The 56727-nt window shown below is 65.1% G+C and carries 52 protein-coding genes and 1 tRNA gene (2 of these 53 running past the window's edge); 23 read left to right on the top strand and 30 right to left on the bottom strand.

Annotated elements, in window-relative coordinates:
* From AC3ENJ_RS09705 to AC3ENJ_RS09640, 14 genes are all read left to right on the top strand, one after another.
* A protein-coding gene (locus AC3ENJ_RS09705; RefSeq protein ID WP_431813880.1) for an AAA family ATPase crosses the window boundary here: on the top strand, positions 1–1056 show its 3' portion. The gene continues 12 nt to the left of window position 1, outside the view; only the last 1056 of its 1068 coding nucleotides appear in the window; its start codon lies beyond the left edge, outside the window; the stop codon is at positions 1054–1056.
* Positions 1057–1266: 210 nt separating this feature from the next.
* Entirely contained in the window at positions 1267–1650 is a 384-nt protein-coding gene (locus AC3ENJ_RS09700) for a hypothetical protein (protein WP_431813879.1), read from the top strand.
* Positions 1647–1826, top strand: coding sequence for a hypothetical protein (locus AC3ENJ_RS09695; protein ID WP_431813878.1), 180 nt, complete (start codon positions 1647–1649; stop codon positions 1824–1826). Before AC3ENJ_RS09700 ends, AC3ENJ_RS09695 begins: the two co-directional genes overlap by 4 nt.
* On the top strand, positions 1823–2173 hold the full coding sequence (locus AC3ENJ_RS09690; RefSeq protein ID WP_431813877.1) for a hypothetical protein: 351 nt from the start codon (positions 1823–1825) through the stop codon (positions 2171–2173). Before AC3ENJ_RS09695 ends, AC3ENJ_RS09690 begins: the two co-directional genes overlap by 4 nt.
* Before the next feature lie 424 nt (positions 2174–2597).
* Positions 2598–2813: a hypothetical protein gene (locus tag AC3ENJ_RS09685; RefSeq protein WP_431813876.1), complete on the top strand. Its 216-nt coding sequence runs from the start codon at positions 2598–2600 to the stop codon at positions 2811–2813.
* Between the two features lie 4 nt (positions 2814–2817).
* Positions 2818–2967 carry a ribbon-helix-helix domain-containing protein gene (locus tag AC3ENJ_RS09680; protein WP_431813875.1) on the top strand — a complete coding sequence of 50 codons (150 nt, stop codon included), beginning with the start codon at positions 2818–2820 and terminating at the stop codon, positions 2965–2967.
* Positions 2964–3647 carry a hypothetical protein gene (locus tag AC3ENJ_RS09675; protein WP_431813874.1) on the top strand — a complete coding sequence of 228 codons (684 nt, stop codon included), beginning with the start codon at positions 2964–2966 and terminating at the stop codon, positions 3645–3647. Before AC3ENJ_RS09680 ends, AC3ENJ_RS09675 begins: the two co-directional genes overlap by 4 nt.
* A gap of 71 nt (positions 3648–3718) precedes the next feature.
* On the top strand, positions 3719–3919 hold the full coding sequence (locus AC3ENJ_RS09670; protein ID WP_431813873.1) for a hypothetical protein: 201 nt from the start codon (positions 3719–3721) through the stop codon (positions 3917–3919).
* A gap of 89 nt (positions 3920–4008) precedes the next feature.
* Positions 4009–4641: a recombinase family protein gene (locus AC3ENJ_RS09665; protein ID WP_431813872.1), complete on the top strand. Its 633-nt coding sequence runs from the start codon at positions 4009–4011 to the stop codon at positions 4639–4641.
* A 272-nt stretch (positions 4642–4913) separates the two neighbouring features.
* Positions 4914–6980: a hypothetical protein gene (locus tag AC3ENJ_RS09660; RefSeq protein ID WP_431813871.1), complete on the top strand. Its 2067-nt coding sequence runs from the start codon at positions 4914–4916 to the stop codon at positions 6978–6980.
* A gap of 11 nt (positions 6981–6991) precedes the next feature.
* The gene (locus AC3ENJ_RS09655; RefSeq protein ID WP_431813870.1) at positions 6992–9340 is read left to right on the top strand and encodes a tape measure protein; all 2349 of its coding nucleotides are present in this window, start codon (positions 6992–6994) and stop codon (positions 9338–9340) included.
* A gap of 8 nt (positions 9341–9348) precedes the next feature.
* A complete protein-coding gene (locus tag AC3ENJ_RS09650; RefSeq protein ID WP_431813869.1) occupies positions 9349–11226 on the top strand; it encodes a CHAP domain-containing protein in 1878 nt (625 codons plus the stop codon).
* A gap of 116 nt (positions 11227–11342) precedes the next feature.
* On the top strand, positions 11343–11750 hold the full coding sequence (locus AC3ENJ_RS09645; protein ID WP_431813868.1) for a hypothetical protein: 408 nt from the start codon (positions 11343–11345) through the stop codon (positions 11748–11750).
* 1 nt (position 11751) lies between these two features.
* Positions 11752–12249: a hypothetical protein gene (locus AC3ENJ_RS09640; protein ID WP_431813867.1), complete on the top strand. Its 498-nt coding sequence runs from the start codon at positions 11752–11754 to the stop codon at positions 12247–12249.
* Between the two features lie 60 nt (positions 12250–12309).
* Here AC3ENJ_RS09640 and AC3ENJ_RS09635 read toward each other — a convergent pair whose 3' ends face one another.
* From AC3ENJ_RS09635 to AC3ENJ_RS09615, 5 genes are all read right to left on the bottom strand, one after another.
* Complete coding sequence (locus AC3ENJ_RS09635) at positions 12310–13002, bottom strand: hypothetical protein (RefSeq protein ID WP_431813866.1); 693 nt, start codon at positions 13000–13002, stop codon at positions 12310–12312.
* 14 nt (positions 13003–13016) lie between these two features.
* Entirely contained in the window at positions 13017–13274 is a 258-nt protein-coding gene (locus AC3ENJ_RS09630) for a DUF3039 domain-containing protein (protein WP_431813865.1), read from the bottom strand.
* On the bottom strand, positions 13231–13638 hold the full coding sequence (locus tag AC3ENJ_RS09625) for a hypothetical protein (protein WP_431813864.1): 408 nt from the start codon (positions 13636–13638) through the stop codon (positions 13231–13233). The genes AC3ENJ_RS09630 and AC3ENJ_RS09625 overlap by 44 nt, the downstream gene beginning before the upstream one ends.
* Before the next feature lie 432 nt (positions 13639–14070).
* The gene (locus AC3ENJ_RS09620) at positions 14071–14517 is read right to left on the bottom strand and encodes a DUF2304 domain-containing protein (protein WP_431813863.1); all 447 of its coding nucleotides are present in this window, start codon (positions 14515–14517) and stop codon (positions 14071–14073) included.
* A 16-nt stretch (positions 14518–14533) separates the two neighbouring features.
* Positions 14534–15199: a glycosyltransferase family 2 protein gene (locus AC3ENJ_RS09615; RefSeq protein ID WP_308495837.1), complete on the bottom strand. Its 666-nt coding sequence runs from the start codon at positions 15197–15199 to the stop codon at positions 14534–14536.
* 135 nt (positions 15200–15334) lie between these two features.
* Here AC3ENJ_RS09615 and AC3ENJ_RS09610 point away from each other — a divergent pair, with 135 nt between their 5' ends.
* Positions 15335–17377: a DUF6541 family protein gene (locus AC3ENJ_RS09610; protein ID WP_431813862.1), complete on the top strand. Its 2043-nt coding sequence runs from the start codon at positions 15335–15337 to the stop codon at positions 17375–17377.
* A 73-nt stretch (positions 17378–17450) separates the two neighbouring features.
* Here the strand turns inward: AC3ENJ_RS09610 and AC3ENJ_RS09605 are convergent, their stop codons facing one another.
* From AC3ENJ_RS09605 to AC3ENJ_RS09585, 5 genes are all read right to left on the bottom strand, one after another.
* Entirely contained in the window at positions 17451–18395 is a 945-nt protein-coding gene (locus AC3ENJ_RS09605; protein ID WP_308495836.1) for an ABC transporter ATP-binding protein, read from the bottom strand.
* A 6-nt stretch (positions 18396–18401) separates the two neighbouring features.
* Positions 18402–19268 carry an ABC transporter permease gene (locus AC3ENJ_RS09600; RefSeq protein ID WP_431813861.1) on the bottom strand — a complete coding sequence of 289 codons (867 nt, stop codon included), beginning with the start codon at positions 19266–19268 and terminating at the stop codon, positions 18402–18404.
* Positions 19269–19373: 105 nt separating this feature from the next.
* Entirely contained in the window at positions 19374–21407 is a 2034-nt protein-coding gene (locus tag AC3ENJ_RS09595) for a glycosyltransferase (protein WP_190807068.1), read from the bottom strand.
* Positions 21404–22591, bottom strand: a complete 1188-nt coding sequence (gene glf, locus AC3ENJ_RS09590; RefSeq protein ID WP_431813860.1) for a UDP-galactopyranose mutase — start codon at positions 22589–22591, stop codon at positions 21404–21406. Before glf ends, AC3ENJ_RS09595 begins: the two co-directional genes overlap by 4 nt.
* Positions 22592–22694: 103 nt before the next feature.
* Positions 22695–23882, bottom strand: coding sequence for a glycosyltransferase family 4 protein (locus AC3ENJ_RS09585; RefSeq protein WP_431813859.1), 1188 nt, complete (start codon positions 23880–23882; stop codon positions 22695–22697).
* Between the two features lie 170 nt (positions 23883–24052).
* Here AC3ENJ_RS09585 and AC3ENJ_RS09580 point away from each other — a divergent pair, with 170 nt between their 5' ends.
* The gene (locus AC3ENJ_RS09580; protein WP_431813858.1) at positions 24053–28165 is read left to right on the top strand and encodes an FtsK/SpoIIIE domain-containing protein; all 4113 of its coding nucleotides are present in this window, start codon (positions 24053–24055) and stop codon (positions 28163–28165) included.
* Here AC3ENJ_RS09580 and AC3ENJ_RS09575 read toward each other — a convergent pair.
* Positions 28150–28569 (bottom strand): hypothetical protein, encoded by a 420-nt coding sequence (locus tag AC3ENJ_RS09575; RefSeq protein ID WP_431813857.1) that lies wholly within the window; start codon positions 28567–28569, stop codon positions 28150–28152. The genes AC3ENJ_RS09580 and AC3ENJ_RS09575 overlap by 16 nt on opposite strands.
* 297 nt (positions 28570–28866) lie before the next feature.
* On the opposite strand from AC3ENJ_RS09575, the gene AC3ENJ_RS09570 reads away from it, so the two are divergent.
* A complete protein-coding gene (locus tag AC3ENJ_RS09570) occupies positions 28867–29115 on the top strand; it encodes a WhiB family transcriptional regulator (protein WP_019309413.1) in 249 nt (82 codons plus the stop codon).
* 144 nt (positions 29116–29259) lie between these two features.
* Here the strand turns inward: AC3ENJ_RS09570 and AC3ENJ_RS09565 are convergent, their stop codons facing one another.
* The 3 genes from AC3ENJ_RS09565 to AC3ENJ_RS09555 are packed head-to-tail and all read right to left on the bottom strand — an operon-like array spanning position 29260 to position 32886.
* Positions 29260–30825, bottom strand: a complete 1566-nt coding sequence (locus AC3ENJ_RS09565) for a sensor histidine kinase (RefSeq protein WP_431813856.1) — start codon at positions 30823–30825, stop codon at positions 29260–29262.
* Between the two features lie 28 nt (positions 30826–30853).
* Positions 30854–32233, bottom strand: a complete 1380-nt coding sequence (locus AC3ENJ_RS09560; protein WP_431813855.1) for a CpaE/TadZ family protein — start codon at positions 32231–32233, stop codon at positions 30854–30856.
* The gene (locus AC3ENJ_RS09555) at positions 32230–32886 is read right to left on the bottom strand and encodes a CpaB family protein (protein ID WP_190780068.1); all 657 of its coding nucleotides are present in this window, start codon (positions 32884–32886) and stop codon (positions 32230–32232) included. The genes AC3ENJ_RS09560 and AC3ENJ_RS09555 overlap by 4 nt, the downstream gene beginning before the upstream one ends.
* A gap of 230 nt (positions 32887–33116) precedes the next feature.
* On the opposite strand from AC3ENJ_RS09555, the gene AC3ENJ_RS09550 reads away from it, so the two are divergent.
* Positions 33117–33332 carry a helix-turn-helix domain-containing protein gene (locus AC3ENJ_RS09550; protein WP_190780067.1) on the top strand — a complete coding sequence of 72 codons (216 nt, stop codon included), beginning with the start codon at positions 33117–33119 and terminating at the stop codon, positions 33330–33332.
* Positions 33333–33344: 12 nt separating this feature from the next.
* On the opposite strand, the gene AC3ENJ_RS09545 is transcribed toward AC3ENJ_RS09550, so the two are convergent.
* The gene (locus tag AC3ENJ_RS09545; protein ID WP_431813854.1) at positions 33345–33911 is read right to left on the bottom strand and encodes a hypothetical protein; all 567 of its coding nucleotides are present in this window, start codon (positions 33909–33911) and stop codon (positions 33345–33347) included.
* Between the two features lie 198 nt (positions 33912–34109).
* Here AC3ENJ_RS09545 and AC3ENJ_RS09540 point away from each other — a divergent pair, with 198 nt between their 5' ends.
* Both AC3ENJ_RS09540 and AC3ENJ_RS09535 read left to right on the top strand, forming a co-directional pair.
* Entirely contained in the window at positions 34110–34994 is an 885-nt protein-coding gene (locus AC3ENJ_RS09540; RefSeq protein ID WP_431813853.1) for a LysM peptidoglycan-binding domain-containing protein, read from the top strand.
* Entirely contained in the window at positions 34991–35440 is a 450-nt protein-coding gene (locus tag AC3ENJ_RS09535) for an Rv3235 family protein (protein WP_431813852.1), read from the top strand. The genes AC3ENJ_RS09540 and AC3ENJ_RS09535 overlap by 4 nt, the downstream gene beginning before the upstream one ends.
* 70 nt (positions 35441–35510) lie before the next feature.
* Here the strand turns inward: AC3ENJ_RS09535 and secA are convergent, their stop codons facing one another.
* From secA to AC3ENJ_RS09485, 10 genes are all read right to left on the bottom strand, one after another.
* Positions 35511–38261 (bottom strand): preprotein translocase subunit SecA, encoded by a 2751-nt coding sequence (secA, locus tag AC3ENJ_RS09530; protein WP_431813851.1) that lies wholly within the window; start codon positions 38259–38261, stop codon positions 35511–35513.
* Positions 38262–38420: 159 nt separating this feature from the next.
* Positions 38421–39113, bottom strand: coding sequence for a ribosome hibernation-promoting factor, HPF/YfiA family (gene hpf / locus AC3ENJ_RS09525; protein WP_190780063.1), 693 nt, complete (start codon positions 39111–39113; stop codon positions 38421–38423).
* An 82-nt stretch (positions 39114–39195) separates the two neighbouring features.
* Positions 39196–39987 (bottom strand): ComF family protein, encoded by a 792-nt coding sequence (locus AC3ENJ_RS09520; RefSeq protein ID WP_431813850.1) that lies wholly within the window; start codon positions 39985–39987, stop codon positions 39196–39198.
* A 179-nt stretch (positions 39988–40166) separates the two neighbouring features.
* Positions 40167–41882 carry an LpqB family beta-propeller domain-containing protein gene (locus AC3ENJ_RS09515; protein WP_431813849.1) on the bottom strand — a complete coding sequence of 572 codons (1716 nt, stop codon included), beginning with the start codon at positions 41880–41882 and terminating at the stop codon, positions 40167–40169.
* Positions 41879–43702, bottom strand: a complete 1824-nt coding sequence (gene mtrB / locus AC3ENJ_RS09510; protein ID WP_431813848.1) for an MtrAB system histidine kinase MtrB — start codon at positions 43700–43702, stop codon at positions 41879–41881. Before mtrB ends, AC3ENJ_RS09515 begins: the two co-directional genes overlap by 4 nt.
* Positions 43699–44385 carry an MtrAB system response regulator MtrA gene (gene mtrA, locus AC3ENJ_RS09505; RefSeq protein WP_190780061.1) on the bottom strand — a complete coding sequence of 229 codons (687 nt, stop codon included), beginning with the start codon at positions 44383–44385 and terminating at the stop codon, positions 43699–43701. The genes mtrB and mtrA overlap by 4 nt, the downstream gene beginning before the upstream one ends.
* An 88-nt stretch (positions 44386–44473) precedes the next feature.
* Positions 44474–45523: a hypothetical protein gene (locus AC3ENJ_RS09500; protein WP_223840818.1), complete on the bottom strand. Its 1050-nt coding sequence runs from the start codon at positions 45521–45523 to the stop codon at positions 44474–44476.
* Entirely contained in the window at positions 45520–45915 is a 396-nt protein-coding gene (locus tag AC3ENJ_RS09495; protein WP_190780060.1) for a chorismate mutase, read from the bottom strand. The genes AC3ENJ_RS09500 and AC3ENJ_RS09495 overlap by 4 nt, the downstream gene beginning before the upstream one ends.
* Before the next feature lie 9 nt (positions 45916–45924).
* Positions 45925–47082 carry a tRNA 2-thiouridine(34) synthase MnmA gene (gene mnmA, locus AC3ENJ_RS09490; protein WP_431813847.1) on the bottom strand — a complete coding sequence of 386 codons (1158 nt, stop codon included), beginning with the start codon at positions 47080–47082 and terminating at the stop codon, positions 45925–45927.
* A 144-nt stretch (positions 47083–47226) separates the two neighbouring features.
* A complete protein-coding gene (locus tag AC3ENJ_RS09485; RefSeq protein ID WP_431813846.1) occupies positions 47227–48456 on the bottom strand; it encodes a cysteine desulfurase family protein in 1230 nt (409 codons plus the stop codon).
* A gap of 117 nt (positions 48457–48573) precedes the next feature.
* Between AC3ENJ_RS09485 and AC3ENJ_RS09480 the strand changes: the two genes are divergently transcribed.
* Positions 48574–49038, top strand: coding sequence for a tRNA (cytidine(34)-2'-O)-methyltransferase (locus tag AC3ENJ_RS09480; protein ID WP_190780057.1), 465 nt, complete (start codon positions 48574–48576; stop codon positions 49036–49038).
* Between the two features lies 1 nt (position 49039).
* On the opposite strand, the gene AC3ENJ_RS09475 is transcribed toward AC3ENJ_RS09480, so the two are convergent.
* Positions 49040–50464, bottom strand: a complete 1425-nt coding sequence (locus AC3ENJ_RS09475; RefSeq protein WP_431813845.1) for a S1C family serine protease — start codon at positions 50462–50464, stop codon at positions 49040–49042.
* 247 nt (positions 50465–50711) lie between these two features.
* Here AC3ENJ_RS09475 and AC3ENJ_RS09470 point away from each other — a divergent pair, with 247 nt between their 5' ends.
* On the top strand, positions 50712–52727 hold the full coding sequence (locus AC3ENJ_RS09470) for a TPM domain-containing protein (protein ID WP_431813844.1): 2016 nt from the start codon (positions 50712–50714) through the stop codon (positions 52725–52727).
* Positions 52728–52847: 120 nt separating this feature from the next.
* Positions 52848–53603: a PspA/IM30 family protein gene (locus AC3ENJ_RS09465; protein WP_190780054.1), complete on the top strand. Its 756-nt coding sequence runs from the start codon at positions 52848–52850 to the stop codon at positions 53601–53603.
* A 127-nt stretch (positions 53604–53730) separates the two neighbouring features.
* On the opposite strand, the gene AC3ENJ_RS09460 is transcribed toward AC3ENJ_RS09465, so the two are convergent.
* The 4 genes from AC3ENJ_RS09460 to AC3ENJ_RS09445 form a co-directional block, all read right to left on the bottom strand.
* Positions 53731–54174 (bottom strand): LbetaH domain-containing protein, encoded by a 444-nt coding sequence (locus AC3ENJ_RS09460; protein ID WP_431813843.1) that lies wholly within the window; start codon positions 54172–54174, stop codon positions 53731–53733.
* Between the two features lie 199 nt (positions 54175–54373).
* A tRNA-Met gene (locus AC3ENJ_RS09455) sits at positions 54374–54447 on the bottom strand.
* Positions 54448–54538: 91 nt separating this feature from the next.
* Complete coding sequence (locus tag AC3ENJ_RS09450; protein WP_431813842.1) at positions 54539–55867, bottom strand: AI-2E family transporter; 1329 nt, start codon at positions 55865–55867, stop codon at positions 54539–54541.
* Positions 55868–56075: 208 nt separating this feature from the next.
* Positions 56076–56727, bottom strand: the final stretch of a protein-coding gene (locus tag AC3ENJ_RS09445; protein WP_190780051.1) for a UPF0182 family membrane protein. 2342 nt of this gene lie beyond the right edge of the window; only the last 652 of its 2994 coding nucleotides appear in the window; its start codon lies off the right edge, out of view; it ends in the stop codon at positions 56076–56078.

The following is a 56727-nucleotide window of genomic DNA, read 5'->3' as shown; positions in this document are numbered from 1 at the left end:
GATGACCTCAGCGCCTTGCAGGATGTGGAGTTCGCAGACGAGCCAGGAGGGAACCACGACGCACGCTATGTAAGCGGTGGAACGTTCATCTTCGATCAGCCGGAAGAGATCCCTGCCCGGTGGGGAGACGGGGAACAAATCCTCTGGGCCAAGGGTGAAGCGCTCATGGTGTGCGGACCCCCAGGTGTCGGTAAGACCACCCTCACCGGTCAAGTAGTCCGCGGGCTCCTCGGGCTCCAAGATCAGGTGCTGGGGTACACCGTGGCACCGGCCCAGAAGGTGCTCTACCTGGCCATGGACCGGCCTCGTCAGATCGCACGCTCGTTGGGCCGCCACTTCCACACCACAGACCGCGAGCGCGTTGATGATCGCTTGATCATCTGGCCCGGTCCACCTCCCCACGACATTGCACAGAAGACTGACACGTTGCTTGAGCTGGCTCGTCTCGCTGGTGCCGATGTCGTGGTGGTGGACTCCCTGAAAGACGCCGCAATTGGTTTGTCGGACGACGCAGTGGGCTCCGGGTACAACCGAGCCCGACAGACTGCGCTCGCCGGTGGTGTGGACATCATCGAATTGCACCACCAACGCAAAGAAACCTCGCAGGGCGGCAAACGCGACAAGCTCTCCGATGTGTACGGCTCCACATGGTTGACCTCTGGAGCCGGTTCCGTGATCGGGCTGTGGGGCGAAGCCGGTGACCCGGTGGTGGAATTCACCCACTTGAAGCCCGTCATGGACAGCGTGGGCCCGTTCCAGGTCACGCACGATCACCAGCGGGGTGTCTCCACCGTGCACGGCGAAGTGGACCTAGTGGCGCTCGCGGCGGCCGGTAATGGCATCACCGTGACCATGGCAGCACACGCGATCCACGGTGAGGGTGCGACCAGTGCACAGCGTGAGAAGGTCCGCCGGAAGATCACACGTCTCACGGTTGATGGGTATCTCACGAAGACCGAGATCAAGGATGACCGCAACCGGGATGTGTCCGTTTGGCGGGCGAACCGGACCCGTAAGAGCACGGATCCTGTCCTGGAATTTGGTGGTGATTCGTGACCACACGCACCACACGATCTACCACACGCACCATGTGGTCAATGGGCACCACATGCGGACCACACGCACCACACGTCAACAACGTTTCCCCTAGTCAGCAACCACACGTTTAACCGCACGCACCACACGCCCGGACTACCACACGTTTTTCCCCCTCTCTAAAGAGGGGGAAACGTGTAGTCCCCGGCCCCGGATGGAAGGAAACCATCAATGGCGGACCCCAAAGCGATGACCGCACCGCAGGCTGAAGCGCTCGCCGCGATCCTCCACCAACTCCGACCCACGTGGGCGGTGCCCGCGATCATGGACGCCTTCCGGAAGAACTGGAAACACCCCGCCCCCTACCCCGTCCTGGTCCAGGCAGCGATCAACGCCGCCAACCAACCCGACCGATACCGCGCTCCCCACTCGATCTATTGGGACGGACCCCACTGGCCCACCGGTCACGGAACCGACCCCCGCATCAAAGACACCTGCCCCGACCACAGCACCGAACACCGAGTTGCCTGCCGAGCCTGCGCCGCAGACGTGAAAGCCGGAATGCGCCCCGCTGAGATGGCCGGCCAGCACTACGTCCTCCCAGAGGCAGCATGAACCCCAACGCAAAGGACCCCACCAAAGACCGTGTGGAACACATGCTCACCACAGCCCGAACCAAGGCCGATCTGCAGCACCTGGTCCGGTCATTGGATCACCGAAACATGCAGCTCCAGCGGATCAACGAATCCCTCCGCCACGAACTCGCCCAACACCAACAGGAGACGAAATGACCGTCGAAACCGAACATTATGGAACCGAACAAGATACGACGCAGGAACCCGCCACCATAGGACACGCCAAAACCCCGTTATTTTCCTCCAAAGGACTTTCCGATCCTGACCCCACCGAGCCCTCCGAGGACGAGCCCGCGCCTGTGGATCCCCACGAGGTCCGGGCGCGCATCACCTGCCGTGGGAGCGTGAACGGGATCGAGCTGGACGCCGGCACCGGGGTGGTGTTCATCCCCCAGTACGCACTCCCAGACCTGCGGAGGCGGCTGCTGATGGCCCAGGACCGGCTCACCGTGGCGAGCCCTACCCCACGGGTCCGGAAGCGCAGGGGGCCGACCGGGCGATGAACGCCAAGGGTGTGCCCAATCTGCACACCCTGCACAGCCTGCGGGGTGTCACTACTAATGACCCCCTTGCGAGCGCGTGGCCGACGAAATCAGCCGCGAATGTTGGACACGAATACCCTGCGGATTCGACAGGGTAGGCACCGGACGCCCACCCCCCCCCCCGTGAGGATCGCAAGGTCATCGTTGGGGATATGGCGCAACGGGGAATGTCCACACGGGCAATCGCGCCCGTCGTCGGCAGTTCGGCAGCCACTGTGAAGCGCGACGGTATTGCAGGTGGCTCAAATGAGCCACCTGCCCCCGCTGAACTGGCCCCGGCGGTTGACGACTCCCCCACCGTCCACCGAAATGACGTCGGTGTGGCATGAAATTGATGTAGAGCACTAGGGCACCCGGCCCTGGTGCGCAACCCCCAGGAGGAACAATGGCTAGGAACCTGGACATTTCCACCCCGCCGGCTGATTTCGAGAAGTTCGGCCGCGCAGTCTGGAATGAACTTTCCACGCTCCGACTGTCATCCGCCCAATCGGCCGAGAAGTCCGCGCTCGTCGCCGTCCAATGCGCACTGACCCAAGTGGACCGCGAGCGCCCTTGGGGTCAGGCTGAGTTCAACGAGTGGGCCGATTCCGTTGGGCTCTGAACTGATGCCCCGTTTGTCAATCTGCATCCCCGCCGCGCTAGTCCAAGCCATGGATGACCGGCGGGCCGCTACCGGCACAAGCCGCGCCGGGTTCATCCGCCTCGCAGTAGCCCACTACCTCAAGACACTCGCAACGAACGGAGACCAAGCATGAGCACCAGAGCCGAACGCCGCCTCAAGGAAGCCCAGGAGGCGCTAGAGGCCGCCCAGGGAGCCCACCGCGCCGCAGCCACCGCGCTCGCCGCCATCGAGGAACAAGCGATCCACGGCGACGAGGTGGCACCCCTGGACCTCGCCGCCGCCCAAGGTGATGAGCGAATCAAAGCCAAGCGGGTAGAACGCGCTCAGAGCGCCGTGGACACGGAGCAGGCCACTGTGGACGAGGAACGCGCTCGTGCGGCCCACCGCGCCCTTGTGGACGAGGTGAAGGCGATCCCCGAACCCGCTGCCCTGGGTGACCTGTTCGCGGAGATGGAGCGCGTCATCCGGGAGTCATTCGCCGCATCCGAGGCGTGGGAGAACGCCCGGTCAAAGGTCCGCGCCGCCTATGGAGAAATTCCCGTGACCGGGAACCCTGCTGCCACCCTGAACGGCGATTTCTACGTCGCTGGTGCGTTCAAACTCGATGGTGTGCGCTACACCCGCCCGGACCCGGAGAAGCTGGTTCGTGAGCTGTCAGAGCGTGCACGGCGGGCGCATGAGACGGTCCGCAGCGAACGCCGCCGCTCCGCACAGGCAACGGTTCCTAACCGTGAACAGCAAGACATCGACGCGACCGTGCAGCAGCTACGCGAGGACGAGGCCAGGCTCAACGCCGCCCGCCCCGCCGCCTGACCCACCGCACAACTTGGCGGGCGGCCTGGACAGGGAGCCGCCCGCCAACACACTTTGGAAAGATGGGTGTCATGACCCCCAAGGATCTGAAAAGCGCAGGGCTCAAAGACTTCGCGCAACTGACCGATGAGGAAGCCACGGAAGTGGTGGACACCATCGAGCAACTTCTGATGACGACCCCCGAAGAACCGGACAACGTGAAGGATCGTATTGTTAGGGCCAGCTTGGAGGGATTCGTCTACGGGTACAGACTGGGCTCCCGCCCGAAGTGACCATGCGTGAAGGGGTCCCCACAACGCGGGGACCCCTTTTCTTCCCCCATTGTTATACATAAAGGGAACCCTTTATGTATGCTTAGGGCATGGCCACCACCCAGCTCACCGTCATCGGCTACGTCCGCGTCTCCACAAACAAACAAGACATCGGCCCCGAAGTGCAGATAGCCGCGCTCCAAACCGAAGCGGACCGCAATGGGTGGACCCTCGACATTCGACGCGAGAACGCCGCGTCCGCCAAGTCGCTACGCAACCGCCCCGTCCTCGCCCAAGTGCTCGCGGACCTCAAAGCCGGTAAAGCTGACGCGCTCGCCGTGTCCAAACTCGACCGCCTCTCCCGGTCCGTCGCTGACTTCGCCGGCCTCTTGGAGACCGCCACACGGCAGCGGTGGGCGCTGATCTGCCTGGACCTCGGTATCGACACCTCGACCATTACCGGGGCGGCCATGGCTCAGGTGACGTGCACGTTCGCGGAGATGGAACGCAAAAAGATCGCGGAGCGGACCCGTGACGGTATGGCCAAGATCAAGACCACCACCGGCAAGCACATGGGCCGCCGGTCCGTCCTCCCCCAAGCAACAGTGGACCGGATCCACCGCGAGCGCGCCACCGGCATGTCCATGGCTAGGATCGCGGACCTACTAAACACCGAGGGCGTACCCACCGCCACCGGGCGCACCTGGCACGCATCAACCATCAGTCAAGTGCTCGGCAGGTGAATCGCTGCACCGCCCGTTCCACACACCCTGACGTGCGCGGATCGCCCCCACCGTTCGGGGTCTGGACCCTGTTTTAGGGGAGCATCAAAGTGACACAGAAGTAGCACGATGCTCCCGAAGGGTGACCCGTTCATGGCCAACAGCAAGCAATCGTTCATTGCAGGGCCTGCGTGGACAAAGAACGTGCGTAGCTGTTTGGAACAGGCGCTCGGGTTGTTGCCGACTCTGGGTGCTGTGACGGTGACGGTGCAGCCGTCCACGAGGACCGCCTGATGGTGCGCGTGGACGAGACCCAGCAGGGCGCACATGATTTCACGGTGGGCTGGTGGCGTGAGCTGCCGGAGGCTCACCGGCTGGCGGATCGCGCCCAGGGTGAGGTGCTGGCACCCGCCTGGGACGGCCTGAATAGGGATCCCCGGTTTGTGACGGGGTTTGACGGGTGGGAGCGGGTGAACACCTCCGGGGAGTCCCCGTATGTGGCGAGTGTGAGTTTCACCCGCACGTTCACGCCCACCCCGAACGTACCCGTGCTTGTTAGGTCATGGCACACGCCCCTTATTCAGGGCGGTGTGGCCCTCTCCCGTGTGCGGGTGACCCACACGGTGCGGAATTACGCGGGGGCCGTGGTGGCGTCCACACGCGCCGTGGTGGAGGCCGAGCGGGGCGCGGTGGACACGTGGGTGACACCGGACCGTTTCGGGCGGATCACGGTGGTCGTGGACGTCGCCATCGAAACCGCAGGCACTACCGGGTTCGAACCCGAAATCACTGAGCAGGACGGTGTGTGGTCGGTCCCTGGTGTGACTATGACCTCCCCGGGTGTGTACACCGGCGGCGACCGCACTAAGGTGACGATGGTGGAGCCGGGACGCTACCAGGTCGAAACCCAACGCACTGGCGACGCCGCACGGGCGACCATGGACATGGTGGCGGCAATCCACGTGGGCACCCGCTCAGTGGATTTCGAGGAGCTACCTGACCTCGCCGCTTTCACCACACTCAAGCCCTACCCACTCTTACGGTTCATGGACGGGATAGGTCACCTCGCCGGGTTCTTGGACGACGAGCTGGCGCACATGTGGGACGGTGACACTTTCAACCCCGTCACCGCACCCGACGAATGGTTGCGGTTCCTCGCCACCATGCTGGGCATCCCCCGCCGCTACCTCTCCCAGTTGTCCCTCGGTCAGCTGCGCGCCCATCTGGTGGCTTTCATGGAGCAAGGACGCCCACCTATTGGATCCAGACGCGCTATCGCGGAGATCGCGAAACAATGGCTCACCGGCGACAAGCAGGTCACTGTGGTGCCTGCCGCGTCCATGCCCAGATGGGACAACGGTGCCGACGACGCGCTGCTCACAGCAGTAAAAGGCACCGGGCAGAAAGGCCGCGTACTCGTATCCCCCACAGCACCCACCCCCGACGTGGAACACCGGTGGGACGGTGCACGCGACGGCTCACGCTCCACCCGGCACGAAAAGGGCCAACTCGTCGCCGAGAACAACATCTTGAACCCGTGCTTCCGGTCTGGCATCAACGGGTGGGTCACACCGCGTGCCTCAAGCTACCGGGACACCACAATGTTCGAGACTGCTCCCGCGAGCCTCCGTGTGGAACCCACCGACACGAGCTGGTATGTGCACACCTCCGATTATTGGAAAGCCCCCGCTGACGGTTCGTACACCATCCGCGCACGCGTGTTCAGCGCGACACCCCGCAACATGTTCATACGGCTCTATGGGTATGACGGTGACGCAGACCAGAGAGGCGAGTACATTTCCGTGCCCGCAGGGACTTGGACCACGCTGTCAGCTACGGTTCCCGTCAAACGTCATGCCACCTACCGACCCGCCATTTTCACATATGAAAAATCGCTCTCCACGATCTGGGTGGATCGTTTCCACGCTGCAAGGTATGAGTTAGCGCATCCTGAGTATTTTGATGGGGACACCCCGGACTCAAGTGTGAGCGACGTGTGGGTGCAACCCGGCACCCCGAAGGTCTATGCGTGGGACGCGCACCAAAGGTGGGTCACCCCGGCCGGTGACTTCACGGCGCAAGCGAACGAGGTCATCGCAGCCCGGAACCCCAACACCCGAACCCACACCCTGTTAATGTTGGTGCGCGCCGATGAACTCCCCAACCGCGACCTCGAAGCGTTCCAACGGTTCATGATGGGCACCGGCACCATCCCCGCCGGCCACAACCTTGTCTGCTTGGAAGCGAAGAACACGTGGGAGCAGTGGGAGAACGCGGTGGGGCCGACCTGGAATGACCTGGAATCCCGCACTAAGACCTGGACCGACATGGAGGCCGCTGGCGTGGCCCTGGACTACTAAGGAAACCAAACATGGCCAACAATAAGCTCACGTTCATCGCGGAGTTCGTGGACCGTCTCACCGGTCCCAGTGAGAAGACCCGTAAGGCCGTGGAACGGTTGGGGAAAACCACCAAGGACCAGGCCGCCGCCACCGAGCGGGCCAACAAACAGTCCGCGTCCGCGACCGAGCGTGCACAGCGACGCACCACCCGTGCCCTGGGCCAAACCAACAACGCGTCGAACCGTTCAGCCCGCGCCATGCAACAGATGGCCGGCGTCCACGAGAACGCGTCGAACCGGACTTCACGTGCTATGCAGCGGATGGCTCAGGGCGCGGAGAAGTCCCTCGGTGGCCTCCACCGCGCCACCGGGCGGGTCCGCGCTGAGGGTATGGTCAGCCGTTGGAACGCGTCCATGGACCGCATGTACAACCACACGAGCAGGCGGTCAACGGAGATCGGGAACATGCTGGATCGGATGGGCAGCCGTGCCGCGCTTGGTGTCGGTGTGGTCGGGGGTCTGGGATTGGCCGGTGGTCTGCGCCGCATCAACGACGTGCAGCAATCCAACGTCGTCATGGAAACCATGGAACTTTCGGCCGGCGCACGAGAACAACTCATGGGCCAGTTCAAGGGCCTCGCCCAAGACACACCGTTCTCGACGGGCTCTATCGCCTCTCTAGGGTCCGGTCTGATCGCGTCCGGCATGGATCAGTCCAAGGTTGAGAACTCTCTCCAAGGCGCTATTGACACGGCCGCCTTGTTCGGGATGTCACTGGAAGAAATGGCGCTCCCGCTGAAACAGATGCAAGCCAAGGGCGTCTTGCAGGGCGACGACCTGAACCAGCTTATGGACCGCAATATTCCGCTCATGGACTGGCTGGCGAAGCAGAAGGGCGTGGACCGCTCCCAGGTAAAGGACATGGTATCCAAGGGGCAGGTGTCCGCCGATGACGTGTTCGCCGCCCTGGCCACCAACTCCAAGGGCGGCGCTGAACGTGCAGCGGGCACCCTCAAGGGTTCATGGACTAACTTCATGTCCTCCATCTCCCAGGGTGGTGAAGCTTTCCTCGCACCAATGACCGACGACATCACCGAACTGCTCAAGGTGTCCAAGGGCGCGGTGAACGACATGAAACCGTTCCTTGGTGCGCTTGGACAGTTCGGGTCCATCGTCCTCAAGGTGCTCACCCCGGCTATGCCCGTGCTCATCCCCCTCGTAACAGGCTTCACGGTGGCGCTCGCGGGCTTGAAAGTCGCACGTGGTGCCACAGCCGCTGTGAGCCTGCTCGCTGGCAGGCAGGGCCTTGGAGGGCTCGCCTCATCCCTTGTTGGTGGGCGCGGTGCCACGTCCCTGATGGAACAGTTCGGGTTCAACACCAAGTCCACCGGCCGGCACGCCGCTGACACCCGCAGTGTGTTGGGGAAACTCACCGGCGAGATCGACGGGACCAGGCACGCCACCAGGCGTGGCGCTGATGGGTTCCTGACCTACGGGAAGAACATCGGGAAGCTCGTGGGCATCGTCGGTGGTGTCACTACGGCCCTCGCGGTCCTGGACGCCGCGATGGGTGATGTGAAGGCATCATCCGAAGCGGAGATGACCAACAAGTTGAAGACCGGCGGCGGACTGGTAGCTGATTTCGGGAACCAATCATTCGCGGACGGGAACAGGAAAGACCTGCTCGGTTTCCCGACCGGGGGCCCGAAGAACGCTGGCGAGTCCATGAAGTACTTCTCCGGTGGCCGCGGCGCACTTGGTGGGGTGTGGGACTCCACCCTCGGTAACTTCATCGACAGCCCTCGCAAGGCGCAGCGGGAATGGTTCACGAACGCTGATGCTGCGCTGTCGGGTATGCCTGGTACGCCCACGGCTGGGTCTGAGTTCGCGAAGCTGTTGAATCAGGGCCGGCAGGCTGGCATGTCCGAACAGGACGTGCTGAACCTTTTCCCGAACTATAAGGACGCGGTGCTCAATAAGATGAGTGACCAACAGATCCGCAATGACGGCAACGTGCTGCAGTACATGATGAACCCGCAAGGTTTCCGGCTTGGTGGCTGGACCGGTGACGGGCCTGCGAGCGCCATCGCCGGTGTTGTCCACGGCCGTGAGTATGTGATGCCGGAACCTGTTACGCGCCGCCCTGGTGTGCTCACGGCGTTGCGTCAGATCCACCGGACCGGTGAGGTGCCCTCTAAAACGTCCCACGCGAACGTGCGGCAGGGTGACACGCTGGATTACTCGACCACGGTGAATGTCACGGCTAACACGGCTAGTGACGCTGCGACGATCAAGCGTGAGGTCCAGGCCGTTTTGGACCGTAACGCCCGCAGGATGGCTAACCAGCACGGCACCATGGGGCTGCGGGGTGCCCTGTGACTTTCTTGGTGAGCGGACTCAAGATCCGCACGAATGATCACGTGTGGGAAGGCACGGGCCCGGGCGAGAACGTCACGGACTTTGAGCTGTCGATGTCCAAGTCGTCTTCGGTGAAGCTGATGGCGTCTTTTATTGACACCCCGGATCATCGCTTGGAGCGGATGCCTGGGTTGCGGCAGGACGGGGTGGAGGTCACTTTCGACGGCCGGAAGTACACCATGTTGTCTTTCAAGTCTGGTGGGGATGATGAGAAACCCACGGTGTCCCTGAACTGTATTTCGCAGACTCAGGCGGCGCTGGCGGGTGGGGATATTGACCCGGAGTTCGCGTGGACAAAGAATGTTCCCGGCTGGCTCGAACAAGTCATGGGCCTGCTCCCGGAGAAAGCGCACCGGCGGGTGATCGACGGAAACCTTGGCGACAAGCAGGTGGAGGCGGAAGCTAACCCGGGTGATGGGGCGACGGACGCGGAGACCTTGTGGGACACAATCCATGAGACCGCGAAAAGGTGCGGCGCGTGGTGCTGGGTGGACGATAGGACGTTCTTTTTCGGGAAGCCGTCGTGGTTGGTGGACCGGGGGTCGCAGAATGAGTGGCGGATCAAGTGGGACGACTGGGGCAACCACACTAGCGGCCTTTTGGCGAAACCTGATTTCGGGTTTGATCTGTCCAAGAAAACATGGGAGGGCCGCGAGTCACTGACCCTCCGGTTCATTGACCCGGAAGAAGTTATCACTGACGACCGTTTGGCGAGGAACATGCGCCCCGGCGACCGGCTGACCTATAAGGGCAAGGCCGCCCCGGATGACCCGGTGTGGATCATCACCGATGTGACCCGTGGGATCTCGAACGTGGACCCGGTGGAGGTCACGTGCTGGCGTCCGGTGGATCCGCCCGAGATCATCGACGACAACGGGTCATCCTCCGGCGCGGGCGGTGAGGCCGGTGTGCCGTCTGGCCCCATTGGTGCCGGCAAATGGGACGGCGAACAGCTAGTCAACGCCTCCGAGATCGTTAAGGAAGGCCAACGCCGCAAACTCCCCCTGATCGCGATGCAACTAGCAGTGCTGACCGCCATGGGTGAATCCACGCTGATCATTGTTCCCTATGGCGACGCGGCAGGTCCGGACTCTCGTGGCCTGTTCCAGCAACGTGATTCATGGGGGCCCATGAGCGTGCGTATGAGCGCCTCGGGGTCCGCCGGATTGTTCTACGACGCGCTAACCAAAACCCCGTACGAGAACACGTATAACAACGGCGGCGCGTCCGTGGTATTCGGCGGGTCGTACGGTCCGGGGAAGTCCGCTAACTCGGCGTCCCTGGCCGTGCACAACGTTCAGCGCAACTCAAACCCGCTGCACTACGCCCAAATGCATGGCGGGAACCTGTGGTCTGACGCAAAACTGGTGGTGGAATCTTGTATCCAGGCGGGCACAGCAGCGTCCTCCGGTGGTGGCGATGGTAAGCCGCCCTCCGGCCCCCTAGGTGAACGGATGAAACGGTCCATCAACTCCATGAACGGACGGGGCATCGACTTCGACGGGTCATTCGGATACCAGTGCGCCGATGTGGGCATGAAGTACGCGAAAGACCTGTGGGGTGTCCCGATGGTCATCGGTAACGGACAAGACTACTGGCGTAACGCCCAGATCATGCCCTACTGCCAGGCGCTCCCCGCGTCCGCGCAACCTAGGTACGGGGACATCGTGTCCTGGTCCGGGTCTTACGGTGGGTGCACGGGTGGAGGGTATGGGCATATCGCGATCTACATCAGCGGTAACCCGGCGTCCGGGACCATCACTGTGTTGTCGCAGAACCCGAACCTAGCGAAAATCATGCCGTTGCCTTTTGCTGGCGTGCTGGGGTGGATGCGGCCAGTGAAATGAAACGGTCTGTGAGCGCTAACCCTGGTTTCCGCGCCCTCCCCCCGGAATACTGAGGGGTAGCAACCCCAGCTGCAGGAGCCCCCACTACCCCACAAATCCCCACACAGGAGCCTGTTATGACCAAAGCACCCGAACCCCAAGAGACCACCGTTGAGGCCGTCGAACCGGCACCAGAGGCCGCCCCGCCGGCCAGTTCTGATTACGTGACGGGTATGAACCCTGCCGCCGCGGTGCACCAGTACCTCGCGGACCAGCCGTGGTACGGGCAACCAGAGCAGGGCACATCCATTGTTGAGTCAGTTACCGTCGAAGATGATGATGTCATTATCCGGCTGGTAACCAATTTTGAGGCCAACGTAACGCAAAACCATGCGCCTTCCATCGTGGCGAACTCCACGAAAGCGCTGCAGGCCCACCGTGACGACCCTGCTATCGCGGGCTTGGACCTGCTGGCCGTGTACTCCGCTGATGGTGTCATGGTCGGGTCCGACTCAATCTCTGGTCTCCCCCAAGCCGCGAGCTGATGTGGCCACCTTTGAGAGGGCGTCACGTCGGTCCCAACTGATCTTCGCCCTGTGGGTCGTGACTATCGTGTTCAACCTGTGGGTGGTCGGGACGATCATCTCCGGGAACCGCGCCAACGAACGCGACGCGTGGCTGCAAGGACTACAGGCGAACATCGCCGCCAATGTTGGTGCCAGCTCGTGGGAGAACGCCTGTGTCGAGTCCGGTATCTCGTGGGTGTGCAGCATCCAGTCGATGGAAGTCACGGATGACCGGACCTTGACCGTGCAGACTGACCTGTGGACCGTGGACAGTCGTGAAGCCTGGCAGTACGGGAACATGTTCACCGGTACGGATTGGGTGGGTGACGAGCCCGCTGACGGTGTTGTGGTCGTGGATCGCCGTGGGATTGAAAAGTTCTATTCCAAACGGATCGTGGATAACGAGTGGTACGACAATTACACCGAGAAAATGGAGCGGAAAGAATTTTTAGAAGACCTGGGACTCATCGACAGGTGACCTGCCAAATGAAGCGGCCCCCGGCGTGATTGCCGGGGGCCGCTCCTCGTCTGGTGGTGATTACTCGCCGGACCAGTATTCGAGTTGTCCGGGGTGGTCCTCGATCATGCGGGCGATCTCGTGACCGAGCTGGTGGTGGAAAGACATGAGCACCGGTAGCGCGTGCCCGGGTCCATCCGCTGGGTGTTCCTGGATCTGCATCTCAAGCTGCACCCCGTGTTCGGGTGACCACACGCGAGACATCCTGAACTCGGTGTCCTGCGCTGCGCTCGCCGGGAGCACACCCTTGTCGTAAAGCAAAGTTGACAGGTGCCCGCGTTCCTCCCGGCCATCACCACCAGTGGCCGACATACCCTCATCGGGGCCACCGAAGTGGCACACACGGGCGATAGCGAGCGCGTAAAGGTTGTTACGACCCTCGACCCTCACCCACGGTTTAGCTGCGAGCGTCTCTTCCGCGGAAGGGATATCCGGGGTGAGGTACACGTATCTCCGGCGGTACAGTTCCTGAGTTTGGCTAACTGAGGTTCGTTCCAGGTCCGTGGCGTCCTTCATGCTGAACGCGTGGATCTGCCGTTCCTTGGTGTCGAACAGGAGCCCACCGAATACCCATAGCATTTGGCCGTCGTGTTCTCGGGTGTGGCTGATGGGTCCGGGCAGGAACCCGGCGGTGATCAGTTCACGGTCGGGCCATTCTTTGAGGTCCGCCGCATCGGGAAGATCGAAGGAGGGGACGTTGATGTTGGTGTTCATGGTGTTGTCCCCGTTCACTTTCGCCCGCCGAAAAGGACGGCGTAATGTTTTGCGCAGGCTGGGCAGATCGCGGCGTCGCCGGTTTGTCTTGCGCTGGGGCCCATCGCGTTGGTGATGCTGGGCCGCCATTGGCGGCCGCAGAGCGCTCGGACTGTGCCGGCGTCGAGGACGGCTTCTTCGTAGCGGTCACGGTAGACGTAGTGCATCACCTTGGGGTGCTGGGCGTCGTCACCGACTAGGACTTGCTGCGCTTCGAGGTCGATGGTGTGCATGGTGCAACTCCGTTTCCGGTAGCTGGTTGGGGTTCATCTCGAACCCCCTGACACCATGAAATCTATACTCAATTTGTGCCGGCCCGTTGATCCAGATTTCTTCGACGGCCGGGTCATCAAGGTAGGGCTGAAGCGGCCCGTAACCCGCCACCAGGTCCAGGACGTTTTTGCGCACCGAGGCCAGGTCAACAACGCGCGGCAGTCCGGCGCGGGCGGAGCGCAGATCATAATCGTCAACGGCCGCATCGACGATTCGCCGCGTGGATTCGACCTCGTGCAGCGGGTCCAGTCCGCTCTTACGGATCTGCTCCCTCACCTCCGCTTCGATCAGCCCAATAGCGTCTTCAGCGACCACTGTGGCCATGATTCCCCCTGGGGTTCCCCCGAACCCAACTGAGTGGCTAGTTCGTCATTGAACCTAGGGGAAAACGCCGCGGGCTGTTATTCCGCGCCGATCACGCTGTGGATAATCAACCCATGTGGGCTTTGACCAGGGTTTCGGCCGTGTCATGAACTGACCAAAAATGTAAACGCATACAGCAGTTTTTTATCAGGAGTTCGTCCAGAACTCCCTCCGAAGTCGCAGGGAAGGCAAATGCATCCCCGAGATTTCAGGTGAGGAAGTTGCCAAAAAAACGCCTCTACAGATGCGATTACCTCCCACCAGACCGCGCGTCTGCCGTTGCCTCACATGAGACCGTGCGGCCGCCACGCAGGGTGACTCCGATGCTGCCCGCGCTACGGCGTGACTGCCTGACGGACCACGCACAGAAAGGAGCCAGCCCGGCGCCCAGGCTCAGACGGCCGTGGAACCGGTGCGAGCGGCGCCGGCAGGGGGCGGACCCACCGGCGAGGTGTGCTTGAAGGCGCGCACCGAGCGGCGATCCGAGTGATCCTTGGCCGGCTGCCAGGGCTTCTCGGCCTCGGAAATGGCGATGTGGCGGGCCAGGCGCGTGGTGTTGGTTTCCTGGAGACGACGGTTATGGGCGCTGGTGAACTGGGTGATCATGAACAGCACGATCAATCCGTAGAGCACCAGGTCGGTCCCGCGGCCGATCCCCAGGAAGCGCGCCAGGTGGGTGACCACATCCGGAACGAAAATGGACAGCGCGGCAAAGCAGAAGAATGCAATACCAACTAGCCGGCGGATGGCCTGGTGCTTGGCGTTGACTCCCCCGCGCACCAGCGTGAGCGCGCCGTAGGCCACGCCCAGGACCAGAAGTAGCTGGACAATGATCGTCATGGTCGAAATCCCCCGATTACTTCACGAACAGTTCGGTCAGGATGTTCACGCCGTTGAGCAGGGACTGGCCCTTGCCCTTGGAATAGTCCGTGTAAATGATCTCCACGGGGTGCTCCACCCAGCGGGGCTTGATGACCGCGAACTGGTTCACGATCTCCGAAGCGTGCGCCATCCGGTTCTGCTTCAGATCGATCTGTGACAGCGTCTCGCGGTTGATCGCGCGCAACCCGTTGTGCGCATCCGAGAGGTCCATGCCGCTCGTGAACTTGGACACGAACGCCGCGGTGCGTAGCACCAGTCTCTTCAATTTTGAGACCTGCGTGCGGTTGTCCAGGAAACGGGACCCGAGCACCACGTCCGCCTCACCCGAGCGAATACGACCCACCATCTCGTAGGCGTCCACCACGCGGTGCTGACCGTCCGAGTCGAAGGTCACCACGCAGTCCATGTCGGGATCCTGCAGCGCGTACTCGAAGCCGGTCTGCAGCGCGGCCCCCTGCCCCAGGTTGATGGGGTGGCTGACGACCACGGCGCCGGCCTCGCGGCAAATCCGGGCGGAGTCATCGGAGGAACCGTCGTCAATGCAGACCACATGGGGAAAGGTCTTCCGGAGGTTCTCCAGGACTTCACCCACCACTTGGCCCTCGTTGTACACAGGCATCACGATCCACGCTCGACTCACGCGAAGTATTCTCGCACAAGCAACCGACCGAATCCTGTAGACCGTTGTGTGCCGATCGGCACCGTGACAAGCGACTAAACTTCCCGGAGAACCTTCCCCCGCCGCCGCGCGTCTACTTACTGGAGCTCTGATGTCTTGAGCTGGCTCGAAGCCATTCCCCAATACTTCCTGGTGCTGCTGATCCTGATTCTGCCGGGGTTGTTCCTCACCCTCACCATGAACCTTCGGGGTCTCTTGCGGGCCGCACTGGCGGTTCCGTTGTCGGTGGCGGGATTCGCGGCCTCGGCGGTGCTGTTCGGGTTGGCGGGCATTCCCTGGAACCCGGTGACGGTCGCCATGGCGTTCCTGGTGGTCGGTGCGGGACTGTGGGCGGCTCTTGTCCCGGTGCGCAAACGGCACCCCCACCCTCGCCTGGGTCAGATCAAATGGGGAGCGCTCCGCGAGCACATGACGTCCCAGAGCATTGCCCTGTGGTGCGCTTTCGTCGTGGGCGCGGTGCTGATCGCGCACCGGTTGAAACTGATCCTGGAAACCCCGGATGCGATCTCCCAGACCTATGACGCGATTTTCCACTACAACGCTTTGCAGTACATCCATGACACCGGCAACGCCTCGTCTCTGACACTGGGCGGTTTGGGCGTCACCGCGGAGCCTTCGTTCTACCCGGCGGCCTGGCACAACACCGCGGCCATGGTGGCCACCGTGACCGAGTTCTCCCCGCTGGTGATCGCCAACGCCATGACGTTCGTGCTGTGCGCGCTGGTCTGGACGCTCGGTTGCCTCTACTTTGCCACCCGGTTGTTCGGCCATCACCCCGCCATTACGGTATCCGCCGGCCTGGTGGCCGCGTGTTTCCCCGCGTTTCCGTTCCTGCTCAGCTTTTACGGCAACCTGTTTCCCAACACCATGTCCATTACGTTCTTGCCGGTGCTACTGGGGATGATGACGGAGGTGCTCGGGCTCTCGCATGACGCGCGTGTCGAGGCGCGCACCCCCCTGTGGCTCGCTATTCTGCTGGTCACCGGTGCCACGGGTTTGGCTCACCCTTCCAGCGTTCTGTTGGCACTGCTGATCCTGCTGATCATGCTCGTCACCGTGTGGTGGCGTGCCGTGGCCGGTCGCCGCCCGTGGTGGATCATTGGGCTGGGCGCCCTCGGTCTCGCCGCCGGCGCCTATGCATTGCAGCAGCTCTGGTTTGCCGCGCGAGCCACACAGGAAGCCTCGTCCTGGGTTCCCCACATCACTTCCCCCGGCGCCCTGGGGGAGGCCCTCGGCCCGGTCTTCCCCAACGCCATGCATCTTCCGTGGGCTCTGGTTGTCGTCACGCTGCTCGGTGCCTCGGTGGTGCTGCGCTCACGTGCCCGGTGGGTGGTGGGCGCCTGGGTCCTCATGGTGTGGATGTACGTGTTGGTCGCATCCTCTCGCGACGCTCTCTTCCGCTACGACTGGACCGGCATTTGGTACAACGACGCCAACAGGTTGCTCGCCCTCATCCCTCTGCTGGCCGTGCCGCTCGCGGCCGCCGGCTGCGCCGCCATCGTGACGTGGGCCGCCCGCCAGCTGCTCACCCTGGTCGATCGCGTGGCTCCCGGACAGCGCTCCGGCCCCGGCTCCGACGACGCCGCCCGCACCAGTCCCGCGCAGAAGCTCCACCATTCCCGCGTGGCCGGTGGCCTCGGCGGGGCGCTGGCGGTGCTCATCGGGTTCATCACGCTGCAGGGCCAGGCCATGACCGACGTGGTCGACTACGGGCGCACCGAGTACGGGATGGAAGGCCCCACTCCCCTGCTGACCCCGGACGAGCAGGCCCTGATCGAGCGCCTCCCCGAGGAAGTGCCCGATGATGCCGTGGTGTTCGGTAATCCGGTCACCGGCACGTCCCTGGCCTACGCCATGGCCGATGTGCAGGTGCTCATCCCCCACAACGGTCTGATCGCGGACGGTGAGGCCTCAACCATCGTGCACCACCTGGAGGATTTGCAGACCAACCCGGAGGTCTGCCCCGCCTTGAAGAAGCACAACGTGCGGTACGTGCTGGACTTCGGCAAGGAGCAGGTCAACCCCTTCACCTACTTCGACGCCGCGGGCAGTGACCAGATCGGCCCGGAGAACGGGTTCAACCTGATCGATCAGCAGGGCCCGGACGCCAAGCTCTACGAGATCGTGGGCTGCGGCTGATCCCACCAGGAGCGCAAACGCCGACGGCGCCGCGAGATCTGGTCTCCCGGCGCCGTCGTACTTCGTCAGGCCGTCAGGCGGAGGTGGCGTCCTCTTCCGACAGGGGCCCGTCCAGGTCGGGATCGTACTGGGGTGTGAACTCTTCGCCGCGCTCGAGGGCTTCGGCCCGCTCACGGTCGCGGTGTCGTTTCTTGTCCTCAATGGCGCGCGCCAGGTTCTCCCGGTGTTCGCGCTCCACTTCTTCCGGGTCCTGGTGGCGCATGTGGGCCACCGCGCCGAACACGGAACCGTCGTAGACCTTGTTGCCGTGGTCCATCACAATGCCGCGTTCGCAGATGTCCATGACCAGGCCCAGGTCGTGGCTGACGACCACCAGGGTCTTGCCGCGGCGCACCAGGTCCTTGATGCGGCCAATGCATTTCTTCTGGAACGGCTCGTCACCCACGGAGAGGATCTCGTCCACCAGGAAGACCTCGGGATCCGTGTGAACCGCCACGGAGAAGGCCAGACGCAGGTACATACCCGAGCTGTAGAACTTCACCTCGGTGTCGATGAACTCCGCGATCTCGGAGAAGGCCACGATGTCATCGAACTTCTCGTCGATCTCCGCCTTGGTCATTCCCAGAATCGCGCCGTTGAGGTACACGTTGTCCCGGCCGGTGAGGTCGGGGTGGAAACCGGCGCCCACCTCGATCAGGCCGGCGACCTTCTCACGCGTGAGCACGGTGCCGGAGTCCGGGTTCATCACGCCGGAGATCATCTTCAGAGATGTGGATTTGCCGGAGCCGTTGAACCCCAGCAGGGCCACGGTCTCGCCGTCGTAAATGTCGAAGGAGACGTCGTTGAGGGCCTTGAACTTGGCGGTGAGATCGCCTTTGCGGCCCTTGACCAACCACACGAAGGCTTCCTTCATGGAGCGGGTATGGCGCAGCACGAACTCTTTGCTCATGTTCTGCACGCGGATCGCGAGATCGGCCTCGGTGCGTTCCTGGGTGGTGTGGCTAGCAGTACTGGACACGATGATTTACAGCTCCTGCGCGAAATTGCCCTCTTGGGCACGGAACAAACGGTCACCAATGAAGAAGATGAGCACGCTCACCACAATGGTCAGCGGCGTCCACCACGTCAGCAGGTGCGGTGGTACGTGCCAGATCTGCGGATTATCGGTGGTGGGGAACCAGAACCCGTAGTGGAACAGTTCCACCGCCACGGTCAGCGGGTTGAGCATGTACACGAAGTACACCCATTCCCAGAGCTTGTCGCGCACCATGATCCACATGTAGAGCACGGGTGAGGCCCACGTGGCCACCATGACGATGAGGTCCACGATGTTCTCGGCATCTCGGAAAAACACATTGAACGTGGCAAACATCATGCCCAGTCCCAGCGAGAACAGGGCCACGATCAGGGTACCCACGATGACGGCGAACAGCTGTTTGAGGTCCGGCCGCCAGCCCGTGATGAAGCACGCGATCAGCAGGATGGCCAGCTGCGGCACAAAGTGCACGAACGCCACTAACAGGTTGGAGACCGGGAAGAGCTGTCTGGGTAGGTAGATCTTCTTGAGCAACCCGCCGTTGGCCACGATCGAGCGGGAGGCGTTACCGAACACCTCCCCGAACAGGTTCATGACCACGATCCCGGAGAACAGGTACACGGCAAAGTTCTCGATGCCGCGGTTGAGTTCCAGGAACACGCCCATGGCGATGTAGAACACCAGGAACTGCACACCGGGTTTCAGATATGACCACAGCAGTCCGAGCACCGTGCCGCGGTATCGAATCTGAATTTCCTTGTCGACGATCAGTCTCAGCAGAAACCGATTCTCCAAGACGTCCCGCAGCCCGCGATCCTGTCCCGGGGGCTTCAAATGCGAAGCGGGAGCTTTCATACGGTGGTGCCATCCTTTCCTCGTGACGCACCCTTGGCGGCGTCACCGGATACAAGACGACGCCGCACGCGAACGAACACGTGCGGCGTCGTGCATGGAGCAAAGTTACTTCTTGGGACCGTTCTCGGCAAAAGTCTGAGCCCAGGCCTCGGGAGAGGTGAACTCCGGCAGTGCCGCGCGGTACTGCTCGGCCAGCTTGTCCCAGTCGCGGTACAGCCGCTGGTGCAGCGCCAGGCTGCGCTGCATCATGCGCTTGAACGTGGCGTCATCGCGCTTGTACCAGGATGCACCCGAACCGTCAGCGCTGGAGACCAGAGCGGAATCCAGTGTGGCCATGCGCCACCACTGCAGGTTCATGGCGGGCACGCGGGACTCGGGGTGATCCGACTCCTCCGCCTTGACCGGCAGCAGCTGATGCACGGCACCGGAGAGCAGCTTGGCGGCGCGCCCGACCCGCGTCTTGGGCGGGTGCGGTTCCTCACCGTGCGGCAGCGGCTTGCTCCGGCGCACGCTCGGGAACGTGGACAGATCCTTCTTCACCTGCGCGTCGGAGAACGAGCCGCGGGTGGAGCGCACCTCGGCCAGCTTGGTACCGATGGTCCGATGCAAATGCTCGGGGCCATCGAGCAGGTCCTCGAGCGCCATGGCGCGCAGCTCGGCGGCGGAGTACTGCATGGAGACCAAGTGGCGCACGTCGGTCAACAGCGACTCCTTGGGCAACCGTCCGCCCTTGGAGTACGGGCTGTACAGCATCGCGGCCAGCCAGCGGTTGCGGGCATGATAGTACGCCTGCCAGTCGATGGTGTCGTCCTTTTCGGTCCACGGCATGTGCCACACGGCCACGCCGGGCAGGGACACGGTGCCATAGCCTGCCTGCTTGGCACGCAGGCCGAATTCGGCGTCATCCCACTTGATGAACACGGGAAGTGCCAGGCCGATCTCACGAATGATGTCCGTGGGGATCAGGCACATCCACCACCCGTTGTAGTCAACGTCGATGCGGCGGTGCATCCACGGGGTCACGCGCAGGTTTGACGCGGCGAAGTCATGAGCTTCACGCACACCTTCCGAGGAACCCCACATGAAGCGGTACTCATTGACGCGCTCCCCGAAGCTGTGGATCACGGACTTCTCATACAGGTTGAACATGTGCCCGCCCACAATGGTCTTGTGGCGGGTGAAGTCCGCGAAGCGAGCGGCACGGCGGATGCTCTCCGGGTGGACATCCACGTCATCGTCGAGGAGCATCACGTAGCGGCTGGTGCCGTCCGCCGTGGCTTCGTACATGCCGCGGGCAAAGCCGCCGGAACCACCCAGGTTGCCCTGTTCGATGTGAACCAGCTTGTCTCCGAGGATGTCCACGACCTCGTCGTAACCGGGCTCGTCACGGACTTTCTCGGTGCCCTGATCGGTCATGATGAAGCGATCCACCACGTCCGCCAGCGCATCGGCTTCGCCGAGGGTCTTGAGGTTGCGCACGCAGAAATCCGGGCGGTTGAACGTGGTGATGGCCACGCTCACGGTGCCGGGGGTGAACCCCTCGGGCTCGGGGACGGACCACTCGGCGTAGGCGAGCTCAACCGCGGCGGTCGAGGTGACCACGTCGATCCAGTACCAACCGCCGTCGCCAAAGCTCGTCAGTGGCAGGTCGGTGTGCTGCTCGGTGCCGTCCATGTTCAGGGTGGTGACACGGTTGGAGGTGCCGCGCGCGGTGGAGCGGTACACCAGGATCTTGGCCGGGCCGGTGGTGCGAACGCTCAGGCGGACCGTGTCCACGTCGGTGTGCGCACGCCAGTAGGAGGCCGGGAACGCGTTGAAGTACGTGCCCAACGAGATGCGGGTGTGCGCCGGGATGTGGATACTGCGATCACTGGAGAGGTATTCCGAGTGGATCTGGGTGGCCTGAGCGGAGGCGGTGGCATCTGCCTGCTCCGCGGCCACGGATTGCTCCTCGCCGGCCTCGGACGGACGCAGCGACTTCACCGCGGTGTGACGCTGAGCGTTGAAGTCCACGAACAGCGGCAACGTGTCCGTGTCCGCGTCGGTCGGGAAGATGATGTGCGCAACCGTCTGCCACGTCCGGGAATCCGCGGGCCGGTCCGTGGTGGTTGCGGTCGCTTCGTTCTTCACAGTGCTCATTCGTCAACGCCTCCGCTGTTCAGCTGTGCGCCGGACGTGAAGTGCGGCGCAATCTTGTTGTCCACCATGGACAGCGCGGCGCCAATGGCCATGTGCATGTCCAGGTACTTGTAGGTGCCCAGTCGTCCGCCGAACAGCACGGACTGCTCGCCCTTGGCGAGATCGCGGTAGGCCAGCAGTTTCTCGCGGTCCGCTGCGGTGTTCACCGGGTAGTACGGTTCGTCGCCCTTGTCCGCGAAACGCGAGAACTCGCGCATGATCACGGTGGCGTCCTTGGTGTAGTCCCGTTCCGGGTGGAAATGACGGAATTCATGGATCCGGGTGAAGGCAACGTCCGGGTCCGGGTAGTTCATGACCGAGGTGCCCTGGAAATCCTCGATGTCGAGGACCTCCTCTTCCAGGTCAATGGTGCGCCAGGAAAGATCGCCCTCGGTGTAGTCGAAGTAACGGTCCACGGGGCCCGTGTAGATGACCGGGACCTGACCCACCACGTTGGACTTGGAGAACTCATGGGAGTCGTCGAAGAAGTCAGTGTCCAAGCGAACATCGATGTTCGTGTGATCCGCCATGCGCTCGAGCCACGCGGTGTAACCATCCACCGGCAGACCCTCGTGGGTGTCATTGAAGTAGCGGTTGTCGTAGGTGTAACGCACCGGCAGGCGGGAAATGATGGACGCGGGCAGATCCGTGGGATCCGTCTGCCACTGCTTACCGGTGTAGTGCTTGATGAACGCCTCGTACAGGGGGCGGCCGATCAGCTGGATGCCCTTGTCGTTGAGGTTCTGCGGGTCGGTCCCCGCAAGCTCGCCGGCCTGTTCACGAATCAGGTCTTGGGCCTCACCCGGGGAGTATGCCGAGCGGAAGAACTGGTTGATGGTGCCCAGGTTGATGGGCATGGGAAACACCTCGCCGTTGTGGCGGGTGTACACCCGGTGCACGTAGTTGGTGAACGCGGTGAAGCGGTTCACGTACTCCCACACGCGCTCATTGGATGTGTGGAACAAGTGCGCGCCGTAGCGGTGCACCTCGATTCCGGTGCGTTCCTCGTTCTCGCTGTACGCGTTTCCGCCCAGGTGGGATCGGCGGTCAATCATGGTGACCCGCAATCCCAATTCCCTGGCGGCTCGTTCTGCCACGGTCAAACCGAACAGACCCGAACCGACGACCACCAAATCAGTGTTCACGTGTTTACTCCCTACCATCTTCACGACCCGTGAGGGCCAAGACATCTTGCCCTAAGTTACCGGACTCCGCCGGTTCGGCACTTTCTTGACGCTGTGGAGACCGTCACCGCGATCCGTCCCGGGCGAATCCACTGAGCACCCATGCGGCCGCGGCACGGCCCGAGGCACCCAAGGAGGCGTGCGCGCGGGCCCAGTCCGAGCGGCGTCGTACGCCCGCGTCCCGATCGTGCAGCCCAGTTGGTTCCAGGGCCGTGCGCATCGCGGCGGCAACCTCGGTGGCGTTGTGGCCCACGGCCTGACCCAATTCATTGTCCGTGACCAACCGGGCGGCCACCCCGCGGGCACCCGCGTAGATCACGGGCGTCCCGCACGCGGCGGCGGCGTAGAGCTTGGTGGGTTTGGAGAAGTCGTAGCCCCGGCCGGGAACGATCGAGGCGAGGGCGGCCACGGCCCCGCGTGTGAAGGCCGCGGTGCGCTCGGGCGGTTGCACGCCGTCGAACACCACGTTGTCCGGGGCCACCTCGCGCGCCACACGCTCCATCCGTTCCACGTCCGAACCGCGGCCCAGAAAATGGATCTTGACGTCCGGGTGCTCGGGCAGGATCTGGGCGAGCGCGTGAATGAAGACGTCCGCTCCCTGCCACTCGGACATCGAACCGGCGTACACGAAATAGGGTTCCGCGAGCCCCTCGGACGGGCCGTCCGGGGTGAAGATGTCGGTGTCGATCCCGTTCTCGGCCACGAACATTTTGTCGCGCTTCACGCCCGTGACCTCGGAAAGCTCCGCGCCCATCGCCTCGGAGACGGTGATCACGCCGCCCGCGCGGCGGGCGGACACGGTTTCGGCCACGCGCATCAGTTCAGTGACGATCCGCGGGACATCCATGGTGAGGGTCGCGGAGGTCCAGACGTCCGGGTTGTACCAAATGTACGGACGACGCCGCAGCACACTCGAGGCCCACACGGCCAGTCCCGTGGTGGGCGGCGGCTCACTGATCACGATGTCAGCCTCCATGACCAGCAGCCGAGCGAACGCTTGGACATCGAAGCTCAAGTATTGGGGGATGCCGCGCACGTAGTCATACGCGTCCCGCAGCACCGGCACACGGATCACCGAGTACGGTTCCGCGGCGGCCGGTTCGATCATCCCGCGTGGCGGCCGCGTGGTGAGTACCGTGACCTCTGCGCCTTCAGCGGCACATCCCCTGGCCAGGGCGCGCAGCCTGAATGAGGCAGCGGCCGGTTCCGGTGTGAAGATGCGACTGACAATGACAACCTTTCGGGCTTTCATGACGTCCACTGTCTCACGGGCGGGTATCCCCTGCCGGGCCTGTCCACCGCGGTCCTCCGGTAATTTCCCGAGATTTTCTCGGTGCACGGTCTGCGCGCTGCACAGCAACGACGCCGCCCGGGGCCCGCCGCCCGCTTCCACACCGGAACGTCCCGGCCCCGAACCAACGGGTGGGCGATGCTGTGCTGGGGCCCATGGAAATCATGGTCGATCTGCGGTGGGCCGGCGGATCGGAGGAACAGGACCACCGCGTGGCCATCGAGGCCGCACCGGGTGCCCCCGGGGCCGGCGTGGTTCTGGCGATCTGCGAATTCCTGGGAATCCACGCCGCGGCAGAGATCGACGGCACGAATGCGGCCACCGCAGGCTTCGGCGAACCACCCCTGGTGGACGGGGCAGCCATCACGCTCAGCGAACTCGCTCCCGGTGCGGCCGGCCCGGTGGGGACCGGAACCGGTGTACGCGCGAATGTCCTCGGCGGCGATGCTCATCGCGGGCAGATCCACGCACGGGGAGATGACACGCCCCGGTTGACCGTGGTCGCCGGTGCTGCCTCCGGCACCGTGCTGGCCGTGGCCAGGGGCTCCCAGTGGCTGAGCAGCACCGACGGGGTTCCCACCTTGGCATCACGGAAGACCGGGCGGGCCGCCACGGAAATCGTGATGGATCACACCGGGATCCGGATCATGCCCGGCTCCGTTCCGCTGCGGGAGGGTGACCGTTTGCGCTGCGGCGAGTCCTGGCTCGAGGTGAGCACACCCGCCGCAGGCTCACCCGAGCAGCGCCGCGTCCAGTGGGGATGGGCGACAGCCGGGGAGCACAGCCCGTCGGAGGTCATCGCGGTCCACCGCGGCACAGGGCACGGCGCACGACTGGGCCTGATCATGGGTCTGCTCCCCCTGGTTCTGGGTGTGGTCATCACCATCGTCACGGGCATGTGGTTCTTCATGCTCTTCAGCGCCCTGGGAGCCATCGTTGCCGTGGTCAGCTGGGCCGTGGGTCGAGCGGCCGCGGTCCGCGAACGCGCCCGCGTGGCCGCCGCACTGGAACGGGACCTGACGCGCTGTCATCAGGCGGCGCCGTCGGCGGCGGAAGTGGTGAACCGATTGCGATTGTTGGATTCGGGGGCGTCACTGAATCATCCCGCACTCGGGGCCGCAGCGATTCCACACGAGCGGTGGGTGCGGCTGGGCGAGGGTCCGCGGACCGCCGCCGTGACCCTGGGTGACGGCCCGTCGGCCGCGCCCGCGGAGCACCACCTTGCGCCCGTACTCATCGACATGTCACGCGTGCACCACCTGGAGGTGAGGCTGCCCTCCCGGAACCGAGAGATCGTGGTCAACGCCGTGGCCGTGCAGTTGTTGACCGGCCCCGGGGCATTCCAGAACCTCGTTGTCGATCCCGCCGTGGGATGGCGGGCGCCGCTTCTTCCCACGTTGCACGTGGTGGACCCGCAACGGCACCGCTCGGTCGTCGGCCCGGCGCTGGAAATTTACTCCGCGCGGACGGCCGCGCTGATCCCGGTGACCGGGGAACGCGTGCGGCTTGTAGTGTCCGTCCCCGGGGAGCGCGCCGATGCCACCGCGGGTGGCGCCCTCCTGACGTGGGAGAGCACCGCAGTCATTGCGTGCGATGTCCCTGATGCGGTCCCCGGTCTGGACGCGAGCGCCGGCCGGGATCGTATGAACCTGTGCGCCGACGGCGTGACGGCCTCCCTCTTCGCGCACGCCATGCAGCAGTGGTCGAGGGTTCAGGCGACCGTTCCCTCGTTGCGCGACGTGTCCGGACTGCCGCATACCGTGGGTTCTCATGTGATTCTTCCCGAACCCGACCAGATCCCCGATGTGTGGGCCGCGACCGCTCGCCTGCCGTCCCTGAGCGCCGCGGTCGGGCTGTCTCGCCGCGGGGTGGAGGAGCTTTCGCTCGGTGACGAGCATCCTCATGCACTGATCGCCGGCACCACGGGATGCGGCAAGTCCGAGGTGCTGCGGACCTTCGTGGCGTCGCTTGCGTGCCGGTTCGCGCCGGAACGTGTGGAGTTCCTGTTCGTGGATTTCAAGGGCGGGGCCGCGTTGGCACCGCTCAGCGGGCTCCCCCACCGGTGCACTCTGCTGACCGATTTGGCGCCGGAGGACGTACGGCGCGCCCTGGAGTTCCTACGCGCCGAACTGCGACGCCGCGAGCGCGTCCTGTCCGAGCACGGCCTGTCGGACTTCCGACGGGTTCTGCACCGAGCGCGGGCCCATGAGCCCCTGGTGTTCCGGGAGCTCGTCATAGTGGTCGACGAGGTCAAGATGCTCGTGGACGCGTTCCCCGCCGCCGGCGACGAGCTCGCAAAGATCGCGACCGTGGGGCGGTCCCTGGGAATCCATCTGGTGCTGGCGACTCAACGCCCCCAAGGGGCGATCCCTTCTGACGTGCGCGCCAATGTCACCCAGGCAGTCTGTCTGCGAGTCCGGACGGATCACGATTCCGTAGACGTCGTGGGGAGCCCTCTGGCCGCCGCCATTGCTGCCGAGACTCCGGGGCGGGCTTTCATCGACTCCGGCCACGGTGCTCCCGTGGAAGTGCAGACGGCCATTCTCACGAGTTGCGCCGCGCCCCCTGTGACCGGTGTCCGCGTCCGCCTCGTGGGCAGGAACGAACCCGGCCACCCCAGCAGAGCGGCGGAGACCCCCGATGCCGCGGTGAACGGGGTACAGCGCGTGGTGGCCGACATTGCTAGGGCCCACCGGGTACGCCAGCCGACCGCGGAGTGCCTCCCTGACCCGGACGGGACGAGGTCCCCGGAGGACGTCTCGGTGAGTCCCGTGCCCGCTCCGCTCCCGGAATGTTCCGTTGCGGTTCCCACCGCCCCGGGCCACGTGGACCTGGGACCCGCGGAGAACTCCACTGAGCACTGGACCGGCCGGGCATCCTGGCACCTCCTGGCGGACGGCGCACTGTTCCTCATCGGCCGGCCCGAGCACACCTCAGCGGCGTTGTTGTCCGTGCTGGAGCAGGTGGTGCGTCCGCGTTCGGCGGGCCCGGGCCGCGACACCCCAGCCGTTTATGTCATCTCGACGACCGCCACGATCAGGGCCGCTGCCCTCACGAGGTCCCGGCAGGGTCTGCTACACGGGACAGCGGACGCTGCGGACATCGCGAGTCTCAAAGGACTTCTTGATCGGCTTTCGGCGGGGTCGCAGCGGTACCTGTCCGGTTCGGATGGCACGACGGACCCGGCTCCGCCGGCGGTGCTCTTGGTCGAGGATTGGGATCGGTGTTGCACGCTCCTTCGTTCGAGCCCGTGGGCCCATGTCGAAGACGATCTCCTGGCGATTGCGGCCTCCGGGTCCCGTGCCGGGATAGCGGCGGTGTTCGCCGGTGACCGGTCCCTGTCGGTCGGGCGGGCCTCGTCTGCGGCGCGAACGCGGGTGTATTTTCCCGCGGATCAGACCGCCGAGGCCCTGTTGCACTGGCCCACACTCCCCGCGGTGAAGGCCATTCCGTTGCGGGGCGTCCTGCAGGGGGCTGCCGCTGACCGCTGCGCGCCCGCGGTGGTCTCTCGCGGACAGGGTGTTCACACGGTAGTCCAGCTTCCAGCCGGGCCTCGCGATGCCTCCGAGGAATCGGGTCGCGGCGAGGAGGGCGCAACGAGAACCGCCCGACCGGAACCGGACACCGGTATCTGGCCCCGCTACCGACCGCTGCCCGATCGGTGGAGCGGACCGGCGCGACCCGTTCGCGGTCTTCTCATCGGCGTGGGAACGGACCATGTTCCGGCCGTTCACGACTGGCCCCCCGGTTCCACGTTGTTGGTGGTGGGGCCTGCTCGTTCGGGCCGCAGTTCGTACTTGGAGTCGGTGGCCGGACAACTCCACGAGACGCCGCCGGCGCGTTGTCACCCGGCCGCCCCGGGAGACGTGGATGACCTCTTCGCCGAGGCGGAACCGGGTACCACCGTGCTGATTGACGATGCGGACGTATTGCCCGCCGCAGTGGTCCAGCGCCTGGGGGCCCTGTGGCAACCGGGGACCGGAACGAGCGGCGTCGGCGGCCGGACAGGGCTGCGGCTGATCGTGACGGTGCGGCTGAGCGACGGCCTGCCGTCGCTGTTTCCGCCGCTCATGTCATGGCGCCACACAGCAGACACGCTGCTGCTCAGGCCCAGGAAAGCCTACGACGGAGATTTGTTCGGCGCCTCGTTGTCCGGTATGCCGATGGGCGGGTCACCCGGGCGTGGTTACTGGATCCACCGCGGGACTGCCGAACATGTCCAAACCGCTCATGCGGACGGATAGCGCGTGGACTCCCCCATCCAGGCCACGGTGGGCCGGCTGAACAGCGCAATGAGCGTGATGACTGCGGCGGCCACGGAGGCGACGCCGACGGCCCGGGCACCCACCTGGGTCAAGGAGATCCCCACGATCACCAGGAAGGCCTGCGACACCAGGATCGCGGCCCGGGGCCACCGTAAACCCTTCACCGTGCCCCACGCCGCGGATCCCAGCCACACAGCGGCACCCAGCATCACCACCGCACCGAAAACGATGCCTGCCGTGGGTACGGCGTGGTCCGAAAACAAGGAGATGACAAAACGCGCACCCACGTAGGCCAGTGCCACGGCTTCCAGCCCGACGACCGCACAGATCAACCACACCGGCCACGGGCGATCTGGAGACTGCTGCTGAGAGGCGGGGACCATGGACTGTGCCTTCCTGGAGGGTGAGCGGGCACCCCCATTCTAATGACCATCACGCACGGTCATGATCGACGCATTGATCAGGGAAAACTTCCGATGTGATATAACGCTCAAACCCTTGTTCACGAGTTGTTCACGTGAGAAAGTAATGGTCAGATCATCTTACAAGGCCCGGCCACCACGGGCCTTTTCTGTGTGTACGCCCCCTCAACACTGTCCTGCCGCGCTCAGCCCGCACTCGATGGTGGTGCCGTACTCGCGTACACACCCGATTTCGTGAAAGGAGCGTCGCCGCAGATCATGGATTGGCGTAGTCGCGCAGCATGCCTTGAGAAAGACCCCGAATTATTTTTCCCCGTGGGTAACACCGGCCCCGCTCTGTTGCAGATCGAAGAGGCCAAAGCCGTGTGCCGCACGTGCGAGGTCATGGACACCTGCCTGCAGTGGGCCCTCGAATCCGGCCAGGACGCCGGAGTATGGGGCGGTATGAGCGAAGACGAGCGCCGCGCCCTCAAGCGCCGTGCAGCACGTGCTCGTCGCGCGTCCTGAGACTCTGTAACTTCTGAGGTCTCCGGCCCGGAAGCTGTCATGAAGCCCTCGTGATCCTCGGCGGTCACGGGGGCTTTCTGCTACCCCGGTCAGCGCCGGCACCTTCGGATCCGCCCGCAACGGGCCACCGCCGCACGGCACGGATCACACGACGAACTGGGCCTGAATCACCACGCTGGTCCCCCCACCCTCGCGCGGTTGCCAGCGGATCTTTCCCTTGAGTTCACTGGCCACGAGGGTCCGGACGATCTGCATGCCCAGCCCCTCACCTTCACCGGCCTGACGGAAAGCACTCGCACCCGACTCTTCGATCACGGTGTCCCCCATGCCCCATCCGTCATCGCTCACGGTCACCTCGATGACCCGGCACACTTCCCCCGCATCGTTGACAACGTCGGGCAGCCGATCGACCACCAAAGACACCGTTCCGTCTCGATCCTTCAGCCCGTGCTGTACGGCATTGGCCGCGACCTCATTGACGACCAGCGCCATGGACGTGGCGCTCTTGGACGGTAATAAACCGAACTCGCCGCGCACCTCGGTGAACACCGTCTGCGTGGACGATGCCATTTCCACCGCAAGTTTCACCTGGTGCCGAATCAACTCATCGAAATCCACGTCATCCGAGATGTCGTGGGACAGCGATTCGTGAACGCGGGCAATGGAGCTCACGCGGCGCATCGCCTGTTGCAGTCCGTGCTTCGCCTCGTCCGAGGTCATACGGCGGGATTGCAGCCGGAGGAGTGCGGACACCGTCTGGAGATTATTCTTCACCCGATGATGGATCTCGCGAATGGTGGCGTCCTTGGACACCAGTTGCAGGTCCCTGCGCCGTAGTTCCGTCACATCCCGGCACAACAGCAGGGCCCCGGTGCGCGACGACCCCTGCCGCAAGGGAATCGCCCGCAGGGTCACGGACACGTTCCCGGCCTCCAACTCACCGCGCCACGGCATGGTTCCCGCGAGCACGGGGGCTATCGTTTCGTCCACCCCGTTGCCGCGGACATCGAGTTTGCGCGCAATCGCGACAAGGTTTTCACCGGTCACATCGCCCTCGTGGCCCAGTCTGCGGAACGTGGACAGCCCATTGGGCGAGCAGAACGCCACCCGGCCGTGCTCGTCCAGGCGCATCATGCCGTCGCCCACGCGAGGCGCGCCCCTGCGGGAATCGCTGCGCACCGCGAAATCCGGCCATGTACCCTCGTTGGCCATGCGCAACAGGTCCCGGGCGGTTTCCCGGTAGACGGTTTCCATTTGCGACACCGGGTGCCCGAAATGCGAGTCGAGGGGCACACTGACCACCGCAATGGTGCGTTGATTACGGACCAGCGGAACCACGAGGATCGATTCCGCGGGCTGTCCGTCCGTGGCGGTGAGCTTGAAGCGTTCCATGCGCCGGTCCACCCACGCGGACCGCAGGGGGGCGGAGTCGCGCGGGGAAATGGTTTCCCCCACCATGTCTTTGTGGAACGCGGTGGGGCCCGTGGTGGGGCGCGCGTGCGCCAGCACCGTGAAATCGCTGCCCGGAGCCGGGATGGCGGCCCCCGTGGGACTGTGCTGCGCGGAGATGACCTGGTTGGGGAAACTCAGCAGCAGGTCCGCGAAGCCCAGATCCGCCACGAGCTGCCAGTCCCCCACCAACAAGTGCAACCATTCCGCATCACCGGCGTCAAAATCCTCGATGGAACGAAGGGGGTCCGTAAACGCCACAACGGGTCACTCACTTTCAGGGGGGACATCACCGGCGCAACCACGCGCCCATTCGTTGTCCAAGCCTAGTCCCCGATGCCCGCCCGGGCGACGAGAGCTCTGCGCCCGCATCTTCCTCGGGGCGCAGCGCGCGAGCGGCCAACTGCGTGATCTGTTGCCGCAGATCACTCTTGGTGGCCGACTCGGCCAGCACCGCGCCGGCCAGCAGCGCCTCGTCACACGCGGTGGGGTCCCAGTCGAGGGTCGCGTCGATGCCGTGCCCGGGCGAGAACCGCGCCCATGCCTCGGCCACGGAATCCGGGCCGGAGCGCCCCACCGACGCCTTCCGCAGTTTGTTGATCACCAGCAACAACCGCGCCGAGGGTGCCGCGTCCGTGAGATCGGGCAGTGTCTTGACCAACCGTGGAATCCCCAGGGCGTCTGCGGAGCCCAGGGCAATCACCGTATCGGCCAGGGCGCACGCGCTGAGCGTGGCCGCATTACGCCGAGGCGCCACCGAGTCCACACTGATCTCTTCATCCGACTCCAGGCCGAAAGACGTATCCACCACCACCGCGTGATAGGCGTTGCGGGCGTGGCGCAGCACGGTTTCGAGAGCGGCGGCACGGACCTCCGGCCACCGGTCGTGGCGGGTGAGCCCGGTGAGCACGTCCATCGTGGCCCCGGCCACCGATACTCGTGTGGCGCAGCGCTGCAACCCCTCGCCGTCCAGGCGCCCCTGGTCAGCCAACCGGCACGCCTGAGCCAAACCCGCGGCCTCCTCGAGCATGCCCAAGCTCGCCGCAACCGAGGCCGCATAGGTGTCTGCGTCGACCAGCAGCACAGAGGACCCCGTCAACGCGAGCTCGGCGGCAACGTTCAGAGCCGTGACGGTCCGCCCCGGGGCACCCATTGGGCCCCACACGGTGATGATGCGACCGGTGCCACCGTGCGGGAACGGGTTCGGGTCGGCGCTTGCCACGGTGGTGTCGTCCGTATCCGGGGTGGTCGCCTGGTTGGGCTCGGGTGCCGTGGCGGCTCGGGGATGATCGTCCGTGTGGGAATGCCCGCGGGACGACGGCGCGGGGTCCGGTGAGTCCGCCACCTGCTCGATCAGGCCGGTGACGTGATCGCCCGAAGCCCCCTCGGGAACAATGGTGACGCCCAGCGCCGCCAAGCGCATTTCATCGTGGCCGGCGAGCACCAGAACCCGAACCGAGCTCAGCGACAGTTGTTCCAACAGGCTCGCGGTCAGTTCCTCGGCGCCCTCGGCGAGGAGGGCCACTCGGGCCATTCCCGTGTGAGCGCAGGCCAAGAGTTCTGAGAGGTCCAGGCATCGGCGCACCACGGTGACGGATCCGTGCTGACGTTCGATCTGGTCGACCAGCGGCCACGTTCCCGTCCCCAGCGTCACGACGGAAATGCTCACGAGTCACCACCCGTGGGGTTGAGAACCAGCGTGACCTTGGCGCTGTTACCCAGGGCGTCCACCAACGGCTCGACCTGGTCCGGCGTGGCGAGGACATGCACCGTGGTGCCGGTGGAACTCCCCAGCGCCGAGTTGTCGGATTCGATCGTGGAGATCTCGGCACCGGGGACCAATTTGCGGGGACTCTGGTACCCGCGGCCGGACGCCTTCTGGTCCGCGACCCACACATCCACGCGTGAGCCGGCCGCCGCTCCTGACGGCAAGGGAGTTTCCAGCGCGATACCCACGGGGCTGCGATCGAGTGCATCAGCGGTGCCCACGGCACTCGTGGGGACCAACTGGCCCTTGGGAACTCGCTGCACCAGAACGTCGTTGTCCTTGAGACCACTTTCCGCGGCCAGGTACTGCTGGGAAGCGTCCTGGAGCCTGACATCCACCGGCAGGAGGTCTTCCTCGGTGACTCGCTGCCCCACCGAGAGATCGCGCGCGGCTACGTAATAGGGCTCGGTGCGGTTCAAGGCGGAAATCAGCAGCACCACCGCAGCAATGGATGTGAGCACCAGAAATAGTCCGACCACCAGCCGGGGATCGCGCCATGTCGGTTTCTTGAACCGTTGTGCCGTTGCTGTGTCGCTGCGAGCATCGCTGGACATCTACTTTTCCCTTCCCCCGAGGTCGATTCGGCCCCCACCGAATCTGTCACGAGTGTGCACCGTGAACCGTCCCGGAGGAAATCAGGGCCCGCAACATGTGGACATCTGGCCGTCCTCGTTCCGCGGGCATTGGCCATTTCTTGTGCATAACCCGACACCGCGCGCCAATCCGTGGGACACTGGAAGCTACCAAAGTGCATCAAAAGACGCGAGATGAGGCGAACCCTTCCATGGCAGAGCAGCGATTTCTCACGCTGTCGGATGTCTCCGAGATCCTGTCGATCTCAGTGGCGCAGGCCCGCGCCATGGTGCGTACGGGAGAACTGCCGGCCATTCAGGTGGGCGGCCGAGGTCAATGGCGAGTGGAAACCCGGAAACTGGAGGAATACATCCAGAAGGGGTACGAACGCACCGAGCAGGCTGTGCGCGAAGGATCCCTCGGCTGAACCGAGTTCGGATCAAGCGGTATCCGGTGAGGAGATCAGCGCTACCGACCCGAAAAGTACCGTGCGCACGGCCATGACTGCGTGGCGGCGTCGAAATTGATCGTCCGGGTGCAGCGCAACGTCGAAAAAGTCCTGACCCACCGCATCCAGCGTGCCGTCAATGTCTCCGCGGGACGTCGGGTCCAGGAGCAGGACGCGGACATGAGTTCTCGATGCCGCCAAGGCCCGGAGCACATGCCCCATCCCTAATTTCCGCAGGACAGCGCGCTGTGAGTCGATCTCGAAGCGGCGGTGGAGGCCCTCCCACCACACCACGGAATGCAAGGGCACGAGGTGCTGGAAATAACGTTCCCGAATCACTGCCCACCCCGCGCCGATGTCCGTCAGCTCTCCCTCGAGCACGTCACCGTGGGCCGGCAACAACCGCACGGTGTGATTCCGGTGAGCCGACAGGCGCTCCGCCAGCGTCAGCCGGGATAGCTCTGCCCTGGCGGTTTCCGCGGCTTCACGTTCCACACTGCGTTGTTCCGCCTGCGCCAGCTGCGCTTCCATGTCCGCGAACAGTTCATCCCAGCGCACGTCGTCCCCCTGTGCCTCCCGTTACGACAGTCACCGATGGTGGCCATTGCATGGCATCAGTACATCACGGGCGGGGGCCGCGGGATATGACGCTCGGAGTCCTATGCGCTTACATCCATGCTTGACGCCCGCCACGCGACCCTGAATGATCTAATCATTACTAAACGCCATCAAATAACATCATAAGGGTCAAATACGATGAAACACGCTCAAGTTGCCGGGAATGGGGCCCCGGCTCACGGGGTCGAGTTAGCGCTCACCGTGTGGGTCATCCCGTTGCTGTCGGCCGCCCTCATCGCTCTGGGGTGGTCCCTCCTGGACCGGACCGAGCTGGGCGAGTCACCCCTGGACGCTGATCTCGCGGTCGCCCTCGCGGCCGCCCTGGTCGGCGTGGTGTTGGCGGCCTGGTGGTTCACCGGTCTTCTGATGGTGGCGTGCACCGCCGGAGCCCGTGCTCTCCGGTGGCATGGCGTGGAACGGTACGCCACTCGTTTGACGCCCCAGCTGATGGCGCGCACGGTGGGCGCGGTGCTCGGAATCCAGCTGGTGGCCGTCTCGACGGCGCACGCGAGCGAACCGATCGATCCCTTCTGGCCACGTTCCGAATCCGGCATCAGTCGGGCGGAGCCGCAGCAACCGGGTGCCCACGGTGCTCCCTCGGAACATTCCGCCACCGCGCCGTTGGAGACCGGGGCTCCTGACCCGACGGATCCTCCGTTGGAGCCCGCACACGCCGAGACGCAGCCGTCGCCCGCGGCGCCGGCGCCGCCCGATGTCGCGCCGGGCCACCCGTCCGCGGCGGTGGCCTCCCCGGAAGTGTGCGAACAACTACCGTCCCCTGCCCGAGTGGTTGACTCGAGGGTGACCGTCATCCATGGAGATACCGTGTGGGACCTCACGGCCCAATTCTTGGGGCCGGACGCCACGTCCGCTCAGATCGCAGCGCAAACAACCACGTGGCTGGAGCACAACGACCTGCAGAACGGCGGAAACCTGATCCGCCCCGGAGACCAGTTACGGGTCCCGCCCCAGCTACTTCACACCACACCCGGCGCAGTACCCACCGAAGGAGCCACATCATGAGCACCACCGCATCAGTATCTGCTCCCCAGCCTCCCTCGGGCGGTTATACCTGGCGAGCGGACCGGACCCGGGCCGGGTCGACCCACAAGAACGAACTGGAACGCGTTACGGCCATAGCTCGTAGCATCGGGCAGGCCGCCGTGGAGATCCTGGGCGGCACGCGTCCCGCCACACAGTTGGCCCGCTGGACCACCCCGGACGTTGTGGAACGTTTCGAAGAGCGCGCCGCCATGCTCCGTCTGGTGCAGGAGCAGTATCGCGATCGTGCCTCGCTCTTCGAGGTTCACCGCGCGCCGCGAGTGCGCAGGATCAGGGTGTGTTCCCCGGCACCCGAGTGCTACGAAGCCTCCCTGGTCATTGAGGAATCGGTGCGGGCACGAGCCGTGGCCGTGCGGATCGAGCGCATCAACCGCCAGTGGCGCGTGGTGCACCTGGAGGTCGGATGAATCTCACGCACGGGAACGGGCGGTACACACCATGTGCACCGACCGTTCCCGTGACGTTATCGGAAACCGCTTACTTACGCGATCCCTTCTTGGAGCTGCCGCCCTTGCGCTTGCGCCGCTGTGCGCGGTTTTCGGCGGCGCCGGGTGACTTCTCCTCCGCGTCCGCCTCATCCGCGGCCGGCGCACCCTCACCCACGGGCGCCTGGTGATTGTCCTTGGATTCGAGACGGGCCATCGGCTCGCCGTCCTCGTTGGGGGCCGAGTACTGCAAGAAAGCGGGCCGCTGCGGTTTGGCCAGTTCCACGGCGCCGCCGTCCGGACCAGTGCGTTGGCGGCGGACTTCCAAGTGGTACATGGTGACCACGGTTTCCTCACGGATCGTGTCCATCAAGCCCTTGAACATAGCGTGGCCCTCGCGCTGGTACTCGACCAGCGGGTCACGCTGGGCCATGGCGCGCAGCCCGATGCCCTCCTTCAAGTAATCCATTTCGTACAGGTGCTCGGGCCACCGGCTGCCGATGACCGACAGCAGCACGCGACGTTCCAAGTTGCGCATGGCCTCTGAGCCCAGTTCGTCCTCGCGTTCCTGGTACACCAGTTTCGCGTCGGAGAGGATTTGTTCCGTGAGGAAGTCCGCGTTCAGCCGCGGCCGCCCGCCGGCCTCGTCGATGATCTCCTGCTGAGTCAACGTTATGGGGTAAATCTCACGCAGTGCTTCCCACAAACCGTCCAGGTCCCAGTCCTCGGAGTGTCCCACGCGGGTGCGATCCTCGATCGCCGTGGTGATGACTTCGGCGATGAACTGCTGGATCTGTTCGGCGATGTCATCGCCCATGAGGATCCGGCGGCGGTCGCGGTAGACCACTTCACGCTGCCGGTTGAGCACGTCGTCGTACTTGAGCACGTTCTTGCGCTGTTCGGCGTTGCGGCCCTCCACCTGGTTCTGCGCGTTGGCGATCCCCGAGGTGATCATGCGGCCCGTGACCGGAACGTCATCCGGTGCCACGGCCATGAGTCGCTGGGCAACGGCCGGGTTGAACAGGCGCATGAGATCATCCGCCAACGATAAGTAGAAGCGGGATTCGCCCGGGTCGCCCTGGCGTCCGGAGCGGCCCCGCAGCTGATCGTCGATGCGGCGGGACTCGTGTCGTTCGGTACCCAGCACGTACAGGCCGCCCAGCTCGATGACCTCTTCGTGTTCGGCCTTGGTGGCCACTTCGTATTGCTCGAGGACGCCGGGCCACTCGGCCTCGTACTTCTCGGCATCACGCTCCGGGTCCAGGCCCTTCTGCTCCATGGCCTCCACGGCATCGAATTCCGCGTTACCGCCCAGCATGATGTCGGTGCCGCGTCCGGCCATGTTGGTGGCCACCGTCACCGAACCCTTACGTCCTGCCTGGGCAACGATCGCGGCCTCACGAGCGTGGTTCTTGGCGTTGAGTACCTCGTGGCGTAGACCGCGCTTGGCCAGCAGCTTGGACAGGTATTCGGACTTCTCCACGGAGGCCGTGCCCACGAGCACGGGCTGACCCGAGGCATGACGCTCTTCGATGTCCCGCACCACGGCCGCGTACTTGGTGGCCTCGTTCTTGTACACCAGATCGCGCTGGTCGATGCGGGCCATTGCCTTGTTGGGCGGGATCGGCACCACACCGATTTCATAGGTGTTCATGAACTCGGCCGCCTCGGTCTGGGCCGTACCGGTCATCCCGGACAGTTTGTCGTAGAGGCGGAAGTAGTTCTGCAATGTAATGGTGGCCATGGTCTGGTTCTCGGCCTTGATCTCCACGCCCTCTTTGGCCTCAATGGCCTGGTGGATGCCCTCGTTGTAACGGCGCCCGGCCAGCACACGGCCGGTGTGCTCGTCCACGATGCGCACCTCACCCTGGGCCACGATGTAGTCCTTGTTCACGTGGAACAATTCCTTGGCCTTGATCGCATTGTTGAGGAAACCGATCAGCGGGGTGTTCTGGGATTCGTAGAGATTGTCGATCCCCAGGTAGTCCTCGACCTGCTCGATCCCGGGTTCGAGGACTCCCACGGTGCGTTTTTTCTCGTCGACCTCGTAGTCGGTGTCCGCCTTGAGAGTGGTGACCACCTTGGCGAACTCTTTGTACCACCGATTGGCTTCACCGGAGGCCGGCCCGGAAATGATGAGCGGAGTACGGGCCTCATCGATGAGGATCGAGTCCACCTCGTCCACAATGGTGTAGTTGTGTCCGCGCTGGACCAGCTCGTCCGCACTCCACGCCATGTTGTCGCGCAGATAGTCGAACCCGAATTCGTTGTTGGTGCCATACGTGATGTCCGCCGCGTACTGCTCGCGCCGGGTGGCCGGGTCCTGCCCGGCGAGAATCACGCCGGTTTCCAGTCCCAGGAAGCGGTAGACGCGGCCCATGAGGTTCGCCTGGTACTCGGCCAGGTAGTCATTGACCGTCACCACGTGCACGCCCTTGCCGCTCAGGGCATTCAGGTAGGCGGGAGCCGTGGCGACGAGTGTCTTGCCCTCACCGGTCTTCATTTCGGCAATGTTGCCCAGGTGCAGCGCCGCGCCACCCATGAGCTGAACGTCGTAGTGCCGTTGCCCCAGGGTTCGCGATGCCGCTTCGCGTACCGCCGCGAAGGCTTCCGGCAGCAACCGGTCCAGGGATTCCCCGTCATCGATGCGCGCCTTGAACGTGTCCGTTTCGGCGCGAAGCTCCGCGTCGCTGAGCGCCTTGAAGCTTTCTTCGAGGCTGTTCACGGCGTCCGTGTAGGACCTCAGTCGCTTCAGGACCTGCTTATCCCCGGTCCGAAGGACTTTTTCCAGGAATGACGCCACGTGTGTTCGCTCCTCAGTTGTGGACGGTGGTGCACCGCCGATCAGTGTACGTGAGTCCGCCTGAGTGAGTTCGGGGTGGTGCGGCACAGCACCGGGCCCCGCGCCGAAAGCCGCGGGGCCCGGTGGGTGCGGAAAAACCGCCCGATCCTACTGAACTACTCAGACGCTGGCCTGGGGCTGGTAGGCGCGGGCTTGTTCTTCCGCGGCCGTACCGTCCTTGCTGAGGCTGATCACGCCGTACTCCCAGCCCTTGCGGCGGTATACCGCTGAGGGCTCCTGGGTCTCCTTGTCCACGAACAGGAAGAAGTCGTGTCCGACCAGTTCCATTTGGTCCACGGCCTCGTCCACGCTGAGCTCGTCAGCGGGGAAACGCTTGCGGCGAATTTCTACCGGGGTGGGGGTGTCACTCAGCGGGTATTCTCCGCTGAAGGCTTCGTCCTCGGCGGCGGAGAGATCCTCCTCGCTGGCCGGGGCCGGAATTCCCTCGCCCGGAAGGACCGGCAGGGAACCGGTCGCTTCGTGCACGGCGACGGGGCGCTGATGCCCCCCGCGGTGAATCTTGCGGCGGTCACGGGCCCTGCGCAGCTGTTCGATCAGCTTGGCGTAGGCCTCGTCGAAAGCGGCGAACTTGTCGTCGCTGCGGGCTTCGGCGCGCACCACGGGACCCCGGCCGATGACCGTGATCTCCACACGAATTCCCTGATGCCCCGATACTCCGTTGTCCTTGGTGACCTTGACCTCGATGGTCTGCACTTTGTCACCGAGCTGCGCAAAACGCTCACTCTTCTTCTCCGCGTATTCTTTGAATCGCTCCGGCACCGCAACGTTTCGTCCTTGGACGTTCAGTTCCATGAGACCCTCCAAATCTTGAGGATGACGCGGGATAGTGCTGCTCCCACACGGGATACATGTATTCCGTTCCCGTAACCCAACGTTAGTTCAAACCGTGGGGAAATTCACTGACATGCGATCCGGCCGTGGTGGAATCAGCCCCGGGTGAACACCCGGCCCTGACGGTTGCCAGAACCGCAATTCCGGGCACATGGGCACCCGCCTGTCGAAGCACCGAGACGGCCTCCGCTGCGGTAGCTCCGGTGGTCATGACGTCATCCACCACCACACACGTTTCGCCTTGAACACCGGATGCACGCATGCTGCCCGTGATGGCGCGCGCCCGCTGAGCAACGTCCAGGGTTTTCTGGGAAGTTGCCCCGAGTCGTGACCTGTGGCGGTGTTCCAGCCCTCTGTGGATCCGGGTCGCGGGCGGGAGCGAGGCCCGGGCCAGGATCTCGTGGACCGGGTCCAACCAGCGTTTCCATCTGGCTCGTGTCGAGGTGGGGACCGGCACCCACAGCACCGGTAACCCGGCAGGTGCTACGTGTTGTGCGGCGCGGAGCAGAACCCCGGTCAGGACGGTACCGAGAACCGGTGCGAGGTCGGTGCGTCCGCCGTTCTTGAACGACAGCACGCACGAGGCCAGTTCGTGCTCGTACGGGCCGGCCGCCCACACGCGGGCGTCCGCTGCGGTCAGCCCGCGCGGGGCGGGGACTTCTCCCGGGTGCACCGTGGATCGGCGCAGCAACAGACGACAACCGCGGCACAGCACAGCACCCGGTTCCTCACACACGGCGCAGCTGACGGGCAGCAGCACTTCCGACGCCGCCGCGGCCCACGTCCAGACGGCCGTCCCGGCTCGGTCCATGGCTCGGGCAGATATTTTCGACATGCGCCCAGCCAACCGCGGTTGCGGTGGCGGCCGTGGCCCGGACGCACGGTGTGCAGCGATGGCGCCGACCGGGCTCGAGCGGCCGTGGGCTGTGCAGTGATCCCGCCGTGCGCCCGCCGCGCATTACCGCGCGAGCGCGCCTCCCGAAGTCGATCGTCGTCGGGCCGGCGCCGTCGCTTTCACCCTGCGAAGGCTGTGTCGGTGACATTGTCGCTCTGCTGAGCCCAGGAACTTCCCGTGAGCAAGTAGAGGTTGCCGTCCGCAGCGCCGTAAATCGCGGTGGGGCCGTTGCCCCCGGCCAGTGACGTGACACCCACCAGTGACGGGAGCGCATCGTTGGTGCCGGACACACTGTACTTGCGGGGTTGTAAGTTGTCGTTGCCCCCGAGCGCCGTGGTGACGAATTCGGTAGTGCTGATCCACTGCACCGTGTCCACATTCACGTCCGCGGCGACCAGGTTGCCCTGTTTCAGCTCCGTGGGGCGGCCCGACTCGTCGCGCACGATGCCACTCAGCCACACGTTGGAACGTTCTTGCCCCTCGTCGGTGGTGACGATGAGTGCCCGGTTCCCCTCGCGGGAGATTCGCAGACCGGCGACACGATCGTCGGCGAGCCACGCGGACGCCACCGTGATGGCGTCGTCATTCGTATCCGCCCGGGCGGCATGAACCACCCCGTCCGCGCCGGAGCCCCACACCCAGCCCTGGATGTCGAAACTGGGCCGCGTCAGATCCTCACCGGACCACCGCTGCACCGGTGATTCTCCTGGGGCCGCTGTGAACAGGCCGCCGGCGGCGCCGTCGACCCAGCCAAAATGCTCCATGGCCTGGTCCATCCCGGGGCGGACGATCTGCGCATTCCCTGCCAGCGGAACGTCATTGATGAGTTCGGTTTGTCCGCCCTGGTAGAACGCCAGCTGATTGTGCGACACCCCGATCTGCCGATTGGGCACGGTGACCTCACGCACCGGTTCGTCCCGGTCGCTGCCGGAGGTCTCCACCGGGGCGCCATTGATGCTGAGTTCCACGGTGTCCACGGCGGGTACGCCTTGCAGGGACGCCTCGAGCTGCTGCTCCATGCGCCTGCCCCGGTCCACGTCCGCGGGGTCGAACTCCGCCAAATTGAGGTCCACGGAGGCGGTCCCGTCGGACACGGGTACCGCCGAGCGCGCCAGGGTGGCGCCCCCGGGAAGCGCCGAGGTCACCGCACCGTCCAGGTGGGCAGCGGGGCCCGCAAGTAATTCCCGCACCACAGCGGTGGGCACCGTGGAACGTTCCGCGAACCAACGGGGATCCGGAACCAGACGGCCGTAGTCGTCGTCGAAGAAATACAGCGTGTAGGCCTTGAAGATCTCGGGGAAGTCGTCGAAAGGTACGATCACGCCGTCCGGAGCCTCGGAAATACGCCACTGCCCGTCCACGGAGGTGAGGGTGAAATCCAGTACGCGGGTCGTACCTTCCGGCTGTTGCTCCAGCACACCGTGGGCGGAACGCTCGGCGCCGACTTCCAGGGTGGTGCGGTACTGACCGTCGTTGAGGCGCGGGACCGTGCTGGGTTCGCCCTTGTGGACCAGCACCCGGGTGTCCGGCTTCCAGGTGTTGGCCAGCTGGGGTGTCAGATACTGACGTGCCACGGCATAGTCGTCCTGAGCGCCCACCCCGGCCGCGAGGAAGCCTTCCACGATCTCTTGCGCGCTCGCGCCCGTCTGGGGGGCGGCCGGTGAATACCGTGCGGGTTGTTCTTCCGCCTCGGTCGTGGGTTCCACCACCTTGTGCACGGGGCCCGAGCGGGGCATGGCCCCGCAGCTGGTCAGGGCCAGTGTCACTGCCAGTGCGCAGGCCGCCGCCCAATGCCGACGCCGCCGCGGTGGTTGGTTGCTCGGTTCGCGTGTCATGGGCCCTCCGTTCCTGGCTGGTCGCCCGCTGCCGTGGAGCCCGCCGGGGTCTCCGAGGCTCCCGGGGTCGCGGTAACGGCCGACTCGCCGAGCTGGAGGGCATGGGAACCGGTGCCGGCCGCGTACGGGTCCACCTGTGCCGTGAGGGCCAAGGAGCCCGTATCGGTCACGTGGGCCGTGGAGTCGGCCAGCACGGGCGCGGGCGGCATCGGCAGCGGATTCGGCAGTTCCGGGTCCAGCGGTTGGGTGCGGACCAGAGGCAGCGTCAACCGGAAACAGGCGCCCTCGCCCGGGCGGGCCCACACGTCCAACTGGCCGCGGTGCAGGCGGGTGTCCTCCAGCGCGATCGACAGCCCCAGGCCGGTACCCCCCACGGTGCGCGCGCGGGCGGGATCCGCGCGCCAGAACCGGTTGAAGACCTTGGCCGTTTGTTCTTCCGCCATGCCGATTCCGTAGTCCCGCACCGCCACGGCCACGGCGTTCGCGTTGGAGGCCACGTAGATCTCCACGGGTTTGCCCTCGCCGTGTTCCAGCGCGTTGGACACCAAGTTGCGGATGATCCGGTCGATGCGCCGCTGATCCATTTGGGCCACGCAGCGGGTCAGCTGGGAACGCACGGTGAGCGTGGAACCACACTTGAGCACCAGGGGTCCGGCGGCCTCCACCACGTCGTAGATCACGGAGAAAATATCCGTGGAAGCGATGTCCAACGTTGCGGCCCCGGCATCAAAACGCGAGATCTCCAATAGGTCCGAGAGCATCGAGTCGAAGCGATCCACCTGATGGTGCAGCAGTTCGGCGGACCGCCGATTGACGGGGTCGAACTCCTCCCGCGCGTTGTAAAGCACTTCCGCCGCCATCTTCACGGTGGTCAGCGGCGTGCGCAGCTCATGGGAGACGTCGGAGACGAAGGTCTGCTGCATCGTGGACAGCTGTTCGAGCTGGGTGATCTGTTCCTGCAAGTTGTCCGCCATACGGTTGAAGGAGCGGCTCAACCGGGCTACTTCGTTGGAACCGCGTACCTCCATGCGCACGTCCAGATCACCCTCCGACAGTTGTTGGGAGACCCTCGCCGTGCTGGAAACCGGGCGCACCACTTCACGGGTCACATACCACACGATGGTCCCCACCAGCAGCAACAACGCCAGCATGGACAGCAGCAGGACCGCGTGAATGGAGTTGAGAGTGATTTGCGGGTCCGCGAAATCGTAGACGAAGAACAAGCCGTAGCGGGCATTCTGATTGAGCTGGACCACGTCGCCAATCACGATGACGGGTTGTTCGGCGCCGCCTTCCGCCATGCGCACCGAAGCGGGTTGCCAGTACGTTCCGTCCCCTTCGGCCACGCGTTGCTGGAGCTGCTGCGGCACGGACGCGGAGGTCATCCACGGGCTCTGGGTCTGCACCCCCACGAAGGACTGACCGGCACCGCGATCAAGGGGAATCAGGATCCAGTGCCGACCGGTCTCCTCCGAGTCCATGCTGAGGGCGCCCATGGTGGAGTCGATGAGAGCTTGGACCTCGGTGCGGTCCGACGCGTCCGAGGCGTCGAAACTGGCCTGGACGTCCGCGATGTCGGTATGGGCCTCGGCCAGCACCTGATTGAGTCGGTCGGAGAACAACCGGTCCGCGATTTGATGGGACATGAAGCTGCCCGTGGCGAAGAACGCGCACAAGGTCAGTGTGAGCGCCACCAGGATGGCGCGGAACTGCAGGGACTGATGCCACCGCCGGGACAGAACCCTGCGTCCCAGACGAACTCTACGGATCCACCTGGGATTGAATCGGGTCGCACTCCGCTCGCGGCTGTCGACCGTCATCGATGTGAATGGCCCCCGGCCTTGTAGCCGATACCGCGAACGGTCAGAACGAGTTCGGGGTTCTCCGGATCTCGTTCGACCTTGGAGCGCAAGCGCTGCACATGCACGTTGACCAGACGGTTGTCCGCGGCGTGCGGGTAGCCCCAGACATCACGCAAGAGTTCGTCGCGACTGAACACCTGATTGGGCGATTTCGCCAGGGTGGTCAGCAGGTCGAATTCCAGAGGCGTCAGGGAAATCTGTTCGCCCTCCCGGGTCACCGAGTGACCGGTCACGTCGATGACCACATCGCCCAGGGTGATCTCCTGGGTTGCACCGCGTTCAATGGGGCGCAACCGGGCTTTGACCCGGGCCACCAGTTCAGCGGGTTTGAAGGGCTTGGGGACGTAGTCGTCGGCGCCGGCTTCCAGGCCCCGCACCACGTCGGCGGTGTCGGACTTGGCCGTGAGCATCACAATGGGGATGTCCGAGGTCTCGCGAATGGTCTGGCACACCTGGATACCATCCATTCCGGGCAGCATGAGGTCCAACAGCACGAGATCCGGGGCAACGGACCTGAATGTTTCCTCCGCGGCGGAACCGTCGTAACAGAAGACGGGCTCGAAATCTTCCGAGGACAACACAATGCCGATCATCTCGGCCAACGCGGCGTCGTCGTCGACTACCAAAATCCGTGCCTTCATGTGCTGCGTGAGCCCTCAACTTCCTACCGTGGTCGAGCTTGCTGACCGTTGACCTTCTCTGCCGAGAAGTCTACGTCCTTGGTGCCGCTCAACCGTCGTTGGCGGCTTCTGTCAGCGCGCCCGCCACATCCGTGCATCGGCGTAACACGCCCGGGAGATGCGGCGGAGTCAGCCGTTCCAGTTCCGCGACGGGCAGCACACGCGAGCCCAGCAGCGTTTCCGGGGCCATCCCCACCTCACGCCACGGCCGCGTCACGACGTTCGCGATCTCCCCGACAGTGGCTCGCCCGGTGACGGGCACCATGGGAAGCCACAATGTCAGACCCGTCTCCACGAGGGCCACCAATGGCTCCCACTCGTGGACCGAACTCGTCGGCGGAACGACCACGGCGGCGTCGGCGCCGACGTCACGGGCCCAGCCGGGCTGGGCGCGGCCCGTGCCGAGTGCGACCTCGATCGCACCGGCGTGACGGCACGCAGCCACGGCGTCGGTCAGCGCATGACGCACCTCCTGCGAACTGATCGCACGCAGCGTGCGGTAGCCGCTCGCGGTGGGGATCGTGCCCTCCAGCACTCGCTGCAGGTCGCTTTCGGCCACGTGCACGACGACGCCGCGGCCTTCCGTGTTGCGGGCCATGTCACCGATGAACGCGCTCACGCCCGCACACCAGGACTGGAGAAGCTCGCGTCGCGCGCCCTGATCGGACTGCAATTTCTCGCCGTTGTGCACGTGCACACCGGCGGCCAGGCTGACCGGGCCGACGATCGAGATGAGCACGGGGCCGTGATCGCTGTCGGATTCATGACCGATCACATCCGCCATGATGTTGAGATCACTGTGGAGCACTTGGTGGGCCGCGCGGGAGTCCTTGCCCGGTACGGACGTGATGCGCCAACCATGTGGCTGCCGGTCCGCGTACAGGGAGTCCAACATGGCCGCTGTCCGGGCCAGGGGCTCCGTGTGGGGTCCGCGCTCACCCAGGACGGGCAGCGCGGACAGGTGCGGTGACCCCAGTTCGCCGCGAATCACGGTCATCGTTTCCACCATGTCGGACCCGCGCAGTGGCGCGGTGACTGTGGCGGTCACGGCCGTGGCGGCGGGGTCCGGGGCCGTTACAGAAGTGTTCAGAGCGCTCACGATGCGTCGGCGCGCTGGTGATCTTCGGAGATCGCCTCGTGGTGGCGAATGACCTCGCTGATGATGAAGTTGAGGAACTTCTCCGCGAACTCGGGGTCCAGATGGGCGGCCTCGGCGAGCGCGCGCAACCGCTGGATCTGGGCCTTCTCCCGCTCGGGGTCCGCCGGCGGAAAGTTGTTCCTGGCCTTCAAAACGCCCACGCGCTGGGTGGCCTTGAAGCGCTCGGCCAGCAGGTGCACCAGCGCGGCGTCGATGTTGTCGATCGTTCCGCGCATGCTCCGCAGCTCGGTCAGCGCGTCCTGGGCCGGGTGATCATTCAGGCACGAGGCGTGAGGGTCCACGATCGAGTCGCCGGCGACGGGCGGGGTGGTGTGATCAGAAGCGCTGGTCATGCTGACACTTTAGTGGGCGTTGGCCACCGCGGTCGCACGATCCGCGTATGCGGCGTCGATGGTTGCCTGTCCGAGCACCCGGGTGCCCTGGTAGACGACCATGGTCTGTCCCGGGGCCACGCCGCGCTGAGCCTGTCGCAACCGCACGTTGAGTCGGTCCTCGCCGTGGGTACGCGTCAGCCAGGCCACGGCGTCCGCGGGATCGCCGTGGGCTCGCACCTGGACCTGCACGTCAAAGGTGCCGCTGGTTCCTTGGCCCACGGGCAGGTTCCTCACCTCGACCGGCGGCAGACCCGCCCATGAGGGTCGGATGCCCTCCATGACGTCGATCGCCAACAGTGCTTCGGGTCCCACGACCACCTCGTTGGTCTTGGGTCGGATCTCGAGCACGAAGCGGGGCTTGCCGTCGGGGGCGGGAGTGCCGATCCGCAGGCCCTTGCGCTGGCCCACGGTGTAGGCCTGCGCGCCGCGGTGCTCGCCGAGTTCATCGCCCTCGGAATCGATGATGCGGCCGGGGGTGAGTTCCATGTGGTCCTCGAGCCACCCGCGGGTGTCACCGTCGGGAATGAAACAGATGTCGTGGGAATCGGGTTTGTTGGCCACCGTGAGCCCGCGCGCCTCGGCCTCCGCCCGCACCTCGGCCTTGGACGGCGTCTCGGCCAGGGGGAAGATCGCATGGTCCAGCTGCTCGGCGGTGAGCACGCCCAGCACATAGGACTGGTCCTTGGCCCAATCGGCCGCCCGGTGCAACTCCTTGTGCCCGTGATCGTCCGCCACGACCTTGGCGTAGTGACCGGTGCACACGGCGTCGAAACCCAGTGCGAGCGCCTTTTCGAGAAGGGCCGCGAACTTGATCTTCTCGTTGCAGCGCATGCACGGGTTGGGGGTGCGCCCGGCGGCGTATTCGGAGATGAAGTCCTCCACGACGTCCGCCTGGAAACGTTCGGAGAAGTCCCACACGTAGTACGGGATGCCCAATTTTTCCGCGGCACGCCACGCGTCCCGGGAATCCTCGATCGTGCAGCAACCGCGAGCGCCCGTGCGCAGGGTTCCCGGGGTGCGGGACAGGGCCAGGTGTACGCCGGTGACCTGGTGCCCCGCGTCCACGGCACGCGCTGCGGCCACGGCGGAGTCCACTCCACCACTCATCGCTGCCAAAACCCGCACGGAACTGCCTCCACTAAATTGATGATCAAAGCTTGCAGAAATCGTTTAATCAACGATGGGTGACGCGCTTCTATTCCCCAACCCCCGCGCCGTTGTCAGCATCGCCCCCGGGCTCCTACCGCAGCGCGGTCGCCGAGAATGAAGTCAGCGCGAACCTGTGGTGGGCACATGGCCGGACAGCCCCGCCGCCCGAGCGCGGGAGTAGACGTCAGCCATGGCCGCAATCACCGTGTCCACATCTTCGGGCGTGGTCCCGTGGCCCAGGGAGAACCGCTGGGCTCCGCGGGCCGTTTCCTCGTCGACTCCCATGGCCAGTAGCACGTGGGAGGGCCGCGGAACCCCCGCATTGCACGCGGAGCCCGTGGATGTGGCCACGCCCGCGGCGTCGAAGAGGAACAGGATGGAGTCGCCCTCGCACCCGGGGAACGTGAAGTGGGCGTTGCCCGGCAACCGGACGGGATGCTCGGCCTCGCGCTCGGGGGCCGCGGGCGCGGCGCCGCGCAGCACGGCGTCGGGGACTTCGCGGCGGATCCCTTCCACGAGTCGATCGCGCAAGCGGGCCAGGCGAGCGATCTCGGTGGGCTGATGGGTCACCACTGTTTCCACCGCGGCCCCGAATGCGGCCGCTCCGGCGGCGTTGACCGTTCCCGAGCGCACGTCTCGTTCCTGTCCCCCGCCGTAGCTGGAAGGTTCGAGTTTCACGGTGCGCGGGGCGTACAAGGCGCCCACGCCCACCGGGCCACCGAGTTTGTGCGCCGAGACCGCGAGCGTGCTGATTCCGCGCAGATGAGCGTCCACGGGGATGGACCCGAAGGCTTGGACCGCGTCCACGTGCAAAGGTACGTCGAAGGACGCGCAGATCTCACCGACCTCGGCGATCGGCTGCACGGTGCCCACCTCGTTGTTGGCCCACATGACGGTCACCAGCGCCACCCGGTCAGCACCGCGCTCGAGTGTCTCCCGGAGCGCTCCGGGTAACACGCGACCAGTCTCGTCCACGGGCAGCCACTCGAGCTGGGCGCCCTCGTGTTTCGCGAGCCACTGCGCCGTTTCCGTGACCGCGTGGTGTTCCACGGGGCTCAACACCACCACGGTCCGCCTCGGGTCGGCGGCGCGGCGCGCGCGGTAGAGACCCAGGATGCCCATGTTGTCCGCCTCGGTCCCACCGGAGGTCAGGATGAGCTCCACGGGTTCCGCGCCCATCGCCAGGGCGACCTGCTCACGTCCGATCTCCAACGCCATGCGAGCGGATCGCCCGCCCGCGTGCAGGGACGCGGGATTACCACCGCGGCGCACCTGTTCCGTGAATGCCTCCAGGGCCTCGGGCAGCATGTCGGTGGTGGCGGCATGATCCATGTAGACGTGTTCGGACATGCGCGTCATTCTAGATCCGATCCGAATTCTTGGCTGTGACGGAAGCCTCCGTGGACCACGCGGCCCGTGGGGAACAGCTACCCGCGTGTTCCTCCGCGCACACTTAGAATCGCCCCTATGCTGCACATCCTTTTTCACACCCCGGAAATCCCCGGCAACACGGGAAACGCCATTCGCCTGGCCGCATGCACCGGCGCCCGGTTGCACCTGGTTGAGCCATTGGGTTTCAACTTCAGCGACGCCCACTTACGTCGGGCGGGCCTGGACTACCACGACCTCGCGGTCATGGATGTCCATCCCTGCATCGATGACGCGTGGCAGAAACTCGGTGCTGCCAGGGTCTTCGCGTTCACGTCACACTCAGACGTGCGGCACACGGACGTCAGCTACCAGGACGGGGACGTACTGCTGTTCGGCCGGGAATCCACCGGCTTGCCGGACGAGGTGCTCCACGATCCGCACGTCACCGAACGTGTCCGGATCCCCATGCTCCCGGGTCGGCGCTCACTCAACCTGGCCAATTCGGCATCGATTGCCATGTACGAGGCCTGGCGACAGATGGGGTTCCCCGAGGGCGTGTGAATCACCCCTGCTCGGCGGCGTCCGACACGGTGATCTTGGTCGTTTCCTCGTTACCGTTACGAATGTAGGTCATCTCGGCCTCACTCCCGGCGGCGAGCTCCCGCACGGTGGCGGTCAGTGCGTCCGCGTCCTCGATGCGCTTACCGTTGAACTCCGTCACCACGTCGTCCGCGCGCAAGCCGGCGTCGTCTGCGGGTGAGCCCGATTCCACACTGCGCACGCGAGCGCCGCTGGAGAACTGCCCGGACGCGTCCGAGGACTCCGTATTGGCGGAGACGGACGCGCCCAGGTACCCGTGGGTGGCCGTGCCGTTGTCAATGATTTCCTGGGCAACCCGCTTGGCGGTGTTGGACGGGATGGAAAAACCCACGCCGATGCTGCCGGCCGCGGTGTCGGAGGATCCCGCGGCGGAGGCGATGGCCACGTTGACGCCGATGACCTTGCCCTCGGAATCGATGAGCGGGCCACCCGAGTTACCCGGGTTAATGGCGGCGTCGGTCTGAATCACGTTGAGGTACACCGAGGACTGGGCCTGCTGAGAACCGGACTCGCCGTTGTCCGGGAAGTTGAAGAAGAAGTCCTGCGGGCCGCCGGGACTCTCCTCCGATTCGGCCGGGGTGTCGGGTGCTGCGGATGAGGCCACGGAAATGGTGCGGTTCAGGGTGGAGACAATCCCGTCCGTGACGGTCCCGGACAACCCCAGCGGCGCGCCGATGGCGATGGCGGTGTCCCCCACGTTGAGCTGATCCGAATCGGCGAATTCAGCGGGTGTCAGACCCTGCGGGTCAACCTTCAGCACGGCGAGGTCCGATTGCGGGTCCGTGCCCACGATCTCCGCCGAACGCACCGAACCGTCCGAGGACTGTACCTCGATGGTCGCGTTGGAAGCCGTACCGTCCAGGGTGACCACGTGCGTGTTGGTCACGATGTGGCCCTGATCATCGATCACCACGCCGGAGCCCGTGCCCTGCTCATTGTTGCCGGTTGCGGAAATGGTGACCACGGACGGTGACGCCTTCTGGGTCGCCGCGGTGGTGGAGTTGACCGAATCGGTGTCATTGACGATGACCGGTGACGTGTTGCCGGTACCGCTCATGCCCGATCCGTTGTCGTTGAGGGCGTCCGTCCCAACGGCCGCTCCGGCGCCGATCAGCCCGGCCAACAACATGCCCGCAATCATGGCCCCACCGGAAAACTTCTTGTGCCGGGGCGGCGCCTGCGTCATGGTCGCCCCCTGCGAGCCGTGGTGCCCCTGGGCAGGTTCGCCCGCACGGGAAAGCGGCTCGGTGTACTGGTTCTGCCACCCGCCGTCTTGGCGGCTCTGATATCCGTTCGGGGTTCGTTCCGCTCCCCCCGTGTACTCGCCGTACTGGGGTACGGAACGCTGGGGGTCATTCCCCGGGCGCGGCTCGTGCGGGTCGTTCATGTGTGCTCCTCAACAGTGGGTACCAATGGTGGCACCGGCGTTCTCTGAGCCCCAGTATGGTGCCCTGCACTGAGTCGTGGCTGAATGAGCTGGGGTATCTGTGAAGATTGCCTGAACGGTGTCCCCATGATCCCTGATCACGTGACGCACACACGGGCGCGGCGTAGGCTTTCAGCGAAGTAGCCGTCCGGTTGCCCGGCACACTGCGTACTGTTACCCGTGGTAGTCGCTCGAGGAAATGAGGATCATGAGCCGTGCAAGCTCAATTCGTCGGACCATAGCGACCGCGGGCGCGTGCATTGCGTTGTCGGTCTCGGCCCAGCCGGCCTTCGCCGAGCCCCCGGCCACGGTGGATCCCGGAACTCGCATTGTGGATTCGGCCAACGCGCTGAGTAATGAGTCCCAGCTGCAAGAGGGCATCGACCAGGTCGCCAGCGAGCACAACGTGACCCTCTACGTGGTCATGGTCGATGAATTCACGGATCCCTCGAATCCCTCCGACTGGATCCAGCAATTCGCGGAGGCCAATGGTTTCGGCAGCAATGACGCCGTGTTGGCTGTGGCCACCGGTTCTCGCCAGGCACGCATGTACGCGGGCAACTCCGGGCCTCTGAGCCAGTCCCAGGTCCAGGACATCTATAGCAACAACGTCGTTCCCGCCCTGCGCAACAGCGATTGGGACGGCGCCGCCATGGGTGCCGTGGACGGCATCAACAGCGAGCTGGGCGGCATCAGCATCGACGGTGTGGGCGGAGTGGTCGGCAGCATCGTTGTGCTGGGCGGGATCGCCGCCGCGGGCGTGGGCGTCGCAGCACTGATGGGCAAGCGACGTCGCGGCCGCAACCGATCGCAGCAGGGCGGCGTGCCGGCGGGGCGGCCTAACACTCCCCCGCAGCGGCCCCTGGTCCCGCTCCCGGAACTGCGCAAGCGCGCGGGTGCGAGCCTGGTCGAGGCGGACAACGCCATTCAACATTCCGAACAGGAACTGCAGTTCGCGCAATTGCAGTACGGCACGGAGCAGACCAAGCCGTTCGAAACGGCCCTCGCGCAGGCCAAGGAGCACATGCGTGCCTCCTTCGAGCTGCAGAAGAAACTTGAAGACCACATCCCGGACACCGAGGCGGACCAGCGCGCCTGGCTGGGCGAGATCATCGATCGCACCCAGAAGGCCCGCGCGCCCCTGGCCGAACAGGAACGCAGCTTCGCGGACCTGCGCCAGCTGGAAACGCGCGCCCCTGAGGCATTGCAAGCGGTGGAAACCGAACTGGGGAACACGCAACCTCGCCTCAACGAGGCCGAGAAACTCCTCGTGTCATTGGCCGCCGACTACGACGACGCCGCCCTGGCCCCCGTGCGCGACAACGGGGAGCAGGCGCGCGATCGCCTCGAATTCGCGGGCACGGCCATCGCGGAGGCTCATGCCGCGCTGGAGGCCAACAACCCGTCCGAGGCCGTACTGGACATCCGCGCCGCCGAGGAAGCCGTGGGTCAGGCCCAGGGTCTCGTGGCATCGGTGGAGCACGCACAACGGGACCTGAACCGGGCAGAGGAGTCCCTCAAGGACGCCGTCAGCATTGCCCAGCGTGATGTGGCCGAGGCCGAGGGTCTCGTGGAACAGGGCTCCCGCCCCGAATTGGCGGGTGCCGCCGCGGGCGTGCGCTCCGTCCTTCGCACCGTCACCCAGAACATGGCGTCCGGCCGCTACGATCCCGTGGGCTCCACCCGCCGACTCGCCGAGGCCAAGGACGAACTCGACAAGGGACTGGCCGCGGTGCGCACCCAGAACGACCGGGCCCGCTCCGCCCGGGAAACTCTCGCGCACACTCTAGTCAGCGCGCAAGCCAGTCTCTCCACCGCGGGCGAGTACATCTGGGCCCGCCGCGGTGGTGTGGGGTCCGAGGCCCGCACGCAACTCTCGGAAGCCGAACGGCACTTGGACGCGGCTCAGCAGCTGCAGAACTCCGACCCCGTCCGCGCCCTGAACGAAGCCAACCAGGCCATCCGACTGGCCGACGGGGCGCAGCGCGCTGCCCAGAGCGACGTCGATCGGTTCAGCTACCCCGGAGGGTACGGCGGATACGGCGGAATGGGCCGACGCAGTAACGGAATGGGCGGTGCCATGCTCGGTGGCATCCTGCTGGGCGGCATCCTCGGCGGCGGAGGCGGCGGAGGATTCGGTGGCGGCAGCATGGGGGGCGGCGGTTTCGGAGGTGGCTTCGGCGGAGGCGGCGGAGGCGGTTTCGACATCGGTGGCAATTTCTGACCGGTACTGTCAGCTGTCCGAGAATTCCTCCCGGCAGTTGTTCCGCAGACCGCCCGCCGTCCTGCACGCTGAACGAAAACGTCCAGATCACAGATAGTTCCAACAACAAGGGAGTACACCATGATGAAGCAGTCCATCTTCGGGCGCATTGCCCAGTTGGCCAAGGCCAACATCAATTCCTTGATCGATTCCGCCGAGGACCCGCAGAAAATGCTGGATCAAATGGTGCGCGACTACACCGAGAACATCCGCGAAGCTGAAGCGGCGGTGGCCCAAACCATTGGTAACCTACGCTTGCTGGAAAAGGACCACGCCGAGGACCTCCAGGAGGCCCAGCAGTGGGGTTCCAAGGCCTTGGCCGCATCCAATAAGGCCGAAGAATTCCGCGGAGCAGGTAAATCCGGCGAGGCCGAGAAGTTCGACAACCTGGCCAAGGTCGCCCTGCAGCGGCAAATCCAGTCCGAGTCCGAGGCCAAGGCGGCCGAGCCGCAGATCGCCTCGCAGACCGAAGTGGTCGACAAGCTCAAGGGTGGGCTCAACACTATGCGCGGGAAGCTCCAGGAGCTCTCCGCCAAGCGCGACGAGCTCAACGCGCGTCAAAAGACCGTGCAGGCTCAGGCCCAGGTGCAGGATTCCCTGAAGTCTTTCGACATCATGGATCCCACGAGCGAGGTCTCCCGTTTCGAGGACAAGATCCGCCGCGAGGAAGCTCGCGTGGCCGGTCAGCAGGAACTGGCCGACTCCTCGCTGGATCGTCAGTTCGAAGCGCTCGAGGACATGGGCCAGCAGACCGAGATCGAGGCACGACTGGCCGCACTCAAGGCCGGGCAGGGCAACAAGGACGGCGAGAAGATCGTCTCCGCCGAGGAAATCTAAGGGGCGGACACGCTCCCCTCTGTGCCGCACCGAGGCACCAGATCACCCGCCCCGTCTCTGGTACCTCCCGACGCCACCGGCGTTGTGGCCCGAAGGGCGGCTCCGCGCATCGCTGCGGGGCCGCCCTTCATGCGTTCGCCGGTGCCCACGCGGTCTCCGTCTCGGCGTCGGCGCCCGTGGCGGTTCCGGATCGGGTCAGGTCCTTGCGGTGCCCGACGAGGCGAGCCGGGTTACCGGCCCAAATCTCGTTCTCACCGGTCGAGTTCATGAGCACGGCATTGGCACCCACCAAGGTGCCGCGACCAATGGTGGTCACGCCATCGCCGCCCAGCACCTTGCAGCCGGGAAACAACACGACGTCGTCCTCGATGCTCAGCCACTCGAACCGGGAATGCGCACGGGGCAGGTGGGCATCCTTTCGGCCCACGGTGACCTGATGATAAATCCGCACGCGATCACCGATACTCACCTCCGGGTAGATCACCGTGCCCATTCCGTAGTGCAGGAGCCGGAATTCGTTCCCGATCTCCACCTGGGCCGGAATGGACAGGTTGAGAGGTAAAAGGGCCAACCGCGCCCAGCGGTGCCTCCTCAGCGATACCAATGTCTCTGGAACTCCCATGGCGTCAAACTAGCCCAGTCCACCGGCCCCAAGGGTGGCCCACGGGCCACTGTGGTCCAAAGGAACCACACCCACCCGCAGTTTGTCCCCCACATGGCAATGCAAAATCCCCGGCCAGCTGTGCTGACCGGGGATTGCGTTGATTCAGTTGCGGGGGCAAGATTTGAACTTGCGACCTCTGGGTTATGAGCCCAGCGAGCTACCGAACTGCTCCACCCCGCGGCGATGAATAAAACTATACGTCCCTCCTACACACCGTGCAAATCCACGACCAGACTCAGGAAAGTCCCCGCGCAGCGAGGGGCCGCGGCGGTCAGGCGCCGGGAGTCCCGTCGTGCTCGGTCGGGGCGGCGGCGCGGGGCGGGCGGGCCTGGCGGCGCATCAGCTGGTACTTCCACCGCTGGGCGCGGCTGACGCGCTCGGCCACCCCCTTTCCGCGGTGGACAGGGTCTGGCCCCAGCACCGGATCGTCCCCGGACTGGTAGCGGTCGGTCCACACTTGCAGCACACCCCATCCCACGGCGGTGAGGGGAACCGCCAGCACCGCGCCGGCCACCCCGCCCAGGATGGAGCCGGCGGCGAGCACGAGCAACACCACCAGCCCGTGCAGGCTCAGGGTGTGCCCCATCACCACCGGGTGCAGGAAGTAGCCCTCCACGTGGTGGACCACGAAGACCACGCCCACCACGATCAGCGCCGCGAGCGGGCCCTTGGCCACCAGCGCGACCAGTGCGGCCACGGCTCCGGCCGTGATGGCCCCCACGATCGGCACGTAAGCGCTGAGGAACATCACCACGGTCAGCGGGATCACCAGCGGCACCCCCACGATGAGGAGCCCGATGCCGATCAGGACGGCGTCCACCGTGGCAATCAGCGAAATCCCGCGGACGTAACCGCCCAGGATGCCCACGGCCCGGTCGCCGGACTCGGCCAGCCGGGCCCGTGTGCTGCCACGGAACCAGCGCAGCACGAAGGCCCACAGGCGCGGGCCGTCCTTGAGGAAGAAGAACAGCACGATCACCATCAGCACGGTCCCCGTGAGTACCTCCGCTGCCACCGACAGCCCGGTGATCGCGCTGTTGCGGGCCGTGGCGCTCTTGAGGTAGTCACCGACCTGGGAGAGAGCGTCGTTGACCGTGCCCGGGTCGAGCGGCACCGGAAGCGGGCCGCCGTGCACGAGGTCCTGCAGTTGGCGCCACCCGGAGGCCGCGGCGGCCGTGAGATCGGGCAACGACCCGCGGACACCGAGCACGACCCCGGTGACCACCCCGCCGAGCAGCAACAGCAGCGACAGGAACACCACCGCTGCGGCCGGGGCACTGTGCCAGCCGTGGCGCTCCAGGGCGGAGACGAGGGGGCGCACCGCCGAGGCCAGGATGAGGGCCACCAGCACAGCGAGCACCACGACCTTCACCGCCACAAGCACGTAGAAGACCACCGCTGCCACGGCGATGAGCACGAGCAGCTGCACACCCCGTACCGCAGCTCGCCCCAGGGCATCCGTCCACAGTTTCATGAAGGACGACCGGACCGGGATGGCGGATGGGGGTAGCTGGAGGTGCGGGGAAACCTCATGGGAGTGGGAAGCAGGGCTGCGCCGCCCGATCCCCTGTGAGGTGGTGGATCCGGGGGGAACTGGCATGATGACCACTTCCTGTAATCGCAAACCGTTCCGGTGCAATTCGCTGCGGTGCCACGATAATACTCTTGCTGACCCGGGAAAGCGCCTCCCGGTCATGTCAGGAATCCGGTGCAGGCCCCCGCTCGCGGAACGGCATGCGACGGGGCGCCCATCCGGTGGGATGAACGCCCCGTCGCGAGAGCGGCCCTGCCGCGGCGTCTCAGCCGGTTCAGCCGGTGGCGCCGTCCTGTTCCAGGGCCTCGTCGATGGCCTGCTGCAGACGCTCCTGAGCCTCACCGTACTCGGCCCAGTTGCCGTCGCGGCGAGCCTGATCGGCTTCCTGCATGGCCGTGTTCGCGTTGTCGAGGGCCTCCTGCAGGGACGAGGAGCGCGGCGCCGGAGCCGAACCCGAAGGCGATGGTGACGGGCTCGCGGAGGCACCGTCCTGCTCGTTACCGGTCGCACCACCCTCCGCGCTATCGCCCTGCGCCTCGCGTGCCTCGGCCTCACTGACACCCGCGCCGTTCGCGGTGGTGGCGCCGGAGTCGCCACCGAAGACCTCGTCGAGAGCTTGCTCGAGCGTGGGGGCGAAGCCCACGTCCTCGCCGAAGCCCACGAGCACGCGACGAAGCGTGGGGTACGCGGCGTCGCCGGAGGACTGCACGTAGACCGGCTGCACGTACAGCATGCCGCCGCCGGCGGGCAGCGTCAGCAGGTTGCCGTTGATGACCTCGGAGGCGCCCTGTCGCAGCAGGTTCAGCTCCGTGGACACGTCAGTGTCAGAGTTGAACACGTTTTGCGCCTGACCCGGGCCCGGCACCACGGACGAACGCGGCAGCTCGAGCAACCGCAATTTGCCGTAGTCCTCGGACTTCACGCCG

The sequence above is a fragment of the Kocuria sp. cx-455 genome, from assembly GCF_057707085.1.
This window is presented reverse-complemented; position numbering and strand designations above follow the sequence as displayed.

What these genes read in the sequence shown, in the direction of transcription:
- AC3ENJ_RS09475 (WP_431813845.1), bottom strand. Translation starts at nt 50,464, where the DNA reads ATGAACGACCCGCACGAGCCGCGCCCGGGGAATGACCCCCAGCGTTCC.
- AC3ENJ_RS09625 (WP_431813864.1), bottom strand. Translation starts at nt 13,638, where the DNA reads ATGGCCACAGTGGTCGCTGAAGACGCTATTGGGCTGATCGAAGCGGAG.
- AC3ENJ_RS09575 (WP_431813857.1), bottom strand. Translation starts at nt 28,569, where the DNA reads ATGGTCCCCGCCTCTCAGCAGCAGTCTCCAGATCGCCCGTGGCCGGTG.
- AC3ENJ_RS09595 (WP_190807068.1), bottom strand. Translation starts at nt 21,407, where the DNA reads ATGAGCACTGTGAAGAACGAAGCGACCGCAACCACCACGGACCGGCCC.
- AC3ENJ_RS09535 (WP_431813852.1), top strand. Translation starts at nt 34,991, where the DNA reads ATGAGCACCACCGCATCAGTATCTGCTCCCCAGCCTCCCTCGGGCGGT.
- AC3ENJ_RS09515 (WP_431813849.1), bottom strand. Translation starts at nt 41,882, where the DNA reads ATGACACGCGAACCGAGCAACCAACCACCGCGGCGGCGTCGGCATTGG.
- AC3ENJ_RS09695 (WP_431813878.1), top strand. Translation starts at nt 1,647, where the DNA reads ATGAACCCCAACGCAAAGGACCCCACCAAAGACCGTGTGGAACACATG.
- AC3ENJ_RS09670 (WP_431813873.1), top strand. Translation starts at nt 3,719, where the DNA reads ATGACCCCCAAGGATCTGAAAAGCGCAGGGCTCAAAGACTTCGCGCAA.
- AC3ENJ_RS09660 (WP_431813871.1), top strand. Translation starts at nt 4,914, where the DNA reads ATGGTGCGCGTGGACGAGACCCAGCAGGGCGCACATGATTTCACGGTG.
- hpf (WP_190780063.1), bottom strand. Translation starts at nt 39,113, where the DNA reads ATGGAACTGAACGTCCAAGGACGAAACGTTGCGGTGCCGGAGCGATTC.
- AC3ENJ_RS09450 (WP_431813842.1), bottom strand. Translation starts at nt 55,867, where the DNA reads ATGCCAGTTCCCCCCGGATCCACCACCTCACAGGGGATCGGGCGGCGC.
- AC3ENJ_RS09620 (WP_431813863.1), bottom strand. Translation starts at nt 14,517, where the DNA reads ATGACGATCATTGTCCAGCTACTTCTGGTCCTGGGCGTGGCCTACGGC.
- AC3ENJ_RS09465 (WP_190780054.1), top strand. Translation starts at nt 52,848, where the DNA reads ATGATGAAGCAGTCCATCTTCGGGCGCATTGCCCAGTTGGCCAAGGCC.
- AC3ENJ_RS09680 (WP_431813875.1), top strand. Translation starts at nt 2,818, where the DNA reads ATGCCCCGTTTGTCAATCTGCATCCCCGCCGCGCTAGTCCAAGCCATG.
- AC3ENJ_RS09540 (WP_431813853.1), top strand. Translation starts at nt 34,110, where the DNA reads ATGAAACACGCTCAAGTTGCCGGGAATGGGGCCCCGGCTCACGGGGTC.
- AC3ENJ_RS09480 (WP_190780057.1), top strand. Translation starts at nt 48,574, where the DNA reads ATGCTGCACATCCTTTTTCACACCCCGGAAATCCCCGGCAACACGGGA.
- AC3ENJ_RS09675 (WP_431813874.1), top strand. Translation starts at nt 2,964, where the DNA reads ATGAGCACCAGAGCCGAACGCCGCCTCAAGGAAGCCCAGGAGGCGCTA.
- AC3ENJ_RS09550 (WP_190780067.1), top strand. Translation starts at nt 33,117, where the DNA reads ATGGCAGAGCAGCGATTTCTCACGCTGTCGGATGTCTCCGAGATCCTG.
- AC3ENJ_RS09555 (WP_190780068.1), bottom strand. Translation starts at nt 32,886, where the DNA reads ATGTCCAGCGATGCTCGCAGCGACACAGCAACGGCACAACGGTTCAAG.
- AC3ENJ_RS09665 (WP_431813872.1), top strand. Translation starts at nt 4,009, where the DNA reads ATGGCCACCACCCAGCTCACCGTCATCGGCTACGTCCGCGTCTCCACA.
- AC3ENJ_RS09520 (WP_431813850.1), bottom strand. Translation starts at nt 39,987, where the DNA reads ATGTCGAAAATATCTGCCCGAGCCATGGACCGAGCCGGGACGGCCGTC.
- AC3ENJ_RS09485 (WP_431813846.1), bottom strand. Translation starts at nt 48,456, where the DNA reads ATGTCCGAACACGTCTACATGGATCATGCCGCCACCACCGACATGCTG.
- AC3ENJ_RS09645 (WP_431813868.1), top strand. Translation starts at nt 11,343, where the DNA reads ATGACCAAAGCACCCGAACCCCAAGAGACCACCGTTGAGGCCGTCGAA.
- AC3ENJ_RS09495 (WP_190780060.1), bottom strand. Translation starts at nt 45,915, where the DNA reads ATGACCAGCGCTTCTGATCACACCACCCCGCCCGTCGCCGGCGACTCG.
- AC3ENJ_RS09655 (WP_431813870.1), top strand. Translation starts at nt 6,992, where the DNA reads ATGGCCAACAATAAGCTCACGTTCATCGCGGAGTTCGTGGACCGTCTC.
- AC3ENJ_RS09685 (WP_431813876.1), top strand. Translation starts at nt 2,598, where the DNA reads ATGGCTAGGAACCTGGACATTTCCACCCCGCCGGCTGATTTCGAGAAG.
- AC3ENJ_RS09470 (WP_431813844.1), top strand. Translation starts at nt 50,712, where the DNA reads ATGAGCCGTGCAAGCTCAATTCGTCGGACCATAGCGACCGCGGGCGCG.
- mtrB (WP_431813848.1), bottom strand. Translation starts at nt 43,702, where the DNA reads ATGACGGTCGACAGCCGCGAGCGGAGTGCGACCCGATTCAATCCCAGG.
- AC3ENJ_RS09570 (WP_019309413.1), top strand. Translation starts at nt 28,867, where the DNA reads ATGGATTGGCGTAGTCGCGCAGCATGCCTTGAGAAAGACCCCGAATTA.
- AC3ENJ_RS09630 (WP_431813865.1), bottom strand. Translation starts at nt 13,274, where the DNA reads ATGCACACCATCGACCTCGAAGCGCAGCAAGTCCTAGTCGGTGACGAC.
- AC3ENJ_RS09690 (WP_431813877.1), top strand. Translation starts at nt 1,823, where the DNA reads ATGACCGTCGAAACCGAACATTATGGAACCGAACAAGATACGACGCAG.
- mtrA (WP_190780061.1), bottom strand. Translation starts at nt 44,385, where the DNA reads ATGAAGGCACGGATTTTGGTAGTCGACGACGACGCCGCGTTGGCCGAG.
- AC3ENJ_RS09585 (WP_431813859.1), bottom strand. Translation starts at nt 23,882, where the DNA reads ATGAAAGCCCGAAAGGTTGTCATTGTCAGTCGCATCTTCACACCGGAA.
- AC3ENJ_RS09700 (WP_431813879.1), top strand. Translation starts at nt 1,267, where the DNA reads ATGGCGGACCCCAAAGCGATGACCGCACCGCAGGCTGAAGCGCTCGCC.
- AC3ENJ_RS09600 (WP_431813861.1), bottom strand. Translation starts at nt 19,268, where the DNA reads ATGAAAGCTCCCGCTTCGCATTTGAAGCCCCCGGGACAGGATCGCGGG.
- AC3ENJ_RS09635 (WP_431813866.1), bottom strand. Translation starts at nt 13,002, where the DNA reads ATGAACACCAACATCAACGTCCCCTCCTTCGATCTTCCCGATGCGGCG.